The following is a 55,392-nucleotide window of genomic DNA, read 5'->3' as shown; positions in this document are numbered from 1 at the left end:
CGTGTCGGCCGCGCGGCAGAGGCGTGGCCGATCCGATCCGTAAAATATGTCAACGGCTTTCCGGCTGGTGGCGCCACCGACACGCTCTCGCGCCTGCTCTGCCAGAAGATGAGCGACCTGTCCGGCCAGTCCTTCGTGGTCGAGAACAAGGCCGGCGCCGGCGGCGTGTTGGGCGCGGACGCGGTCGCGAAAGCGCCGCCGGATGGCTACACGGTCGGGCTCGGCGGCATCGCCTCAAACGTGCTCGCGATCGGCAGCTACGCGAAACTGCCGTATCGCCCGCGCGAGGATTTCACCTTCATCTCGGGCATGTGGCAATTGCCGAACATCCTCAGCGCGAAGAAGGACCTGTTCTCCGCGGACCTGAAGGAATTGCTCGCGGCGTTCAAGAAGGAGCCGGGCAAATACACCTATGCCTCCGCGGGCTTCGGCACCACGCTGCATCTCTCCGGCGAGATGCTGAACAGCATGGCCGGCGTCCAGGTTCGCCACGTGCCTTACAGAGGCGCCGCGCCGGCGCTGAACGACCTGCTCGGCGGCAATGTCGATCTGCTGTTCGACAATTTGCCGGGCTCGCTGCCGAGCGTGCGCTCCGGCGCGATCCGGCCCGTCGCGGTCACCGCGAAGAAGCGGATCGCGGAGCTTCCCGACGTGCCCGCGATGGCCGAACTGTTGCCCGGCTACGAGATGACCTCATGGACCGCGCTGATCGGCCCCGCCAACATGCCGTCCGACCTCGTCGCCCAGATCAACGCGCTCACCGCACAAGCCCTGAACGATCCCTGGCTGAAACAGCGCTACGCCGACTTAGGCGCCGCCACCTGGCCGACCACGCCGCAGGAGATATCAGCCTATCGCGATAGCGAGGAAGCGCGGCTGTTGCCGATCATGAAAGCGGCGGGGATCAAGCCGGAGGGTGGGTGAGGGATGCTGGTGGTCTCCGAGGCTCGCCTGCCGAGATCGCCCTGAGAGTTTGCGCAGATGGAGCCATGCCAGGCAAGAGCGCCGCGTCTCGCGCCTGCGAGACACCTGCATACTTCGGCTAACGCGACACTCCTTAAGGGAACGCCTGTTTCGCTACGACGTTCCAACTCAGGAGGAGGAACGTGCCATGAAACTGAGAGGATTGTTTATCGCAGCAGTTGTGCTGCTGATGCCGGCCGCCGCACTGGCGGCGCCGGGCATCGTTACCACCACCGTCAGCCTGAAGGCAGGGCCCGGTGAAAGCTTCCCGACGGTCGACCGCATTCCCGGTGGCGCCCGTGTCAACATCCACGGGTGCTTCAGAGGCAAGGCCTGGTGCGATGTGAGCTGGTTGGATGATCGTGGCTGGGTGTCGTCGCGATATCTCCAATATCTCTACCGCAACCGCTACGTCTATCTGCCCGACTATGTTGACGAGATCGACGTTCCCATCGTGCCGTTCGTGCTGACCACGTATTGGTCAAGCCACTATGCAGGCCGTCCCTGGTATCATCGCCGCGCCCACTGGAGCGGATACTGGCGATCGCATGAGCATGTCGCGACGCGGTTGACGATCGACCGCTCGGCGGCCCGGATCGGCCGCGCGGCGGCCGCGCGCGATGCTGCGCTGCCCGAGGCAAGGACGCGTGTCGGTGTCGAGGAGAGGTCGCGTGCCCGTATCGAGGAACGGACGCGCGCCGGGGCGACGGAGCAGACCCGCGCCGGTGTGACGGAGCGGAGCCGCGCCGGTGTGACGGAACGCGTGACGCGGGAGAGGGACATCGCGACGCCTAGCGCACGCGAAGGGCGCGAACGCGCGGTGGTGCAGGACCGCATGACGCGCGAAAACGCGCGAATGACGCGTGAGGACGCAAGAGCCGTGCGCGAGCAGCCGATGGCTCGCACCCGCCCGCAGACGCCGCCGGTCATGGCGCGCGGCCATGACGAACCGCGTGCGGCTGCGCCGCGGATCGAGCGTGCAACGCCCCGCATGACGCAGCCCGATGCGGCGCGCGGCGGCGGTGGCCCGCCGAACGTACGCGCGCAGCAGATGCCGGCCCCGGCCGCCCCGCGCGCAGCAGCGCCCGCGATGCCGCAGCGTGGCAGCGCGCCGCAGATCAACGCCGTACCGCGCGGTGGCGCCGGCCCGGTCGGTGGCGGAGGCCCCGGTCAGGACAGGCGCCAATAAACGAAAAGCCCGGTTTTGAGCCGGGCTTTTTCTTGCTCAGTCCAACCGCGAAGGAGCATCCGATGAAATCGCTTTTGCTGCTCACGGCGAGCGGTCCGCTGCTCATTCTCACATCGCACGAGTCCTTACGCGATCAAAAGCTTCTTGACGTGCTCAAGCAGAAAGGCATCGGCAAGTTCGTCGCGTTTGAGGTTCCATTGTCGCTCGCCAGGGAGCGCTACGGCGGACATTTTCAAGCAGTCGAAAGCAATCTGCAGGAGACTGATGATTTGAGGATCCTCGATTTCAACGGCCAGCGGATCTTTCAGCTGTTCCGTTTCGATGAACTCGGTTCACCGATCCTGCAAGAACAGCGAGCGCAGGCCGGATGAGCCAATGGGTCGCGTGAATGCACGCCCCGTTGGCTCATCCGGGCTACTCGCTACTCGCTGCGAATTCTACGACTTCTCTGCATCATGGTTGGTGTCTTGCCTACCACTTGGTCCGCGCTCGCTCTGCTCTGAGAGGGCCGTAGGGCGCAATGCGGAATACGCCGCGCTATTCCACCTTACGAGCTAGTCGCTGCAATCCGTGAAAAATCAAAAACAATGCAAGAGCCAAAAGGGCAACGCTTGGCCAGAAGTAGAGGGCGTGCGCTTCATAATAACGGCCAGGCAGATATGGGAATTCGCCTTGCAGCAGAAAGGTGCCGATCAGGACCATTGGAAACGTGTAGATTGCAATCCAAACATTGGCGAGGCCATCAGGGTTCGATCTGGAAAAGGCCAGCCAGATACCAATTGCTCCCGCGATATAGAGGGCGGGCACGATAAATTTCATTACCCTGAACAGTCTAGACAGCGTGTTTCTCATGTTGTTGTCCGACTCAAACTCATTCGCCCACAATCAAAAGCCCGAACGGCCTTCCATTCTTCCATGGATGCGTTAGCGAGTAGGGTGGCTTAGCGCAGCTAACCCACCGACCTCCCGCGAGAGAGCGGCGGATTACGCTACGCTAATCCGCCCTACGCGCTGGCAGATCGACTTGACTGGGTGCGTCGGCAGGAACTTGGTTGAACGCCTCTCGTTTATACCATCCAGCCCGCGTCAGTTTGGAGCTGCGCCTGAAATGTGGACAGTACATCCCCCAGATACCATTAACATCGCGCTCAAGCTTGCAAGCTTCGGGCTGTTGCTGCTGGTTGGCACCGTCTACTGGCGTGCATATGGACCCACCAATTTTCTTTGGTTGTCTGACATCGGGCTGGTTCTCACGGTTGGCGCAATCGTCCTCGAAAGCCGCGTGCTTGCGAGCATGGCAGCGGTTGGCGTGCTTGCGCTCGAGTTCGCATGGACTGCGGACTTTGTGTCAGGAGGCCGGCTTCTCGGGATCGCGAGCTACATGTTCGATGAAGCGTTGCCGCTGCACTTGAGGGCTCTGTCGCTCTTTCATCTCGCCGTGCCGCCGGCCGTTGTTTGGCTGCTTTACCGATTTGGCTATGATCCTCGCGCCCTGGTTCTGCAGACAGTCGTCACCTGGGCCGCTCTGATCATGAGCTATGCCCTGACCGAGCCGGCGAAGAACATCAACTGGGTCTTCGGCCCCGGGCGTGAGCCACAGCAGACGATCGCGCCGCTCGCCTACTTCGCGATCGAGATGGTCGTGATCCCGGTTTTGGTCCTGTTTCCCACTCACCTCCTTCTGAGGTGGATGTTTCCCGTCAGCAATTAAAGCGTGGCGTATGCCGGATCGACGCTGCCCGCTGCGATCAGATCGTTTATCTGCTGCTTGAGCATCGCCAGCTTTTCGTTCTGGCTGTCGACGACGACTTTGACCGCATTGACAACATCAGTTTCGTCGGTGATGCGGGAGCGAGTTACAGTCGGTCGACAGAGCAGCCCCGGATGTCGCGGAGCCTGTCATCACGGCGCGAGCGCAATTGCGCTCGTCGCTGGGCGCGCATTCGCGCGACCCGTTGGCTCATCCGGGCTACGCTTGCTATCGGCAAGAATGCGTCTGGCCGTCGTAGCCCCGGTAAGTCCCGGACGACGGATTGTAGGTGCGGAATTGGGTGCAGAGCATGATCATGGTCCGCTCGCGCGACTTGTGGGCTGCCCTGGCCGGTTGCACCGGTTTGCTGTGCTCTGCTCCTTTGCTTTGGACAGCGCTTTTTGATTGCTTGGCGACAGATTTCTGCTTCAAGGCGGGCTTCCCGAGCGCAACCGCTGGCTTTTCCTCCGTAGCAGCCGGCTTCTGCTCTACGATGGCAGGCTTCGCGTCCGGGACGACCGGCTTCTGCGGCGCGGCCGCCGGCTTGTCCTGCGCGACAGCTGGTTTCTCCTCCATGGGCGCCGGCTTCTGCTCTACGATGGCAGGCTTGTCGTCCGTGGCAGCCGACTTCTCCTCGACGGCTGCGGGCTTGTCCTGCGCAACCGTTGGTTTTGCCTCGACGGGGGCCGGCTTCTGCTCGACGATGGCAGGCTTGTCGTCCGTGGCAGCCGACTTCTCCTCCACCGTCGCGGGCTTGTCCTGCGCGATTGCTGGTTTCTCCTCCGCGGGCGCTGGCTTCTGCTCGACGGTGGCGGGCTTGTCGTCCGCGGCAGGCGGTTTCTCTTCTGCAGTGGCCGCAGGCTTTTCCTGCGCGGGCACTGAGGGCTGCGCTGCGGTCGGGCTCGGATTGTCCGTGGCCGACGTCTGCGCGAGCGCTTGAGCGCTTATCACCATGAACAAGACACAACACAGCACGCCGGCGCGCTCGGCGACGGCGGTCGATAGAGCTGACAAACGCATGGATTGATACTCAGCTAATTGTCCCCATGAATGCTCCACACGCATTTGCGGCAAGTCTGTGAACAGTGCGGCTCTTTCGCGAGCGACAACGCGCTAAAGACCGTGAGTGTGTGCCGGCTGCCACACCTGCCATGTTGAGGGGCCAGGCGCCAAGACAGCGGAAAAGCGCCTTTGGTAACAGCGAGCGTAGCCTGGATGAGCACAGCGACATCCGGGGCGGTGCTGGGGTTGTCTCGGATGTCGCCGCGCTCGTTGGGGCTGCTTGCTGACGATATCGCCTCCCGGACGCGGTGCAGATACTCTTCCGCAGTACACCGCAGGGCCGAGACACAAAATCGCGAAAACAACCCCATGCAAAGTAGCGAGCGTAGCCCGGATGAGCCAACGGGTCGCGCGAATGCGCGCCCAGCGACGAGCGCAATTGCGCTCGCGCCGTGATGACAGGCTCCGCGAAATCCGGGGCGGTGCTCGGGTTGTCCCGGATGTCGCGGCGCGGATCCGGGCTACTCGCCCTCCGGATGACGCCTTCCGGTCCTGCGCTTGCGTGCAAAACCTGCGGCGTGTTCTCGCCCTATGCGTAATGTGCCAGGACAGATCCTTGTCGGCGAACTGGACTGAGCCACCATCTTGGGAGCGAGAGCCATGAACCAGCCCGTACCCGTCAACCCGCCCGAACTGCGCTCGCACATCGTCACGGCATCCAAGATGCCCTGGCAGCCGACGCAATTCGCGGGCATCGAGATGAAGATCCTCTATCAGGACGACGAGGGCCGCTCCACCATCCTGTTCAAGATGGCGCCCGGCGCGGTCGTGCCGCTGCACGAGCACACTGCGCTCGAACAGACGTTTATGCTCGAAGGCTCGCTGGAAGACGCCGAAGGCGCTTGCCGTGCCGGCGACTTCGTCTGGCGCCCGGGCGGCAACATCCACGTAGCGCACGCGCCTGATGGCGCGACGTTCCTGGCGATATTCAACCGGCCGAATAGGTTTTTTGATGGGACGAAGTTTTTTACGGCGGGATAGTACGCGACTAACGCCACATGCCGCGCATGCGCTCACGAATATCCATCTGCACGTTTTGATTTGGCATCGCGCGTGCCGCCGGGGCCGCCGCCGGCCATGTCTGCCGATCGAACAGCTTGACCAGATGGTCCGGTATGAACCGCGTCCGCGACGCATAGACATGGCGGTCGCCGCGGGCCTGCTGACCATGCACGAAGAAGCGCTGCGGCACGATCAGATGCAGATCGTCCTTGGCGCGCGTCATCGCGACGTAAAGAAGACGCCGCTCTTCTTCGAGTTCGGCCGTGGTGCCGGCGCCGAGATCGGACGGCATGCAGCCGTCGACGACGTTCAGGGCGTAGACCGACTTCCATTCCTGTCCCTTCGCCGAGTGGATCGTGGACAGGATCAGATAGTCTTCGTCGCGCAGGGGTGGCCCCGAGCGATCGCTGGTCGCGTCAGGCGGATCGAGCGTGAGCTCGGTCAGGAAGCGCTCGCGCGACGGATAACCCGAGGCGATCTGCTCGAGCTGTAAGAGGTCGGCGAGCCGCACTTCGGCATCCTCGTGGATGCGCGCCAGATGCGGGGTGTACCAGAGCCTGATGCGTTCGATGTCAACAGGCCATTCCGAATAGCGGAGATTGGTCAGCGTTTCGACGAAGGCGGTCCAGTCCTGGCCGGCGCGGGGCGGCGTCGGCAGCGCTGCGAGCGCGGCGATCGGATCTGACGTTATGGTCGTTTGATCGAGGATGCGCTGCGCCGAAGCCGGGCCGATGCCGGGCAATAGATGCAACACGCGGAATCCGGCGACGCGGTCGCGCGGGTTCTCGACGAACTTGAGCAGCGCCAGCACGTCCTTGACGTGAGCGGCATCCAGAAACTTCAGGCCGCCGAACTTGACGAAGGGAATATTGCGCCGCGTCAGCTCGACCTCCAGCGGGCCGCTGTGCGACGACGTCCGGAACAGGACGGCCTGCTCCTTGAGCCGCGATCCCTGTTCGCGGTTCGCCAGCACCTGCTCGACGATGTAGCGCGCCTGGTCGGCCTCGTCGCGAACCGTGACGAGACGCGGCAATTGCGCCGAAGTGCGCTCGGTCCAGAGGTTCTTGGTGAAGCGTTCCCTGGCCAATCCGATCACGCCATTGGCGGCGGCGAGAACCGGCTGGGTCGAGCGATAATTGCGGTCGAGCGTGACGATCTCGGCCCTCGGGCTGAAATGGTCAGGGAAATCCAGAATGTTCCGGACGGTGGCCGCACGAAACGAATAGATCGACTGGGCGTCATCCCCCACCACGGTGAGGCCGCGCCCATCCGGCTTGAGCGCCAGCAGGATCGCCGCCTGCAGCCTGTTGGTGTCCTGATACTCGTCGACCATGACATGATCGAACCGGCCGCCGATCTCCTGCGCGATTGCGGGCTCGGACACCATCTGCGCCCACCACAGCAAGAGGTCGTCGTAGTCGAGCACGTTCTGCTTCTGCTTGGCCTCGACGTAAGCAGCGAACAATCGCTTGAGTTCGTCAGCCCATCCCGAACACCAGGGATAATGCTGCCCGAGCACCGTCTCGATCGGCGCCTGCGCGTTCACACAACGGGAATAGATCGCAAGGCAGGTGCCCTTGGTGGGAAAGCGGGACTCGGTCTTTGAAAATCCGAGCTCGTGACGCACCAGGTTGAGCAGGTCTGCCGAATCCTCCCGATCATGGATGGTGAAGGCCGGATCGAAGCCGATGCTCTCGGCGTGTTCGCGCAGCAGCCTTGCCCCGATGCCATGAAAGGTGCCGGCCCAGGTCAGCGCCTCCGTCATGATACCGGCCTTGTCGCCGAGCACGCGGCGCGCGATACGCTCGACCCGCTGCGTCATCTCGGCGGCGGCACGGCGTGAAAACGTCATCAGCAGCATGCGGCGCGGGTCGGCACCTCTGATGATCAGGTGGGCCACACGATGAGCGAGCGTGTTGGTCTTCCCGGATCCCGCGCCGGCGATGACGAGCAGCGCCGAGCCGATAGTTCCATCCGCGCTGATGCCGTGCTCGACCGCCCGGCGCTGTTCCGGATTGAGGCTTTCCAGATATTGATCAGTAGTTTCAGCCAGCACGAATCACCCCATGTCATCGGAGACTCGGCCGATTCGCTGGTGGTCGCAACGACGAATGTCCGCTCTTTCCCGTTATCCGGCAAACGCGTTGTTAAGGATTGGCCCGCGCTGATTTGCGCTAATACGATTCGTTCCTTTCGAACAAAACAGAGTCGGATGGCGAACAAAGCTGTGGTGCTGCTTCAGGAGTGAGTAGGGCTGGCTAGCGTAAGCGTAACCCGCCGACTTGGTCACTCGGATCGGCGGATTACGCCTTCGGCTAGTCCGCCTTACGCTTGCTGCCGGTTATCGGTCAATCCGTGGCGGCGCATTGATAATGGCTTGTTGTAGCAACGATGACCGAACTTGCTGATTCATCGCAGCAGATGGCCCAGCCACCTTACCGTCCTTTATGTCAGGTCGCCCCATCGATATGATCAGCGTGTTCGTGTCTTTGCGGTTGCCCGTGACCCGCGCAGGCGCAAGCGGAGCAGTGACCCGCACAAGCTTCACCGCCGAAGCAAAGGTGCCCGAAGACGTGATGCAGAAATTTACTGTCTCGCTAATCTTGGTGACGGAATCGTACAAGGGGGCGGTTTTCTGACGACGGGCTTCTTTGCACACGCGTCCATCAGCTTGATCATTGCCTTGGCCCATAGCGGACCATTGTCAGATTTTTTTGGTGCTCATCCTCTTCATCGACATCGAGGGCGATTTGCTCGCGCGCAGTCGCGGAGATCGCGCGGAGCGAAAAATGTTGCACAATCGAAGCGTGTATGCCTAATTGAGTGCTTGGGGGCGAGGAAACAACAAGGCAATTGCCAGCCGTTTGTTGTTTGCCGTCGATTTGGGAACTGGGCACTTTCAATATCGAGACGGGGCATATGGGGTCGAAGATCGGGGCGCTGCCCCTTGTGTTTGTCGGATTTTTGCTGGCCAGTTGCGCGAGTCCACGTGGCGTCGATGAAGCGCCCTTGCAGATCCCGGCATTGAAGCCGGGTTTCGGCCGTGTCTACTTCACCCGGCCGTCCGAATTGACGGGGGCGGCTATTCAGCCCGAGATTCGGATGAACAACGAAGTCGTCGGCAGATCTGTGCCCGGCGGGTTCTCTTATGTCGACCGCCCCCCGGGGAAATACGCCGTAACAACGGCAACCGAGGTCGAAAATGCGGTTACGTTCCAATTGGCAGCGGGCGAGACGAAGTACATCAAGACAAGAGTGACGCCCGGCATACTCGTCGGCCATGTCACGCCGACACTCGAATTCCCCGAGCAGGGACAATCCGACGTAAGCCGCCTCAGGTACGTCGGCCCCTAATTCTGATCCCTCCCGCGGGACTAGAACTGGTGACGGTCCGGGCGGGTGCATCGATGGCAGCTGTTGGCCCTAAGCCGAACACCGCACAAGCCTTTGTCATGTCGGCTGGCAGGGGCAGACCGGACGCAGGTCCATGCTCGCCTCTACCGCCGCTTGTGATCCAAGCCAGTCATCATGAACGACGCGAGACGATCAGCCATCGACCTCAGCGTAGGTTCGGACTCACATCCTGCAGCCGTCACACATGGAGTGGCCGGACCTCTTGCGGCCAGCCACAAGCGATTGCGAGCTTGCCGGCCCAAAACTTCGCCGACTCTTGCTCGGAGACATCAACGACCGTGAAGCCACCGAGATACTCCGGGGCGTTGGAATACCGACCTTCGCTAAACTGCAGTTCGCCGCTGATGTTATTAGCACTAAAAGCCTTGCTCAGATCTTCATCTACTCCCGCGGCGAAGATGAGCACGCCCGCTTCCTTCATCTCGGCCACGACTGCCCTAGCCAACGGTCCGCGAGACTGAAACCACTCTTCGGAGTGATCACCGACCCATTGCTGGTTGAAGTAGATAATGTAGTGCGTCATGTGACCTTCCTATTATCTGCGGCCAAGGAGAACATACTAGCCCAGATCATTGGTGTTTGGCGTATTCCGCTTATGGCCCGTTTGAGACATGCCGACCGGCCCTGGCGATGTCCGTTCACCGGGGTACACCGGAAGTCTTCGTCGGACGGTGAAAACGACGCTTTTGACCCCGAAGCGGACATCGCACGTTTGATACTTGCCGAATTTGGAGTATTATCGCTTACCAACCACTTAAAGATGTGAGAGAATAAATGAGGTTGGGTAAGCTCACTATTGCATTGATCGCGATTGCTGGTTTCGCAGTCGACGCGGCGCGTTTGGCGATAGCCGCCGAACCGAATTCGCCGGTCGCCTCCTTTCTTGACCAAACTTCGGACGCTGCTGACGTACCAATCAAACTTCCCGCCGAGGCAAAGGATGTTGTCGTCGCAAAGGTGCGCTTTTTGGAACGGGCAAGCTGGCTAGGTGGTCGTCACTGCGAAGGCTGTACCAACGACATTCTTTTCACCCGCATCAAGGTCACAGAAGTCAAACGAGGCAGCGCTGAGGTTGGACAAGTGTTCGATGTCCGAATGGGGCTGCGAAGCGACAACCGAGAATTCGTCTATCCCCACACACCTGATCAACGTCGCCGAGAGTACACGGCAGTGATCTACTCGTCAGACGACGGCCTGTACCGACTTGCTTCGTTTCCAATTAGCTACTCCCAATACGTTCTGTGGGCTGCAGAAAGGTCGGCTTATGAGCTAGAGCGAATGAAAAACCCTGCACAAGTTGGCAATCCTGACTGAGGCGGCGGCAACAAGGTATCTGATGTCGCCTATTTAGCGGAAGTCCAGTTAGGCAGCCTGGACGTCCGCTCTTGGGTGAAGAGCGGTACGGTAAGGGGAAGAGCGAGCGAACATTTTCCGGTTTGCGCCGGCGATGACAAGAAGCGGAGCGCCGATAGTTCCATCCGCGCTGATGCCGTGCTCGACGGCCCGGCGCTGTTCCGGATTGAGGCTTTGCAGGTATTGATCGGTAGTTTCAGCCAGCACGAATCACCCCATGTCATCCGAGACTCGGCCGATTCGCAGGGGCTCGCAACGGCGAATGTCCGCTCTTTCCCGTTATCCGGCAAACGTGTTGTTAGGGATTGGCCCGCGCTGATTTGCGCTGATACGATTCGTTCCTTTCGAACAAAATAGAGTCGGATAGCGAACAAAGCTGTGGTGCCGCTTCAGGAGTGAGCAGGGCGGGCTAGCGAAGCGTACCCGCCGAGTTGGTCACTTGGAATGGCGGATTACGCCTTCGGCTAATCCGCCCTACGCTTGCTACCCTGATCCGCCCTATGAGCTCTCTTGAGGCGCACAGATGACCAGCAGCCGATTGACGAAGCGAGCGCGAAGGAGAAGGCGCGCCAAGCTGAGTTCGAAGCGAAGCCTAGACCGTTTTCATAAAGCTCTTGGTGAATTCCTGACCGAAATGGGTCGTGTTGAGTTTACAATGCTGCTGTACGTTGATCTAATCAACGATGCACCGATCGAGTATCTGTTTGACGAATATTCTCGGCTGACGTTCGGACCAAAAGTCGATTGGTTCAAAAAGTGGGTAGAGTTCGGGGCCGTCCCCTTCGAGAAACGACCGATAGTCGAGAGGGTGTACAAGAATCTCGCGACGTTGCACTCGAAGCGGAATTTCCTCGTCCATGGGGAAACTTGGCAAGGCGCCTTCAATGGGCAGCCCCGGCAGGCCTATAGAGTCGGCGTCGTCCGGCAAAACTTGGAACACCTAGATGAGTTCGACCGCGGCCAGCACGGTGAGAACGTTTTTAGTTTGCCAGAGGTCAAGGAGGTTACGAAGGTCTGCCACGATATTGTTGTCGACTTGAATTTCCTGCGCGGGCAAGACCTGCCAGACTGATTAGAAAGCTAAGTCCATCAATGGCGAGAGTCGCGCGGATGGTAGCGAGCGTAGCCTGGATGCGCGAAGCGATATCCGGTGATGTCAGGCTAGTCCTGGATATCGCTTCGCTCATCCAGGCTACTCACTAATCCGCCCAACGCTTCCTAAGCCCTGTTTGTCGCAGAAAATGCATCCAGCGCAATGAGAATTGCTCTCAGGTCGCACGTCGGTGGCAATACAAGGTGTCTCAGTATTTGAGTGGCCGTGATAGAGATGCCCAGATCGTATTGAAGATACGTGTTGAGTGACGACAAAAATTGCTTTCCGGGAACGACGGCGAGCTTGTCAGAAATAAACGTCCACCTGCTATCGAGGTAGGCGATGGCTTCGTTGAAGACTGTTGAGGCATCATTCCGCGTCCTGCCTTCAAAAAATCGCACTCGGTGCGCTGCGATCTGGCTTAGCAAAATCGATTTCGAATTGTCCGCTATCGTGTTCAAGATCGACTCGACCTCAGCTAGTGTTAAATCTGATCTTGATCGATTCGGTTGGCTTCCCAACCGATCATTTATGGCGCACGTTATGGCAGCCGGATCTAAGAGGTAATTCTCCAACTCCTTGCGATCAAGGATGAAGAAATTGGGGATAGATTGCGGTACAGAGCCCCTGATTTGGTCAATCTCTTCCGGGCAGCGATAGTCTCGGTCTAGAACCGCTGCAATCGCGATTTCAGCTCTTAGCACTTTTTCGAACGTCCAAGCGGCATCTGCGATTTTTTCACGATGAGAGAATCCGCCGAGAGGGACAACTGTTACATTTGTCTCATTTTCGAAGTTTCTCAAGCCTTGCCTCGCAGCAAATTTTTTCATTAGCCGAATATCGTCGCCTTCAAAGAAGAGTATTTTTCTTCCCCTCGACAGCCGTGCAAGATGAATATTTTGGCCAGACCCAATGGTGAAAAGTGCTTCTTGGAGGCCCTCTATATCTCCAATCCTCCGCGCAAATTTTTTGGTCCTACTAATCAGAAGGATGTCTTCATGCTCAGCTTCATTTACAATCTCCGATGAATGTGTCGCCATGATCAGCTGCTTTCCTGACGATCTAAGCAGCAGAAATAGCCGTCTTTGTAGGTCGGGGTGAAGATATATTTCTGGCTCGTCGACTACCATTGTCGTCGCATCACGAGCGCCGAGAAAGTGAGTTAGAAGTTGTAGCCAAACCTGAAATCCGAAGCCCGCCCATGATACCTCGCGGTCAACGCGAGCTTCGGTACAAAACATTGACAGGCGAGGAGGGGTAAATCCCTGCCTCTCCGGGGGTGAAATTGTCATCCCCGGCCAAGTGTCCTCGACTAATGTCTTGAACTCGGCAAATCTCTCGTTGCGTTGGTACCAGATATTACGAAATAGACGATTTGAACGTCGTGTCGTTTGCCAACGACGTAGGTAGTTAGGATCTACTAAGTCCTCTTCTTCCTCTAGCGGTCCAAGGGTAGGAAAAAGAGCGATCGATATTGGGTAGTTGCGCTTATAGCCTGATGTATTTTGAACCTGCTTGCCGGTAGTTTCAGCCGTGAGAATGCATCGAGAGTTGTTGAGAAATTGCAACTTCAGGCGATTGCCGTTCGCTAGCTCAAAAGTTGCCGACGTTTCCCGATCAGAATCGTAGTCGGAGTGAATGTTATCCAGTGATATAGGAATCAGACTTCTAGGTATTTCATATCCAAAAACCGTTTCACGCCCAACGTTGATTGGAGAAGGGTTCCTTCTGCTAGCGAACGTTTGCGCAGCACTCAGCGCGCGAAAGGCATCGAGAACGCTAGATTTTCCAGCGTTGTTGGGTCCAACCAATATGTTCACTCGCCGTAACGGAACGGTGAACTCTCTTAGCGATTTGAAGTTGCGAAATTTGGCGCTTGTGAACATCACCAACTCTGACGAGATGATTAGGCAATTCGAACCTCATCAATAAAACTGGGGCCATCCTTTAGATGGCCCCACCGCTCTTCTTTACTCTTAGCTCACGAACACCCCGTCGTGCTGCCACACGTATCGCACTTCATGCAGGTCCCATTCCGCACCAGCGTGAAGTTGCCGCACTCCGAGCACATCTCGCCTTCGTAGCCTTTGGCTTTGGCTTCCGCCCGGCGTTCGGCCTTGGATGGGGCGACGGCGACTGCCGCGCTGCCGGCCTTGCTCCATTTCATCGCTTCCAGCTTTTCCGTCGGGGACAGGTCGTGCTGAGATTCCTGCTTCAGCGCGACTGCGCCTTCGTGCGCGTCGGAGACGCGGGCGCTGGGGCCGTGGCCGCCGATCGCGGTGACGTTGTGGGAGCCGCGGGCATCCACATCGCCGCCGCGCATCACGACCAGATTATCCGTGCGCGAGCGGGTCAGTCCCTTGGACAGATACTTGGTGGCCTGCTGGCCCTGGTCGGACGGCTCCTTGCCTTCCTCGACTCCCTTGCCGAGCGCGTCGAAATTCGACTCGGTCGGATCGACATGGGCGAGGTCGAACCGCGACATGTAGCTGACCGCGAGCTCGCGGAACACATAGTCGAGGATCGAGGTCGCATACTTGATCGAGTCGTTGCCCTGCACGGGGCCGGCCGGCTCGAAGCGGGTGAAGGTGAAGGCGTCGACATATTCCTCCAGCGGCACGCCGTATTGCAGGCCGAGCGAGACGGCGATGGCAAAGTTGTTGATGAAGGAGCGGAGCGCCGCGCCTTCCTTGTGCATGTCGATGAAGATCTCGCCGAGACGGCCGTCGTCATACTCGCCGGTGCGCAGATACACCTTGTGGCCGCCGACCACCGCCTTCTGGGTATAGCCCTTGCGTCGGTCAGGCATCTTCTCGCGCTCGCGCATCACGACGATGCGCTCGACCAGCTTCTCGACGATCTTTTCCGAGACCTGCGCGGTGCGCGCCGCCATCGGCTTCTCGTAGAGCGCCTCCACCGCATCGTCCTCGCCGTCATCATCGCTGATGAGCTGCGAGTTCAAGGGCTGGCTCAGCTTCGAGCCGTCGCGGTAGAGCGCGTTGGCCTTCAGTGCGAGCTTCCAGGACAGCATGTAGGCTGCCTTGCAATCCTCCACCGTGGCGTCGTTCGGCATGTTGATCGTCTTCGAGATCGCGCCCGAGATGAACGGCTGCGAGGCCGCCATCATTCGGATGTGGCTCTCGACCGACAGGTAGCGCTTGCCGATCTTGCCGCAGGGGTTGGCGCAGTCGAACACCGGATAGTGTTCGGCCTTGAGGTGTGGAGCTCCCTCGACCGTCATCGCGCCGCAGATGTGGACGTTGGCGGCCTCGATCTCGCGCTTGGTGAAGCCGAGGGCGGCGAGCAGGTCGAAGCCGGGGGCTGCGATCGCTTCCGGCGCGAGGCCGAGCGTGTCGCGCAGGAAATCCTCGCCAAACGTCCACTTGTTGAAAGCGAACTTGATGTCGAACGCGGTCGGCAATGCAGCTTCCACTTTGGCCAGTGCTTCGTCGGTGAAGCCTTTGGCCTTCAGGGTGGAGACGTTGATGCCAGGGGCGTTGGAGAGCGAGCCGTGGCCGACGGCGTAGGCCTCGATCTCGGCAATATTGGCTTCGCTGTAGCCGAGCGCGCGCAGCGCCGCGGGAACGGCCTGGTTGATGATCTTCCAGTAGCCGCCACCAGCGAGCTTCTTGAACTTAACCAGCGCGAAATCAGGCTCGATGCCGGTGGTGTCGCAATCCATCACGAGGCCAATGGTGCCGGTCGGCGCCACGACGGTCGTCTGCGCGTTGCGGTAGCCGTTGAGTTCGCCGAGTTCGAGCGCCTTGTCCCAGGCGGCCTTGGCGTGGGCGATGACATCGGCTTGCGGGCAGGAGGCGTGATCGAGCGGCACGGGATTGACCGCCAGCGCCTCATAGCCACGGCTCTCGCCATGCGCCGCGCGGCGATGGTTGCGGATCACGCGCAGCATGTGCTGGGCGTTCTTCTTGTAGCCGGGGAAGGGGCCGAGCTCTTTCGCCATCTCGGCCGAGGTGGCATACGCCACGCCGGTCATAATGGCGGTCAGCCCGCCGCACAGCGCGCGGCCTTCCTTGGAGTCGTAGGGCAGCCCCATGGTCATCAGCAGGCCGCCGATATTGGCGAAGCCGAGGCCCAGCGTGCGGAACTCGTAGGAGAGTTCGGCGATCGCCTTCGACGGGAATTGCGCCATCATGACGGAGATTTCCAGCACGATGGTCCAGAGTCGGCACAGGTGCTCATAGGCCTCGACGTCGAAGCGGCCCCCACCCAACCCTCCCCCGCCTGCGGGGGAGGGAAGGGAGGGGGTGTAGAACGTCAGCAGGTTGGCGGAGGCGAGGTTGCACGCCGTGTCGTCCAGGAACATGTATTCCGAGCACGGGTTCGACGCGCGGATGTCGCCGGACGCCTTGCAGGTGTGCCAGTCGTTCATCGTCGTGTTGAAGTGCAGGCCAGGATCGGCCGAGGCCCAGGCGGCGTGGCCGATCTTCTCCCAGAGCTCGCGGGCCTTGAGAGTCTTGGTGATCTTCTTGTTGGTGCGGCCGATCAGATTCCAGTCGCCGTCGGTTTCCACAGCGCGCAGGAAATCGTCCTTCAGCGAGACCGAGTTGTTGGAGTTCTGGCCGGAGACGGTGAGATAGGCTTCCGAATCCCAATCGGTGTCGTAGATCGGGAATTCGATGTCCTTGTAGCCCTGCTTCGCAAACTGGATCACCCGCTTGATGTAGTTGTCGGGCACCAGCGCGCGGCGCGCCAGCTTGATCTCGCGGCGCAGCGCTGGGTTCTTTTCGGGGTCGAAGCAATCGTCGCCGGAGCCCTCGCAGTTCACGCAGGCCTTCAGCACCGCCTTGAGGTGCTTCTGGTTGATCTTGGAACCGGTGACGAGCGCTGCAACCTTCTGCTCCTCCTTCACCTTCCAGTCGATATAGGTCTCGATATCGGGGTGATCGACGTCGACCACGACCATCTTGGCCGCGCGGCGCGTGGTGCCGCCGCTCTTGATGGCGCCGGCGGCGCGGTCGCCGATCTTCAGGAAGCTCATCAGGCCGCTCGAACGGCCGCCGCCGGACAGGCGCTCACCTTCGCCGCGCAGGCGCGAGAAGTTGGAGCCGGTGCCGGAGCCGTATTTGAACAGGCGCGCCTCACGCACCCAGAGGTCCATGATGCCGCCCTCGTTGACGAGGTCGTCCTCGATGCCCTGGATGAAGCAGGCGTGCGGCTGCGGATGCTCGTAGGCCGACTTCGATTTCGTCAGCTTGCCGGTCTTCCAGTCGACGTAATAGTGGCCCTGGCCGGGGCCGTCGATGCCATAGGCCCAGTGCAGCCCGGTGTTAAACCACTGCGGGGAGTTCGGCGCGACCATCTGCTTGGCGAGCTGGTAACGCAGCTCGTCGAAAAACGCCTGCGCGTCTTCATCGCTGGAGAAATAGCCGCCCTTCCAGCCCCAATAGGTCCAGCAGCCGGCGAGGCGATCGAACACCTGTTTTGCGCTGGTCTCGCCGACATAGCGCTCGCTTTCGGGGAGCAGGGCGAGCGCCTCGGTGTCGGGCACCGAGCGCCACAGCCACGACGGCACGGTCTCTTCCTCGACCTTCTTCAGACGCGCGGCGACGCCGGCCTTCCGGAAATACTTCTGCGCCAGCACGTCGGAGGCGACCTGCGACCAGAACTGGGGCACTTCGACGTTCTCGAGCCGAAACACGACCGAACCGTCGGGGTTGCGGATCTCCGATGTCGTCAGCCTGAAATCAATCCCTGCGTAGGGTGACTGGCCGGAAGTGGTGTTGCGCCGCTCGATTCGCATAGTTGTCGTGCCCCGTCTTCTTGCCCGGTCCGCATTTCCTGCGGTTGCCGGATGTTTCATTGAGCGAACCATCGGCACCAAGGTTGAAGACAACCTTGGGCCTGAGATCCGCAAGCTCTACCGGTGGACCCGGCCCTGTTTCTGTCTTCGCCACCCCAAGGGCTCGTCCCGCTTTTCGGCGAGGCCAGCCCCATCCTTCGGTTTGAGCATCACCGGTACCCACGTTTTCCGGATCATGCTCCAACTCAACGCCGCAACTCGTCGCCTGAGCCATTCGGCTCGTTTTTAAGGCCCCGGATCACCCCCGAATTTTGGGCAGACAAGCCCTCGATCCGTGCCTCAACCGGCTGACGGAGTGCTCGTTCGGAACCCATTTGGGAGCGATCGGCGGGACCCAGAACTTAACTCGCGCCGTCCAGCAATAAGGCTAGGCCAAACCCGTTGCGCCCGTCAAGGAGTAGTACGAGTTCCTGAATCAAATACTAAATATGGTGGAAAGTGAGGGATAACAGGGGCAGTTCCCGCGCCTGTGATGGTGCCAAGTATCAGTGAGTCCTCAGGGATTCCCAACCAAAAAATTTGTTCCTGCGGTGTGGAAACAGGCTTCGTCCCGCTGTTCACAGGGCAGGTATTTTTTCAGCTATCGGGATTGCGTTCGAAAGACTCACGTACGGCTACGGAGCGGGAGGGCTGGCATGTCCCCGAGCCCGTGGCGGGAAGGCCCGATACGCGGCAAGGTGAGGGCCGATTCCACCCCCTTTGCCGGGCTCCATGACAGAATCAAAACCCACCGCGCCGGCGCGGATCGCGCCTGCTGGCCTGATGTTCCTCGCCATCACCTCGGTGGGCTGGGGCTTTAACTGGCCCGTCACGAAGTATCTCCTGAGCGAGCTGCCGCCGCTGACGCTGCGCGGCTCGACCGGCGTGATCGGGGCTGCGCTTTTGGCCGTGCTGGCGCTGGCGCGCTCGCAGAGCCTGAAGGTCGAGCGGCATCTGTGGCCGCGGCTGATGCTCGCCGCGCTGCTCAATGTCACGGGGTGGATGGTGCTGATGGGGCTGGCGCTGTTGTGGCTGCCGGCGAGCGAGGCGGCGCTGATCGCCTACACCATGCCGGTCTGGGCTTCGCTCCTGGCCTGGCCGGTGCTTGGCGAGCGGCCGACTATTTTGCGCACGGTGGCGCTCGTGATGGCATTCGCAGGCCTCGCCGCCATCATGGGCGGCAACGGCTTTAGCGCGACTGCCGCAAAACTGCCGGGCATGGTGATGGCGCTGGGCGGCGCGTTCGGCTTTGCGCTCGGCACGGTGCTGGCGAAAAAGCTGCCGGTGCCGCTGCCGCCGATCCCGGCCGCCGCCTGGCAGATCGGGCTCGGCTGTTTTCCGATCGTCATCATCGGCCTCGCCGTCGAGACCACGCAGATCGAGAAGGTGACACAGCTCGGCTGGTGGCTCCTGATCTATTCGACCGTGATCCAGTTCTGCATCGCCTATGTGAGCTGGTTCGCCGCGCTCGCCCGCCTGCCGGCCTCGGTCGCCGCGATCGGCACCATGGCGGTGCCGGTGATCGGCGTCGTGGCGTCGGCGGTTGCGCTCGGCGAGCCGCTCGGCCTGATCCAGATCGTGGCGCTGGTGTTTACGCTGGCGGGCGTGGTGCTGGCGACACGGTCTTAGCTTCGAAGCATTTTAAAGCCGGAGACCTTGAAGGCGCTGCGCGTCGCTACCGCGAAATCCTTGCTCAGTTTCCAGATGACGGCGTTGCGAAACTAATGCTCGCTACATGTTTGCCGGGCGCTGGGGCGGCAGAAGAGTTGCGACGATTACGGCGCCATGATCGGAGAAAGAAATCAGGCTTGGGCGTATGCCTAACCTGACTAATTCTTCATACAAGTCACGCTGTACCAAGCGTATCCGCATCGTTTACCGGCCTTCATGCCATCCTTCCGGAGCTGATGCGGGAGCACTTTTGTCTGGCCGCCTCCCAGCCGAACCGTGCAGAGCTCCTCAGCAATAGCATCAGCATCCGACCCACACGGGTACAGCGTGTGACCGCCGACCGGGCAACGTCTTTCTCCAATACAGAACCGGCTTAGTTGCTGCGCAAGAGACATTTCACATGAAATCGCGAGAGACAAAAGAACAAGGATGATCGTCCTCATTGCGCGCTCCATTTTTCACTAAGTCTATTTTTCTATCGGCGTCCAATCTACCGTACAACATCATTGGCAAAGCGGATGATCCAGATCGTTCGCTGCATTCGTGCAGTGCCAACTTCTTACCTTTCATTTGGGTATGGTCATGATCGCAGCACACGGACACCTTGGCGGATATTGACGTGGCACTTACTGAGCTGGGTTATTCTCTTGATGGCGTTTCCTCGGCGGTCCAGGCGTCATCGCCGCAGGGCACACGACCCACTCTGCCGATGGTTGCTTAAGCGGTGCCAGCCTTCAGTGCCCCAATTGGATTTTTGATCGGGCTTGGTTAGCACAGCACGTTGGGGCGAGGCGGCGAGGCAGCCCTGATGCAGATCGCTGTCGTGTATAGCCCGATGGATAAAGCAGCTTTTACGACAGGCCGAAGCCTGATCGCCTTCTCGGCCAACTGCCTCCCGACGGCGTAGCCGAAGGGTAAAATTGGGAGCCGCTATCTGATTGTAATATCTCCCAGTTTGCAGTAGGCCTCCTGCTGAGATAGTTCTGGCATAATGGGTGCCAGGTCTGGATAGGCCTGGTTTTATCCGTGAAAGAGAGAGTATGGCGCGCAACATTCTGATCCTTGGGGCCTCGTACGGCTCCTTGCTGGCGACGAAGCTTTTGATGGCCGGTCACAACGTGACCCTGGTGTGCCGGAAGAAGACGGCAGAGCTCATCAACCGCGACGGCACCGAAGTTCGCATCAAGCTGCGCGACGAGGCGGTGCACCGCGCGATTTTTTCGCGCGACCTGCCCGGCAAGCTGGATGCGACCCCGCCTCAAGACGTCGATCTTTCCCGTTACGATCTGGTCGGTCTTGCGATGCAGGAGCCGCAATACGCCAACCACACGATCCGGGTTCTGATGATCAAGATCGCCGAGGCAAAACTGCCTTGTCTGTCGATCATGAACATGCCGCCGTTACCCTATCTCAAGCGCATCCCGGCACTGGCGGACATGGACCTCGAGGAGGCCTATACCAATGCGCAGGTGTGGGAGCGGTTCGAGCCGGGGCTGGTGACGCTGTGCTCACCCGATCCGCAGGCCTTCCGCCCGCCGGAAGAGGCGGCGAACGTCCTTCTTGTCGGATTGCCGACCAACTTCAAGGCCGCCGCCTTTGCCGACGAGAAGCACAACAAGCTGCTTCGCGAGCTGGAAGCTGATATCGATGCGGTGACGCTGGACGGCCATGACGTTCCGGTGAAGCTGAAAGTGTTCGACTCGCTGTTCGTGCCGCTCGCCAAATGGTCGATGCTGCTGACCGGCAACTACCGCTGCATCACGCCGAACGATCCGCAGTCGATCCGCGACGCCGTGCACGGCGATCTGAAACTCTCGCAATCGATCTATGACCATGTCGACGGCATCGCCCGGCGCCTGGGCGCCGACCCGCAGGACCAGGTGCCGTTCGGGAAGTACGCCAAGGCGGCCGAAAGTCTGCTCAAGCCGTCATCGGCGGCCCGCGCGGTCGCCGCCGGCGCGCCGTTCATCGAGCGCGTCGACTTGCTCGTGAAGCTGATCTCGCATCAGCTCGGCGCGCCCAGCGCCGAGATCGACCGCACGGTCGAGATCGTCGATCAAAAGCTGAACGAGAAGATCGTGGCGGGCGGATCCGGCGCGCAGTGACGGGAGCGTAGTTGAGAATGGCGCGCCACGGCGGAGAAGACGCGAGCAAGCTGAAGGCCCTGCGATCAGCAGCACGGGCCGGTGTTGGTGCACTGGATCGAGGCGAATTCAAAGAATTCGGAGATGTCGAAGAGCTGCGAGCCTATTTGAATGATCTTTCGGAGAAAGTCATTTCCAAGACCGCCGGATAGGTCCGCCAATGGCCGAGCGGAAATGGCGCGTCCGCTTCGGCGCTGCTGCAGAAGTCGATTTTGCGAATATCGTCAAATGGACCACTGAGAATTTTGGCGCGCGGCAATGCGCAGGTTGCCCGATCAGCGCCAACGCGGCCCTTCTTGTGCGGATCACGCCCCTACGGCAAGTTGCTTCACCAATTCGGGAATAAGCTGTTTGAGCTTCCCGTGGCTGATGAGCGGCGAAGCGGCGATCTCGGCGAGGCGCCGTTCGACGTGGGGCCATTGATTGGTCTCGCGCGGGTCGGTGTCGCCCTTGGCGAGATTGCAGGGATAGCAGGACAGCACGCGGTTGCTCCTGCCATTCTGGCCTCCCCTTGAGAGCGGGATGAAATGGTCGATGCTGGCCTTGACCTTGCCGCCCGTCTTTATCCGGGGCAGTCCAACGTCGCAGTAGGCGCATCGTCCGCCCCAATCGAAATAGCAGCGCTTGTAGATCACGTCGGCCACTAGCCTTGGCCCTTCCCTCGAATCCCGTCCAACGTCTCATTCGTTCATACATCAAGTCGGCATTGAAGACACGCTGCGAGAGGAGGGGCTTGCGCCGTGCTTACCCCGACAGCGCGCGCCGTACCATGTTCGCCAACTGCGACTTCCGATACGGCTTGGTCAGCAGCAGCACACCGGAATCGAGCCGGCCCTGGTGCACGATCGCATTGTCGGTATAGCCGGACGTATATAACACCTTGATGCCGGGCCGGAGCTTCAGCACCTTGTCCGCGAGTTCGCGTCCGGTCATGCCGCCGGGCATGATGACATCGGTGAACAGCAGATCGAACGCCTGACCGCCTTCGATCAGGTTCATCGCCGCCGGTCCGTTGGCGGCGGCCACCGTGCGGTAACCGAGGCTCTGCAATTGCGTGGTGACGAAGTTGCGCACCAGCGCGTCGTCTTCCACCACCATGATGGTCTCGCTGCCATGCGGCAGTGGCGCTGCCGCCGGCGGCGCGACCTCGACCTGGCCGCGGGCAGGAGGCAGATAGAGCTTGATCGTGGTGCCGTGGCCGACCTCGCTGTAGATCCGGATGTGCCCGCCGGACTGTTTGACGAAGCCGTACACCATGCTCAAGCCGAGGCCTGAGCCCTTGCCGACCTCCTTGGTGGTGAAGAACGGCTCGAACACCTTATCCAGCACCTCCTGCGGCATGCCGGCGCCGGTGTCGCTGACCGCGAGCATCACATAGGGACCGGGCTTTGCGTCCGGGTTGGCCTGCGCATAGGCCTCGTCGAGCACGACGTTGCGCGTCTCCAAAAGCAGCTTGCCGCCGTTCGGCATCGCATCGCGCGCGTTGATCGCCATGTTGAGCAGGGAGTTGGCGAGCTGCGACGCGTCGATATGCGCAATCGCCACTTCCTGTTCGAGAATGGAGTTGACCTCGATCTGCTCGCCGAGCGTCGGGCGAAGCAGTTTTGCGATATCGAGCACGGTCGCGTTGATGTCGACGTTGCGCGGTTGCAACGGCTGGCGGCGGGCGAAGGCGAGCAGATGCTGAATCAGCTCGCTGCAGCGCTCCGCCGCCTGGTCGATCAGTTCGGCGGTCTTCTGCAACGCCGGCTCATGCGCAAGGTTAGCCACCAGCGTTTCGGTGGTGCCGGTGATTACGGTCAGCATGTTGTTGAAGTCGTGCGCGACGCCGCCGGTGAGCTTACCGATGGCATCGAGCTTTTGCGCCTGCTGCAGCTTGTGCTCGGTTTCGCGCGACGCCGTAATGTCGTGATAGACCAGCGCCGCGCCGCTGATGGCGCCCGAGGCATCGCGCAGCGGCCGACCGCTGATCACGAGATGGACGGGCGGATTGCCGCTGAGCGGGCGCAGCACGATTTCGGTGGCGTCGAACGCTTCGCCGCGCAGCGCGCGCGAGGCGGGCATATCATGGACAGGTAGCGGCGTGACACCGTCGGCATGGAAAACCGCGCTGAGCGAGCGCAAGTGCTCGACCGTCATGCCCGGCCGGTAGCGCAGCATCTTCTCGGCGGCCGGGTTCGAGAGCAGAACCTCGCCCCTGGTGTCGATGACGAGCACCGCCTCCGCCATGCTGTGAAAGGTGCTGCGCAGGACGGCGGCCGAAAGCCTGAGTTCGTCATGCGCGGCAACCAGATGCTCGGTGCGCTCGGCGACCGCGGCCTCCAGCGCCTCGTTGGTGGCCCTGGTGGCGCTCAGCGAATCCTGCAGTTCCCGGCGCGAGCGGCGGGTTGAGACCGTCAGAAGGGTGGCGAGAACCAGAATCAGCAGGACGCCGGCGAGGTCGATCGCCAGCAGCAGCGTCCCGTTGGTTTCGGATTCGGCGCGTCTGGCAAAAAGCAGCCGGCGCTCTTCCGCAACCGCCTTTGCAAGGTTTCCGGCGATCGCCGCCGTCGCCGCGCGGTCTTCCTGGCTGACGAGAGCCGCGATGGCGGCGCTATCTCCCGCATTCCGGAGCCTGATCAACTCGCCATTGACGGCAATCTGGCGCTCGACCAGCGCCTTGGTCTCTTCGATCAACTGCCGTTCGGTGGGATTGTCCTTGACCGCCTCGATCAGTGCCGCCAGCGCTGGCAGGATGGCGTCGTTGGCCTCGCGGTAGTCCCTGGCGAATTCCTGATCGCCCGACAGCGCAAAAGCGCGCGCCGCGCTCTCCGCCCGGCGCAGCAGCGGGCGCATGTCCGAGATCTTGCTGAGGATTCCAAGCGCGCGGTCGACCGAGGCGTTATCGGACCGCGACTTGAGGTCGAGACCGATCGAGGCAGCGCCGATAATGAGGAGGATAGCGAGGCCAATTCCGAGAATGAGACGCTGCGAGGGCATTGCCAGTTGTTTACTTCACGATTTCGATTGCTGCGCGGAAGCTTTCGGTTTGGTGATGCATTGATTGACCGAGGTCAACAAGGCGTCCGGCGTGAAGGGCTTGCGCAGGCAGCATGCCGCGCCGAGCTCGATGGTCATCCGCAGGAAATCCGGTGCGCGTTCGGTGTTGGCGAAGGCGTAGCCCGACATCGCGACGATCGGTAAGTCCGGCTTGCGCTCGTGGAACATCCGGATCGATTCGAAGCCGCGCATATGCGGCATGAACACATCAATCAGCATGACGTCGAAATCGGACGTTTCGAGCGCGCGCATTCCCGCTTCACCACCGTCGGCAACGGTGACCTCGAAACCCTTGCGCGTCAGACAAACCTCGATGGCAACGCACACCATCGGGTCGTCATCGACCACGAGAACGCGCGGCACGATGATTCCTTCTTCCTCGGGCGGCGACCAGGTGAATCGCGCGACCCATGTGACGATTAAGTCGAAACTCCGACAGGTCGTCTGTATGGTAGAGTGCACATATTAGTTGCCGAGAGCAATTCCGTTTCGCTGTATCAGAACGAGAACAACGCCGGTTCCGGATCCAATTCCACGATGTCGCCGATCAACCATGCGAGGCGCGCCGCTGCCGCCCGGCTGTCGCCACTCGGGCTCATCCTGCTCGCCATCACGTCAGTGGGGTGGGGCCTCAACTTTCCAATCATGAAACATTTATTGACCGAATGGCCGCCGTTGTCCTCGCGCGGTCTGTGCGGCATCGTCGGCGCCGCGGCATTGGCGCTGTTTGCGCTCGCGCGCCGGCAGAAATTGAACGTGCCCCGTCTCATGTGGCTGCGGTTGCTGCTGGTCTCGATGCTCACGATCGGCGGCTGGGTCGCGTTCATGGGGCTGGCGCTATTGTGGCTCAACGCCAGCGAGGCCGCCGTGCTCGGGATATCGATCCCGGTCTGGGTGGCGTTTCTGGCACGGCCGATCCTCGGCGAGCGGCTGTCGCCGCTCCGCGCCGTCGCTCTCACGGTCGCGCTTGCCGGCATCGCCGTGCTGATTGGCGGCAACGGCATCGAGGCTAGCGTCGAGAAATTGCCGGGCATCGCCTGCGCGCTGGCAGGCGCGGTGTGCGTTGGGCTTGGAACGGTATTGACCAAGCATTTTCCGTTGGCGATGCCGCCGCTGTCGCTGGCCGCCTGGCAGATCGGGCTGGGCTGCCTGCCGATCGCCACCGTGGGTCTCCTGGTCGAGCAGCCGCAACTGGCTGATCTGTCATCCGTCGGCTGGGCGTCGCTGCTCTATATGACGCTGATCCAGTTCTGCCTGTGCTACGTGTGCTGGTTTGCTGCGCTCGAGCGGCTCCCGGCGGCGACAGCCTCAATCGGAACCTTGCTGGTGCCTGTCATCGGGGTGCTTGCAGCGGCGTCGATGCTGGGCGAGCCGCTCGGCCTGCGCGAGGTCGCGGCACTGGTGTTTACGCTTGGCGGCGTCGCGGTGGCGTTGCGCTCGTAAGCATTTCAAACGAAAAGAGCGGCGCATCGAAATGCGCCGCCCTTCGAACTCACTATGTCTTGCTATTGCGCCGGGCAGGGATGACGTTGCCCGTCATAGCCAAGATACGTTCCTGACGCCGGGTCGTAGGACTTGTACCTCCGCATGCAATACGCCACGGCATCATCACCGACCGGGGGCGCCGCGGCGACTACGGTCTCGTCGTAATAATAGGGATCATCGTAATAATAGGGGCTGCCGTAGTAGCCATAAGCAGACCCGATGCCAGCGCCGATCGCGAAGCCCGGCCAGAAGCCTCCGTGACGGTGGCGATGATGGCGATGATGGAAGTGACGGCCGCCATGCCAAGTGCCACCCGCGACGGTGCCACCACCGACGCCGGGCGCGGGCCGGACAAAGCCAGTTCCGCGGCCTTCCGTGCTGGCAACGGCGCCAGCCCTGAAGCCGGGACTGCCGGGTGCAACGGCCACGCCGCCACCTCTGATGCCGCCTCCACCGGGTGCGACGGCCATGCCGCCACCTCTAAAGCCGCCACCGCCGGGCGCGACGGCGCCGCCGCCACCGCCTCTAAAGCCACCGCCACCGCCGATAGCCGCGCCACCGCCGCCACCGCTAAAGCCGCCAGCGCCTCGTGGGCCAGCACCGCCGCCGCCGGCCGTGACGCCGGCCGGCTGACCCTGGGCTGAGCTTTGGCTCGGCGTTACGACTGGCAGGAGCAGCGCTATCGCCGCGGCGGTACTCAAAACTTTCAGACTGATCATTGTCGGCTCCATTTGCGGGAATATAGGTGCCTAACCCCTTCACGGGGCGGACGTTCCCGAGCTCGCCTATTGACTGCCCGCAACCTCAGCCTGTCAGGTCGGAACTGTACCCGGAATGAACGGATTGCGCCGATTTCGCGACTGGGCGAGGGCGCATTCGCGGTTACCGGCAACCGAGCCGCGGTATCAGCCTTTGTCTGGACAATCCGTGCCGCCGGTGGCATCAGAGCGGCACGACATCTCGAACCGGCCGAGCTCTCATGAAGCTGTTTCTGCTGAAATTTTTCACTTGGTGGAACGGCCAGACGTTCGGCACGCAATTATGGACGTGGCGGTTCGGCGAATTGGTCGGCCAGGACGAGCAGGGCAACCGCTACTACCGCACCAAGGGCGGCAAGATCGATCCGACGCTGGGCTTCGAGCGCCGCTGGGTGATCTATAACGGGTATGCCGAGGCGAGCCGGGTGCCGCCGTCATGGCATGGCTGGCTACATCACGTTGTCGATACCCCGCCGACCGAAGAGAGCTACACGCCGCGCGAGTGGGAAAAGTCGCATGTGCCGAACCTGACCGGCACGCCTGCGGCCTACCGCCCCTCCGGCTCGACGCTCGCCAGCGGCCGCCGCCCCAAGGCGACCGGCGACTATCAGCCCTGGACGCCGGGAAGCTGACTTCACGGTTAGTTTAGCGACAGGCCCTCTAAGGGCTCTTGCGGATCAAAATAGGTGTATACACCCTCCTTATGAAGCAGCCGAATGTCCCCGACACCGCTGACTATATGGCCGCCGCCGGCTGTTTCTGTCTGGCATCGCGGCAGGCCGCGCGAAAGATCACGCGGCTGTACGATTCCTACATGCAGGAATCCGGAATTCGGATCACCCAGTTCACGATCCTGTCGCAGTTGATGCTGCGAGGGGAGGTGCCGATCGGCAGGCTGGCCGGCATTCTCGGCATGGAGCGCACCACGCTGACCCGCAACCTAACGCGGCTCGAGCAGGAAAGTTGGATCTCGATCAAAACGGGCGACGATCCGCGCGCGCGCATGGTCGGCATTACCACGCAGGGCAGGAACGTGGTGCGCCGCAGCTTTCCTTTTTGGTCGAGGGCGCAGGCGCAGATCGGCAAGCTGCTCGGCACGGATGGTGAGGCCGCGCTGAAGCTCTTGAGTTCTCGAAATCTGGGATGAAACGCTAAAGGCCCTCGGCCGAAATTTCCTTCATCTCGATAGGTGTAGATACACGCAAAGGAGAGATAACATGCTCGACTTCATCGGAACCATCGTGCTCGTCGCCGCCATCATCGTCAGCGTCAATGCGCTTACCGGCGCGATGCCGATCAGCACATCGCAGCGTATCACCGTGTCCGTCGGCGCCGGTCTGTGGACGGGGCTGGCCGCCGCGCTCGCGGCCGCAAACCAATTCCGCGGCGCCAGTCCGCTCGGCCCCCTGATGATCGGCACCGTGATCGCATTTCCGCTGGTCGCGACTGCCGTTGCGACGTCGATTTCCGCGCCCGTGCGAGCTTCACTGCTCGGGATGCCGATGCCGTTTCTGATCGGTCTCAACGTCTGGCGCGTCGCGGGAGGATTCTTCATCCTGCTCGCGGCCGAAGGCCGGCTTGGCGGCCCATTTCCATATTCGGCAGGCTGGGGCGACATCATCACCGGCGTGCTCGCGTTGCCAGTGGCCTGGCTCGCGCTACGCGGGCAAGGCAAAGCGCTGGTTTGGGCCTGGAACGCATTCGGTATGCTCGATCTCGTGGTCGCGATCGCACTTGGCGTCATCTCGGCGAACGGCTCGCCGCTGCAGTTGATCCACGCCGGGGCAGGCTCGGAAGCGGTGCAGATGCTGCCGTGGTCGCTGATTCCGACCGTGCTGGTGCCGATGTTCCTGATTGTGCACGCCGTCGTTTTCGCGCAACTAGCGCGGCCTGATAAGGGCAGCGAGGCCGCGCAACGATGATCGTGCCCCGGACGATCGGCAATCCGCACGCGCCGCGAGGTCTCGTTGGATCTTGATCCAGGTCTGTGAATAACGGGATCAGCGGGGACATCCGCCGCAGCCGTCTTGCGTCATCCGCGGTATCGCGGCTCAATGTAGCCATCTTACGGAGATGGGAAACCATCGCGTCGGTGTCGGGCTCCAGTCGCGACTGTCCCGATTTGCAGCGGTCACCGAGTAGGACACGGCCGGGAGATAGGCCCCCGGTGCAGAGGTTCTGAAATCGCCCGCTAATGTGTGGCTGCCGTAGGACAGGAAAGGCCGTCTGGGAAACCAGGCGGCCTTTTTCTGCTGTGACGGCGGTCACGTGTCCCGGACGCGGTGCAGCGTGTAACGATGCACCGCAGAGCGGGACCCATGTGAGCGTAGGTCCCGGCTCTGCGTCGCGTCACTTTCGTGCCGCGCCGCGTCCGGGACACGAATGCAAACGACGCTACCCCAGCCGTGCGGCGGCGCGATCGATCATCTCGCCGCGGCGGATTTGCGCTTGCGCAATCCGGTCCTTCATGAAGGCCAGTACTTCCGGCGGCGCGGTGTCGGGTGAGCCGGAATTGAACGGCGGCGCCGGGTTGTATTCGAGCCGGAGCTGGATCGCCTCCGCGGTCTTCTGGTCGTGCAGCAGCGAGACCAGCGTCAGAGCGAAATCGATGCCCGCGGTAACGCCGCCGCCGGTGACGCGGTTGCGGTCGACGCAGACGCGCGCCTTGGTCGGGATCGCACCGAACGCGCTTAGGAAATCCATCGCCGTCCAGTGCGTCGCCGCGCGATAGCCCTTGAGCAGGCCGGCGGCGCCGAGCACCAGCGATCCTGTGCAAACCGAGGTGATGTACTTTGCACCCGGCGCCTGCTTGCGCAGGAAGGCCAGCATCTCCTCGTCGTTGATCATGTCGTCGGTGCCGAACCCGCCGGGCACGCAGATGACGTCGAGCTGCGGGCAGTCGGCAAAGGTCGTGGTCGGCGTCAGCACCAGCACGGAATCGCTCGTGACCGGCTCGATCCGCTTCCAGATCAAATGCACGTTGGCGCCGGGCAGGCTGGAGAACACCTGCAAGGGACCGGTGAAGTCGAGCTGCGTGACGCGCGGGAACAGCACGAGACCGATTTGCAGCGGCGTGGGTGTTGGAGACGGCGCGGACATCGTGACCTCCGGAAAATTTGGCTTGACGAAGCGCATCCTGCCATGGTCGCTTTGTGTCCGAAATGGCATTTTTCCCTCATTTCAGGACATCGACCCAATACAGGCAAGCATCATGATCGGCGTTCTCGTGTTTCCGGATTTCCAGTTGCTCGACGCGGCCGGGCCGATTTCGGCGTTCGAAATCGCGGCGCGCTTTGCCGAGGGCGCGCCCGCCATCCGGGTTCTGGCGGTGACGCCAGGGCCGGTGCGCTCGTCGTCGGGCGTCGAGATCGTCGCGCGAGGACTGAAATCGGCATCCGCGATCACGACGCTGATCGTCGCCGGCGGCGAGGGCGTGCGGCAGGCTGCCATATGCGAGAAGACGATCGGCTTCGTGCGCACGATTGCCAGACGCGGCATCCGCATCGCCAGCGTCTGCTCCGGCGCCTACGTCCTCGCAGAAGCCGGCTTGCTCGATGGCCGCCGCGCCACCACGCATTGGCAGCGCACGCGGCATTTTCTGAAAACCTATCCGCAGGTGAAGCTGGAGCCCGATCGCATCTTCGTGCGCGACGGCGACGTCTGGACGTCGGCGGGGATATCGGCCGGCATCGATCTGTCGCTGGCGATGATCGCGGAGGACTATGGCGACGAGATCGCGCAGAAGACCGCCAAGCAGCTCGTGCTGTATCACCGCCGCAGCGGCGGCCAGTCGCAATTCTCCTCGCTTCTGGAATTGAAGGCGCCGAACGGCCGCTTCGGGTCGCTGCTGGCCTGGGCGCACGAGAACCTCGATGCGCCGCTCACCGTCGAAGACCTCGCCGAGCAGGCCGGCATGAGCTCGCGGCATTTTACCCGCGCCTTCATGGCCGAGACCGGCACCACGCCGTCAAAGGCGGTGGAGCGGCTGCGCATCGAGGTGGCGCGGCAACGCGTGCAGTCCTCCAGCGAGGCGATTGAGCGGGTCGCGCAAACCACGGGCTTCCGCGACCCGGAGCGGATGCGCCGCGCGTTCATCCGCGCCTTCGGCCAGCCCCCGCAATCGTTGCGCCGCGCGGCGCGGGCAGGGTAGGTGAACGGAAGCCGCTACCTCCGGAAATCCACCCGGCCTTGCGCAAAGTAACCGTCTATTCGCTGATCGCTCACCACCAGGCCGACCCAGGGCACCGTGATCTCCGGGTTGTTCAGATTGATATACTTGCCGACCAGCCGCCGCGGACCTTCGCGCCGTGCGTCGATCAGTCCCCGGCGCGCGCCGGAATTCCAGTCGAACAACAGGTACACGCGGTCTCCCACGGTTCTCGCTTCGCCCCGGCCCTGTTTCCATTTATCCGGGGCATCGCCCGGGATGGTTGGGTCTGCAGCACCCTTCCAGCGGCTCGACCACTCACCATCGATCGTGCCGCGCTGGTAGCTCGCATCTCCAGGGCTCCATGGCTTTGCATTCTCGTCGGTGGGGGATTCTTCCGGCATCGTGATGCGGGCGAACTGCATCACGTCGTCATCACCGGGATTTGGAACGTCCATGACGCCGAACGGATTTCGGGTCGTCAGATCGCTTTCGGTTTTCATTGGCCTTCTCCAACTGCAATCGCCTTGCCTTGGTTCAACGGCACGGCTTGTTTCGTGAGCGTTCGGGATCGCAGGATGGAGGCGTCGCCGCCACCCGATTCCCGAAGGAACCGTGGTGGCGATATTGCCAGAGCTGATTTCGAACGGTGCCCGGCGGCAAGGGCCAGGATAAACCTCCTCACGCGGAGGGAGCGGCGCTGATTTCCAGATCGGCCACGACGCCAAAATGGTCGCTGGGCCAGATGCCGTCGACCGGCAGGTCGAATGCGAGCGAGGCGGCCTGAACCTCGCAGCTCGTGTTCGGGTGGGCATCCCATGAGCCCACGAACACGTAATCGACCCTGCGCCGATGACGCGGCTGACGGACGATCCCGCCGATCTCCGACTGTGCATTTTGATTGTCGACGCTCCAGGTATAACCCTGACCTTCGCCTGCGACTTCCCAGGCGTCGTGATACTTGACGCTTCGTCCGCCGAGCGACTGCAGTCCGGTGAGGTAGCGAATGCTGGCCGCGTCAGGCGTTGCGTTGAAGTCGCCGGCAATGACGGTGGGAAGCGGCTGCCGGTGACGCGCGTCGAGATCCGTCAGCGCAACGACCTGCCGTTCCCGGGCCGATTCCGCGGCGAGCCGCCATGAGGTCGCAGCGGCGATGAACAAAAGATCGCCTTCGCCGGGTAGCGGCACCGTTACTGCCAGCGAACACCAGGGATATCGTTCGCATCCGACGTCCGTAGATCGAGGACTTCCTCGACGCGATGCGGCCAGCGCGTCGCGATGGCGCTTCCACCAAAACGATCGGCATGCGGCGGGACGGTGCGCAGCACGTCAGCCTGATGCGTTCCATGAAGACCGGTGTCGTGGATCAACTCGTCGAGTTGCGAATGGTCCGGCGATTTGACCACTTCCTGGAATGACACGAGATCGGGAGCCAGCCGGCACAGTTCCCGATTGATCAAGCCGGTTCGTTTCGGATCCCCTTGCCGATTCCAGACGTTGAGCGTGACGACACGTAGCCGCATCCTCGAAAGCCGGCTTCATGAATAAACCCGGACAACGTCCGCTGGAGCGGTTAGTTCAGCGCTTGCCGGTGGCGATCTGCGCTGGCTCAGGCGACGTCGGCTTGCGCGCTCTGTGTTTCCTCTGTGAGCAAGGCGTCCAGATCGACGAGCTGCGGATCGTCGTCCTGTGGTTCGCCGTTCCCTGCGCTGCCGTGAAGATGCATCAGGGTCTGCACGCGGCGGGCATTGAGATGATCGACGTGCTGATGCTGCAGCGCTACCGGCAGCAGCGCCTTGGGCAGCCCGACCAACGCAAAGGCGGGAACTTTGCGCACGTTGCCGTCCTCGCGCCAACGCAGGGGGTGGAGGGTGTACATCAATTGCCGCTCGGTCTCTGCCGATGGCGGCTGCTCCGACAGGGATGGCGCCGGGTTGGCGAGGTTGGCGTTGCCCGCGCGCGTGCGCACCGCGGCGGAACGCAGCTCCCAGCATATCAGATCCGCCGCGGCGCGGACCTCGCTACGCACCGCTTCCACACTGGTCGAGAAGCGGGTCGCTTCAGGTATCGACAGCGCACTTTTTGTAACGGCCTCGACCAGCGCTGTGGTGCCGGCTTCGAATCCGGGTGCAGCCCGTTCGATCGCCGCCGCCATCGCCTCGATCTGGTCAGCCAGCGCGTCGCGGTCGCGCTGGGCCTTGGCGTCAGCGAGCGCGCGCTCGGCCGAGGCCACCTGATCGTCAAATTCCACCAATTCGGCGCGCAACGTCTTGGCGCGGTCTTCGACGGCGCGCATGCTGGCTTCGGCCCGATCGAGCCGGGAATTGTCGGCACCGGCTACCGCCAGCCGTTCGGCGGCAGTGCGCTTTTCCGCAAGTTCCGATTCGGCGACGCTCAACCGCTCGGCCAACTTCTGCCGCGCCGTCAGCTTGTCCTTCAGCGCAACCTCGAAGCGCTCGATCGGGCCGAGCTCGCGCCTGAAAAATGCCATTGCAATCACCTCGCGGATTGCTGCCGAATCACCGGCAGAGTTGTTGCGTGCGAGAGCTAGTCGGAAACTTGGATAACATTGCGGCCTGAGTCGGTACAGCCTAACCGGTCAATGGATGATGGCCGGTGCGAGGCCGGCCACCACCTTTCGGGCGTTCGCTCTGAAGCGGGCGAGTCCCGCCGCCTGTAGCCACGCCTTCACGCAGCAAGTGAACGACTCAGCCGCGGAAAAAAACCAACGTGACCAAGGCGAACACTGGCAGCAATACGCACCCGGACCAGAGCATGTAACCGAAGAAGCTGGGCATCTCTACGCCCTGCTGGCGGGCAATGGCATAGACCATAAAGTTCGGCGCGTTTCCGATGTAAGTGTTCGCTCCCATGAACACCGCGCCGGCCGAGATTGCCGCGAGCGTCGATGCGCCCTCCCGCATCAGCCACTCGGCCCGCCCTCCTGCCAACTCAAAGAAAACGAGATACGTCGGGGCGTTGTCCAGGAAAGAAGAGAGTGCGCCGGTCAGCCAAAAGTAAGCAGCGATGTTGGCGCTTCCGTCCGCATTCGTCACCATGGCAACGAGTGGGGCGAAGACGCCTGCACTCCCGGCGCGCAGCATCGCCAACACGGGAATAATCGTGACAAAGATGCCCGCAAACAGGGCTGCGACCTCTACAATGGGAACCCACGAGAACCCGTTCGCCGCATGGCTCTGCTTCGGCGTGACCAGAAGGGACACAAGAGTCACCACGATCATAGAGGCATCACGCAAGAGGTTCTGGATTGCAACCTCGACTCCCCAAATCGAAACCGTACCGAGCTGCAATTTGGCGCTGAGCAGGATAGCGCTGATGATGACGCCCCCCAGCAGCAAGTTGAGTCCGCCGTTCACGCGAATGGGTTGATCCGGCGTGGGGTCGACCGGCACGTGCCCTTCGCGCTTGTAGATGATGGTGTCCAGGGCGAAGAATACCGCCAGAACGATTCCTGCCGTGAAAAGCGTTTCAGGAAACAAGTGCTGTGTCGTCCAAAAAAAATCCACACCTCGGAGAAAGCCGAGAAACAAAGGCGGATCACCGAGCGGTGTGAGAGAGCCGCCAATATTCGAGACCAGAAAGATGAAAAACACCACGACATGCACGTTGTGCTTTCGATCGTCATTGGCCCGAAGGACCGGACGGATCATCACCATGGACGCGCCGGTGGTACCGATCAGGCTGGCGAGAATGGTTCCGATGCCGAGTAGCACCGTATTTGTCATCGGGGCGCCGTGAAGATTGCCGGAAACCACGATTCCGCTTGCGACCGTGAACAATGCCAGCAGAAGCAGGATGAAAGGGATGTATTCCAGCAGAGCGGTATGAGCCAGCGCATGCACGGTGTCAGTTAGCCCGACAAACAGCGCCATCGGAATTGCGACGAGCGCTGGCCAGAACAACGCAATCTTGCCGTGGTGGTGTTCCCAAAAATGCGGCGCAAGGAGGGGGAAGAGCGCAATTGAAAGCAGGATGCCGACGAACGGCAAGCCCCATGCAAGACCAAGCTGGGCTCCGTCCAATTCGGCCGCCAGTGCTTCCGACGGGAGCGTCACCGCGAGCGCGATTCCGGCCAGGATGCCAAGTGGACTAAGCCCATCGATCTTGGGATGGCGTCCCGAGGCGAGGAACATGCGAGGTAAGGTTTCGATCAAGGTGTCCTCAACGAGCGAACGAGTTGGAAGAAGATAACCACGCGCTTGCTCTTAATGCAGTGCTTTCAGCCAGACTGCAATTTCGCTGACGGCGACGTTGGCCTGCTGCAGCAGCTTGCCCATGGTGAAGAAGCCGTGGAACTGGCCGGGGAAATGCCGGTAGGTCATGGGCACGCCAGCTTCCTTGAGCCGTGCGGCATATTCGGCGCCCTCGTCGCGCAGCGGATCGGCGCCCGCGGTCAGGACATAGGCCGGCGGCAGGCCGGCGAGCGTTTTCGTGCGCGCGGGCGAGGCTTTCCAATCGACGATGTCGGCCGCGCCGTTCAGATAATGGTTGCAGAACCATTTGATCACGGAGTGCGTCAGCAGGATGCTTGTCTCGGGCTCGCTATGCGAGGGATGCGTCATCGCAAAGTCGGTGGCGGGATAGATCAGCACCTGGCCGGCGAGTTTCGGGCCGTCGCCGTCGCGCGCAGCGAGCGCCACGACGGCGGCGAGATTGCCACCGGCGCTGTCGCCGCCGACCAGCAAGTGGGCGGCGTCGATGCCGAGCTGGCTGGCATTGGCCGCAACCCACTTCGTCGCCGTGATGGCGTCGTCGGCGGCAGCGGGAAATTTGTGCTCCGGCGCCAGCCGGTAGTCGACCGAGATCACGATCAACTCGCCCTCATGGGCAAGCTTCTGGCAGACCACTTCATGGGTATCGAGATCGCCGATCACCCAGCCGCCGCCGTGAAAGAATACCAGGCACGGCGCAAGGCCGTCGCTCTTGCGCAGCGTCTTCGGCGTGTAGATGCGCGCCGGAATCGTGCCGTGCGGCGCGGGGATCGCGAGCGGCTTGTTCGACTCGAGCGCCGGCGGTTCGGGATTACTGACGACGCGGGCGGCCCGATAATATTCGCGCGCTTCCGGCGCGGTCAGCGTCTCATAGGCGGGACGGCCCGCCTCCTGGAAAGCTTTGTAGACGGCGGCGGCATCGGGATCGAGCGTGACGGGCATGAGACCTCTCGTTTTGAGTTGTCATTCCGGGGCGCGCAGCGAACCCGGAATCTCGAGGTTCCGGGTTCAATGCTGCGCATCGCCCCGGAACGACGTCAGGCGGCGGTGCGACCGCCATCGACAGTATAGGCGGAGCCGGAAACGTAGCTGGCCTCGTCGGAGGCCAGGAACGCCACGATGGAGGCGACTTCGGAGGCTTGTCCGAGCCGCCGCGCCGGAATCCGGTCGACGATCTTTTCGGTCTGCGGCGGCTCATTGCCGGGATTGCGGCCCTGCAGGATCGTGCTCAGCATCCGGCTGTCGATCAGGCCGGGACAGACGCAGTTCACCCGCACGCCGGTGCCGGTGCACTCCCAGGCGGCGCTCTTGGTAAGCCCGATCACGGCGTGCTTGCTGGCGCTGTAGACGGCGATCATCGGCGAGCCGATCAGGCCGGCGATGGAGGCGGTGTTGATGATGCTGCCCTTGTTCTGCTTCAACAACATGGAGCGTGAAACCTCTCTACTCGTGGGAAGCACAATGAAAACGGTGGGTTAGGGGCCGGGCGCTTCCCGCTTAAAACGCCGTGGGAAGCGTCTGGGATGGCCTTCCGGTGAGCCGGTGTCTTGGCCCATCCCAAGGCAAATAAATGCACGGGCGGCCGGTCCGCGCCAGCCCGTGGGGGCGCTGAAAGCTTTCCCCGCTGTTTCGTCTATTCACAGGTTTTGGGGAAAACGGGGTCAGGAACCGATCTCGCTTTCGGATGAGTCCTACTTGGCTGTATTCCCAGTAGTGGCGATGATGATTCGCTGATGAAAAAACCGGGCATCCCCCTACAGAACACCCGGTTTCGTTCATGGTCTTCAACCGGGGCTTTGCGCCCCAAGCTGAAAGAAAACCAAAGCATGAATACTCCGATCACTCAAGACAACACGCCTCGAAAAACGAAGTTCACTTTCGAGGAAGCGGTGGACGTCTGGCTGCGCCGATGGGACGGCCAGATCATTCAAGAAATTGCGTTCGCCTACCGCATTAACTGGGGCCGCGTCAGCCAAGTGTTGAACGAAGAAACCCACATCGGCAGTAAGCAAGTCGCCGCGTCGAGACGTTCGGCCTAGTCGCCTCCCTCAAAACTTAGCAAGGGCGAGCGGCATTCGTGCCGCTCGTTTTGCAAGCCCGTGCGGCATTGACAATCAGGGCGAGGCGTTCCACCTTGCGCGCGGATCGAGCGTTGAGGCGTCCCGCGCCAGCGTCCAGAGACCAAGCGGTCAGAGCCGTCCCTACGGCCAGCACCCAGAGCGTCCAGCGACCAAGACGGGCCTCGATCCATTTTCACCATCACCATTAGTCGGTGACCGCGCTTCCATCGTGCGCGTCATCGTCACTGCCATCCGGCCTCTGAGGGAGGGGCTTTGCATGTCGAAGAAGATCGTTCGCAAACCGAAAGCGATTGCGCTGAAGCCTTTCAAGCAGGTCGTGATGCTGCCGCCGATCGCGGTCGTGCCGGTCTACAAGAAAACGCCGGAGCCGGAGCCAGTGTTGGTCCGGCCGGTGTACAAGAAAACGCCAAAGTCGGAGCCCGTGTCGATCCATTGGGTCTATGACAAGGTGCCAAAGTCGGAGCCCGTGTCGGTCCATTGGGTCTATCGCAAGATGCCGGAGCCGGAGCCCGTGTTGATCCGGCCAGTGCATCCCAAACAAAAACCGAAAAAATGTCGGTGAACCTTTGGGCCCGTGGGCCCAGACCTTCGAGGCCGGGGGTTTAGGTCGGTCTCCCAGTCAACTTCGGGCGCGGCGGCCAGTCGTCATCAGGATTGTGTTTGGCATCCGTGAGTTTGAAGCTCAGCGCAAAGGCAAATGTGCCCATCTGACGGATTTGCTTTTCGTAGTGAGCATATTCACTGAGGATGTCACGGCCTTCAATTTTCGCGGCGTTCCGATTCCCATACATGGAGAGCGGTAGCATCTTGTGAGTGCCGTCCGTTTCAGTGAATGACATCAAGGGAGCGTGTACCCCGACGTTTCTTTGCTCAGAAAGTATTCGGTCTGTTTGATTCAGAAGCCAAATCAATTCTTCGAGCCCCTTCTTATTCCACTGAAGTTGGGTTTCAGCCATTGCCCTGAGCAATCTACGTTGAGTTCGATCGCTATCGAGACAGTGCCAAATCGCGAGCGCAGTAGCATGATGATGTTTGACGAATAGCCGGGCGAATAGCTCACCCAAGGTTTCGTGAAATTCGTTCCACGCCAGCGCGATCTTTCCTACCGCAAGAGCGTGCGCGTCCCTCTCGTCCTGACCATGAAACTTACGTGTCTCTGTCATTCGGCTGGCCTCGCGGCGATTCGGTCGCCCGGCATCATACACCAGTCCCGCGCTTATCTGATCGGGGGGCCGCCAGCGCCGAGCGCGAGCGGGTTGCGTAGGTCGAGGGTGGTGCGCGTGCCCGTGTTGTTGTCTTGGGTAAAGGTCACTGATTTGGCGGTCAGCGGCGTGCCGTTCATCATCAACATGGGGCTGTTGACGATCACGGTTTGGTTTCGCTGCCAGAGGCCGCCACTCGGCCGCAACCAGCCGTGCACCGTGGCGATGACCGTGATCTGGTCACCGTCGAGCCAGTTGCCCTCTGTCGTGGCGCGGCTCTTGAGAAGCTGAGTGTCGGCTGTCGGTAGCTCGCTGGCGATCACGCCGGGCAGCTGCCCGCCGAATTCGGTACCGGTGGGGATCGTCGCATACGGAACGTGTGAAACATCCGCCCCCCATTTTTTGTCACTGCCAGCATCTTGCGCGATCGCTGGCGCTGCAGAGGCCATCGCCTCGTTGTAAATAATCTCGCGGCCAATGATGATGTCCTTGCCTTCGGTGACGCTATCGCTTCCGCCGCTTGGCCCCATCACCACAACGAAGTCGCCGCTGACGTTCGACGTGAACGCCATGTGGCCGTAGGACCCAAGCGAGCGCGCCATCATTTCGAGGAAGTCATCGATCGGCTCGCCGGGCGTTGCCGAGATGCGTGGGAATTTGTAGCTGGGTGCCGATCCGCCTTCGAAAACGAGATTGAGGCCAGCTTTTGAAAGCACGTCTTTTGCGATCTGCTCGAAGGTTTTGTTTTTCCATTCGTTGGTCGGGCTGATCACGCTGGCAGTTGAAAGTTCGGAGTAAGTGCCGCAGTGAATTTCAATGTGATGACGATTGGCGTCATAGTAAACTTGGCGCGTCATCACCTTGCCACTGAAGGCCGGAAAGCCAGCCAGCGTCACGGTGCAACGATCGCCGGGCTTGATCTGCAGCTTGGCGAAGTTGTTGGCGATCGGCAGACCTTCGGAGCATGTAAATCGACAGAGATACGGCGGCCTTCCGCCGAGTTCATGCCGGACCATGACCGATTCCCAGTCCCGATAGTCCCTCCCGTTCACCGTTAAAACAACGGTCTCTGTCTGCTTCGGCCAAGCTGGCATCGTCATTTCCCCTCGTTTGCGAAGACTCTCATTTTTGGATTCTTCGTCAGTCTGGTTTTGCGAAAGAGCTATTCTTGCGATCTTTCGCCAACTCGTTTCGCTCTCGATGATGCAAAGTCGGCTAGGCTGATGTTGCTGTTTGTCGGCGTTGCTTTTTCCATGTGAAGATCATGGCTCCAACGCTCTTGCCGTCCTTGACGTAGTGAACGAAGTCAGGGCGGCGCTTGTGCGGTGGCAGTTTGATGGTGTGATCATCCTGTCGGCAATCAAGGATGGTGCCGTCATTCAAGGTACCGCGCCAACCTGTCTCGGTGAGTTCGCAATCCTTCACGGTATCGATCACCGGATAGCGCGACCACGTATCGCCCTTTTGCCCGTTCGGCCCCACAAAATAGTTCTCGACAAACTTCGTGCCGTCCGACTCGGTTACGATCTTCACGTACTTCGTTTCCTTTTCGATCATGTCATCCATGGGTCGTTTCTCCTGTCAGGTTAGAAATTACCAGACGCCTGCAAAGGGCTGGCCGGTGGTGCCGCCTGCGACTTCGTTCTGGCGTGACTTGCTGACTTGCAGCTCGTGGAAGGGCGAGCCGGACGTATCGACGTTGGTTGAGACGTTGGGCGGCACGTTGAGGAATTTGACTTCCGCCGAGACCTTGCCATCCCACACGGATTGTTTCCTGCCGTCCATCGCGCGACGGGCGGCTTCGAACTGAGCGCTCTCATTCTGGCCGCGCATGAGCGCTTCACGGAAGGCGCGGGAGCCAGCATAGATTCCGCCCGCGCGATCCAAATGAATCTTGTTCGGGTCGCTCATGTAGCCTTCACCGCCACCGGTCACGCCAGCCTGTGCCGCGTAGCGATAGAACTCGATGGCTCGCGGATCGTTGGGCGACACGATGTTGCCGTTGGCGTCACGCAAGTTGAAATCAGCGGCGCGGCCAAAGTCGTGACGGTGCGAGCCGACCGCACCGGGTGCGCCGTGCATGCGCTGGCCGCCTGACGTCACGTCAACGGTGAGACCGGAATTGGCGCTGGCGTAGTCGAGGGCCGTGCGCAATTGCGGATCGAGCGGGCCTTTACGGACGCCAGCGACACGGCCTTGCCGTTCCAGCACGGTGCCGCCGAATGTCGAGGCCGATATCTTGCCGTCGCCGGGCGCGGGCGTTACTCCGCCAATGCCAGCACGCGGGCCAATGCCGGTGTTCTTTGCGCCGTGGAAGGCACCCCAGCCGTGTTTAGCAGCATGGTCGAGCGCGAAATCGATCGTGGCTTTCTCGTTGGCTGGGTCGAGCGGATCGAGGCCGGTCTTTTTCTGGAACTCGTTGCCAAGGCCGCCGCCTGTGTAGAGCTGGAAGGCACCGCCTGACTTGCCATTGTCACCAAGGAAGGTGCGCAAGCCTTCCGACTTGGCCACAGCCACAGCCGTATCAGGATCGATGCCGCGCGCTCTGGCGGCCTCGCGGATGTAGCCTTCCATGCCGCGCGGATCACCGCCCTTGCCGACGCTGGTAGGACCGACACCCGGTGTGCCGCCGCCTGAGTACATGCCAAGGCGTTCGCCCAGCATGCCGCGGCCACCACCGGGCAGGCTGATGCCACCACCACCGGAGCCGCCGCGGCCTTCCTCGATGCGCTTCAGAATGTCCCTGATGTCGGTCAGGGTCGAGGTTTGTTGTTCCTCGATGCTTTCGGTGCGGCGCATGCCGGAGAAATCGGTGATGCCGGAATGCGTGCCAAGGTCGGAGCGCTTGTCCTTGAAGCCGCCAAGCGGTTGCGATCCGCGCCCACGATAACGATCGGGCGTGAACGGCTTTGGCTGTTCGCCGAAACGCTCGCCCGTGAATGCCTCGTATGGTGTCAGGTTGAGGAAATCGGCCCATGAGCCAAATGGCTGCTTGCCTTCGCCGGGCAGCGGTATCATGCCAAAAAGTTTTTGCGCGCCTTCCTTGCCCTTGGCCGGATCGTCGCCGCTGATCGCGTCGATTGAATCCTTGATGGTTTTGATTTCGTCGATCGTCGCCTTGATCTTCGCCAGAACGCTATCGGTCTCGGCGTTGACTGAATCGGCGATCGACTTGGCCGATAAGCCTTGGCTTCGCAGGTGCTCGGTGATGGTGTTGACGCCCTCGATGCCGTGGCCAGCGATCTTTTTCCAGAGGCCGCCGAATTTGACTTCGAAGTCAACCCACATGTTGTGGTATCGCTCGGCCTCTTCGCGATTCAATTTCAGCGCATCGATGTTTTTCTTGATCGCGTCGGGGCCTTTCTCCATCGCCGCGACACTGACGCCCCAGTATTGCGCCCAAGCGATCTTGCCCGCTTCGGTTTGGCGCTGAAACACTTCGAAAATTTTGTTGATCGCGCCCATCTGGTCGCCGGTCTCGACCATGGCCTTCAGCTGGCTGGCAATGGCAGCGCCACCTTCGGCTTTGCTCAAGGTCTGAAATATTTCGCTGGCTTCCTTGAAAGCCTGCAAATTGTTGAGCTTGCTGGTCAGCGTGGTGATTGTGTTGTCGGCTTCGCCTGTAGACATGCCGAGACGGCGAAACGCTTGTTGCAATCGGCTGACGTCTTCCGTTGCAAGGTTGGCGTTGCGGCTCATCATCTGAAGGCCAACGGACGATGCCGCGACGTTCTCCAGCGCCTTGCCGACTTGATAGAGGCCAGCGACAAGGCCCGTGGTGCCGATCATGCCGCGCGTGAGACGGCCGAGTATGCCATCGAATTGGCCAAGGCCGCCGCCGCTGTCGGTGACTTCCTTGGCCTTTCGATTGAGGTTTTCAAGATCGCGCTGAATTGACGCAAACGACGCGTTGACCCTCGCCCTTATGATTTCAGCATCGTCGGCCATGGTTCGTTCACTCCAATCATGCTCTCTGCAGAATTCGTTTCCAAGCTCGCGATGGTTTGAAGGTCACGATCTCAGGCGGCGTGCCATCGATCGCGACCATCACGACTTCATCGAGGCCGTACGGCCGCCAGACGATCGTCAGCACGTTGCCGCGAAGCTTGATCGTCAGTAGCGGGTCGATTGCCAGCGTGTCGCCGTGCTCGCTGATCAGCGCTCTCGCTAGCTGATAAGTTTGGACGGCTTCCCGCTCGGTGTATCGCATGCGCCCTCTTTGTCGTGGTCAGCTCTGAGATGACGCTTCGCTTCGAAGCCCGCTTGCAAACGGTGAACGTGAACGCGGCGCTGTTTCGGCTTGTCGCCTTCCTGTTGATCGTTCATGCGGCGCGGCGCTTGTCGGCGGCTCGATCGCGTTGACGCGCGGCCTTCAGCTCGTTGGCGAGTTCGATGATTCGATCGGCGTCAGGTTCGATACGCTTCAGCTGCAGCTTGAGAAGCGTGTGAATTTCCATCGTCGATAATTCCATCTTGTTATCCTCTCTCTGTTTGCGGGTCATCCTGTACCGCGGTACAGCATGATCGCCGTTTTTGAATTACGCGGCGCGGCGCGGGAAGCGAAGGCCAAGCGCGGGACATACGATCGCGCCCGCGCCGTCGCGCTCGATGTACTTTTGCAGCTCCGGAGATGTCGCGCCCCACAGCGACCACGGATCGGGAGCGACGGCGGGCAGCGCATCGGGATCGTTGCCAGTCGGCGCTTCAATGCCCACGGTGTGAAGCAAGGCCAGATAGGCGGCCATTTCACCGGTCACCGGGATGTCGCGCGGCGCGTCGTCGTGATCGTAAATATCTGCGAGCAACTGTTTCTGTTCTTTGTTGAGCTTAACGAGATCGCCTTTGCGTGCGCCAGCGGGCACCCTGCAAAATTTTTCGATCCATTGCGCGTTCTTCTCGGATCGGGTGCGCTTGATCTTGTTAGTCATCGTTTTCGCTCCGATCCTCGTTTTCCCATGGTACCGGAAGGAATGGCCCGACGTTTTGTCGCGCGATCGTCTTGGGATCGCTGCGTGTTGACGGGGCCAAGCGCAACGATGTGGCCAAGGATTTCTGAAGGCGACACGCTTTCTCGTACGTTGTGAATTCCTTCCGCTTGTTTCGCGTGGTCTGCGTCAGCAATGTCACCGCGATATAGTTGGCCAGCAACGGCACATCGCTTTCCCTGAAATGATCAGGTGCGCATGCGGCAACGATTTCGTTGAAAAGTTTTCGCTCGCGCGGCGTCAGCGTTGCCGGTGCGGTCACACGCGGTTGCTCGCCGGTTACGTTCGGTATCAAGCGGGATGCGAGGGATTTTCTTCCGCGTTTTAACATGTTGTTCGTACACCTATGAAAATTCCGGACGATTAAAGTTGCGACGGCAGGGGCCGCACGGTCGCTGATCGCTCTACATAAAGTTGCATGCCCCCCTCCCGCTACTTATTAGCGAGCGCCGGATGCCTCGCATCAGTTGGCCAACCATCAGCGCCGATGTCTGTCGTGTATCCACGATGCTCAAGCTGTTGCTTGCTCTTGTTGTGGCAAGGGACGCACAGCGATTGCAGTTCACCATACCAGAACAGCTGATAATCACCCTTGTGCGGCATGATGTGATCGGCGACTTCAGCAGGTGCGATCAATCCTTTGGCTTCACACATCGCGCATGTCGGGTGCAATCTCTTCTGCAGCGCTGCGCGTCTTCGCCATCGTCGATTGTCATACCATCGCAGCCAAGGTCGCTGTGCCGTATCATCGCCTTGCATTTCATTCCTCACGAAGTGTTGGGGCGCGACGCGAGCGTGATGGCGTCCTTGCCCAGCTCGCGTCGCCGTGTTGAACTGAGGGTGCACGCCAAACGCCTTCAGTTCGAATCGAGTAATGGGCGTTCCAGTTTGTCGGCGACATCGCGGAAAGTCTCCGCCACGTTGATGCGCTGATGTGCCGACAACGTGATGCCCATCGTTGCAATGAGATCGGCGAGTGATCGAATGGTCGCCATCGGTGCTGGTTCGCCTCGTTGAATGGTCGCGTTCACGATCACCACCATGAATTCAGCACTTGGAAGTGCGGCGAGTTCGTGTGTCATGTCATGTCTCGTCGTCATCGGTTAACCCTTTCGGATGTAGGCTTAGAACCGATGCAAGTGCTGACGTACTCGTCCGTCATGGGTTCGAAGTGTCGCTAGTGTGTTCGTGTTAGTTACTCTCGTTGCGCAAAATATTCCGCGTGTAGTGACCTTCAATCGTCGGGGTTCAAGAGGCGATCCAAGTAAGCCCTCATCACCTGTTGGGGGTCGGCGCCTTGGCGTACGTACGCCGCAAACTGATCCGCACGCCTGCTAGCCCGCCGTTCGGTCACGAGCAGATTGTGCTTGTCCAAACGGCGCTGCGCGTCTTCGTCCTGCCGGATAACGACCGCGAGGACGTCTTCGGGCCTTGCGTTCAGGATTTCCATATCAAGCGCGCGCTGCCGGGCGTTTCTGGCGCGCTCACGCTCTGCCATCTCGGCTCGCACTTTCTCGTTGACGCGCTTGATTATGGCTTCCGCGTTTGCTCGCCCTTTCGCTCGCGCTCGTACTCCCGACAGCATAGAGCGAGCATGATCGGCGCGCTGGCTGAATGATGCATTTTTCGGAGGGTGATCGATCAGTTGTTTGATCACCGTTTCACTGACGCCCAAGGCGCGCGCTTCCATGCGCAGTGCATTAGGGTTGGCTGGCGTGGGAGTCAGGGAACATTCGATCAATCGTTGACGACGATACCGCGTGCCGCCATTCGAAAGCGGCGCGGTTTCCTCCGCGATGAAACCAACGCTTACTGTCCGCATGATACCCGCAAGAACCAACCGTCGCGCTTCATCGATTCGCGGAGATGTGCCGAGCGGAGCCATATCCAGATGGCCCGTCAGCGCATTGCTTTCGATTTTGACATCTACCCATCTGCCGATCGGAAAGTCCGAATTGTGATTGAACAGCGCAATTGGGTTTTTCTTGAACTCGCTGAGATTCCAGCCGCTGGGTTCGATCACATCGCCCATGCGATCGGGCGTTGCATCGGACATGACGAACTTCAGCACGTCATCACCCACCTGCGAGAAACTGGTCTTTCGATAAATGTCGGGCATCACATGTCCTCTTCAGGCTTCTTCGCGCAAGGCGCGTTCGAACAGTCGCTGGTCACCGCGGTCCAATACAGTCGTTGCCGCCAACATCGATGCCGTGGCGTGAACCAGTTCGCGAACGCGTCGCTGATCCGGCTCGCTCAGTCCGTGAGCCAGCCGCGCAACGCGAGCCAGCAATGATGCAGCTTCGGCAACTGGATCGCGCATCGGTTCGGCCAAGGGATGATCAGAGCGGCGACGACCATTCGTCAGCGCATCGTCTCGGCGACGGTCAGGTGCCGTGAGTGCGCGTTGCGGTTCGCGCGGCGGACTGATCCTTGCGCCTTGCGGATTATGTAATTCGCCGTCAATAACCACTCCGATCACGCGCATCGCTCTCTGCTCTCTCGCTTCGAATCCGATCTATCATGGTGGAAGCGCGGAATGTGCACCGCGGTGCAATTATTTTTAGCGGCGCGTTCTTGGCGGCGTGATCGTCCAATCTTCCAAAATAGTTTGTAAGACCACCTTGGCGAAATTATCGCGCCATCGCTTGTCGTCCAACGATAGGGCGCGCGCTTCGAGCGGCATGGCTTGCTCGAACGCGGCGAGATGCCGATTGAAGTGAGATCGTCTGAGCGGCACGTTGTAAAAATCGATAGGGTCGCGGCGGTTCGCTTTTCGTCTATCACGAAGCTTTTGCGATTTGAGTGTGTTGGGATTGACGTTGACGGTGACGGCATAGCTCATCAAATCGCCGTAGAGTTGGCGCATCTCATGCCCAAATAGCTGGAACGCGTTTAGTGTTGTTGATCGCTGCAGCATATGATCAGGTCCGGCGTGGCGGCATGTTTGGGACTTCACTCGCGCGGAACGCCTGCATGTTTGGAAACAATGTGCGAAGGGCGTTGAGCACGCGTTCACGCAATGTTGTCGGGTCCTTGGTGCAGGCCGCGCAGATGCCTACTACATGAAACGCGGGATCATCATCGGCATCGCAACGGAATTCGGGCGCAACGGCAACGATCGCAAGTGCGGCGGGACGCGTTGAGTTGCGCTCGATGTCGGCAAGCCAGCGAACGCTTCGGCAAAGCATGCAGCGTGGTCTGTGATCGCCCTTGATCTCATCGATGAATCGATCAGCGGCGCGGGCGAACAGCGCCACGTTGTCGGGGTCTTCCTCCGGTGACGGTCGCACCGTTGGATCGATCACCTCGATAACAAGCGGTCCCAGTTCAGCAAGCTTAGTGATGGCTTCACGCAATCCCAGTTGGCGGCTCATGAGGTTGGTTCTCCATTTTCGAGGCTGATGATGAGGGCGCGAGTACAGAGGCGGGCAAGAGCGCCAATTTTGGCGTCGCCCTGTCTCTCGACACGATGTCTATTGAGCAGTGGTGTTCTGGTATTGGTTCGGGTGAACACTGGGACAAAATCCTTATAGAGAATCCCCTTAAGGATTTTGTCCCAGTGTTCGGGGTCTCGGCGGGGCGAACACTGGGACAAATCCCTTAAAGGGGTCGTGGCGGTCCCGGTCATGGTGTTGCCCTCATGGTGACGGGCCGCCCTAAGCGATCGTTGAGCCATGCGGCCGGATCAGTAATCAGGGAGCGATCGAACCATGCGATGCGCCATTTCTGGTTTCGCCCCTTCGGCTGGTATTGATGCCGCTCGAAGCCCGGTAGCTGCGGCAAACTTTTTGCGAGCGATCGTGTCGCGGCCTTCCTGTTTGGCCACAGCTCCGGCCAAAGCTTCATCATATGATCAGGCGCTTCCAGCATCACGCCGTCGATCGCGGTCGAGATGCAAAGCGAAGGGCGTTGCCAAAGATCGACTTCGTCAACGGTGATCGGCAACACGACATCGAACATCAGATCGACATCGAGCGGCGATGTAGCATCACGGTTGATGGCACGGGCGCGGCCAAGTGCCTGCACGAGTTCAGCCTCACAAATCTGCTGCCGAATCGCCTCGCAAAAAGGGTCGGGGTGCTCGTCGCCGATCACGGCAACGCCACTGCCGTCCCGCATACGGATGCCACGGCGCTTGCGCGAAAACCAATCGAAACCATTTTCAGATTCCGGAACACCTTCCGGCATCGCACCTGACAGTGTTGCCGCCATCGTCTCGATCGCAACAGGACCCGGCTGCGGTCGCCCGACCAAGATCAGCAAGCGAACATCACCATGTGTATCAAGACCGGCAATGTTGTTGTAATGCGCCGTGGCGATCTGCGGCGGCAACTTATCCTTCAGCCATTCCTCGTAGTCGAGTTGCGAGATGACAAGTGCCTTCTGCCGTCCCGTCTCGATCCATCGTTGCAGGATATAGCGCAACACTTCGTGCTGATGCTTCTCGGCGGCGTCGCCGTCAATCAGCTTCGTCTTCGACGTCGGCGCATCGAGCACTTGCCTTATCTTCACGGCATCAGGAAGTGCCGCTTGAATTTCGCATCTCACTTTCACGCGCGGATGCGATACACGCAAGATATCGATCGATGGCAGTGTCGCATCGAGCATCAGCGTTCGCACCCGAAACTGATCCTTGACGTCAGCAACGCCGCGCCACTGGATCATGCGAACACTATCGTCGGTGGACAGTTGCAGGCGGCCGGAAACCGGAATTCCGTCGAGGATCATATCGCGCAGCTCTTCCAGTAGCACGCGAGCGCTGTACAGATACGCGATACGCTTCAGCCGCACACCGTTCTTTTTCATATGCGATTTGATCGCCGCCGCGTTCATACCCGGTCGCATGGCAAGCGTGCGTTGGATTTCCTCGATCTGATGCCATTTCTGATGGATCAGTTGGGTCAACGTGTGGAAATTGCCTGCACCACGCGCGTAGCTCAATTGCAGCCCGCCATCATCCGGCTGCAGTTTCAACGCCTCACCGACTGCGCGCATCTCGGGATCATCACCCAGGAACGTTAGTGACAGCGGCATGCGCTCGTCGTCATCGATACCGCGCAATTGCTTTTGCCAAAAACTTTCATCAATGATCAGCAAATCGGGCGTGCCGAGCACGTCCTGTCGCAGAAACAAATAGTTGTTTGCGAATACCCAAACCTGCACATCATCCGTATCGCGTCCCTGACGTTGGAAACCGCACTCATTGAACATCGGGCAGACGTCGCCACCGCGCTTGCAGCATGACTTCGAAACATCAAGTTTGGCTTCGATCGCGATATCGACGACATCGAGTTGCAAGCACATCTTGTCGCCGGGACGTTCCAGATCATCAGCCTCACGGCCAAAGAACGGACGGGCATTGATACCGCGAGCCTTAAGCTTCTCGACGATTTCAAGCGCGAGCTTTCGCGTCGGCACGACATAGTGAATCAACCTTACCGGTTGCTCGTCTTCGGCAGGCGGGCGCGAAAGACTTGCCGCTATCGCATCGAGCGCGGCGGTTGTCTTGCCAAGTCCGGTATCAATGCGAAGCGCTTCAACCGCACCAGTGCCGGACCAAAGGTCGCCATACTTGTGCCAGATATTCGGATTGAAGAAGTTGTTGACGTGCCGTGCGATCGTTTTTCGCGCATTCTCGATCTCGGTAAAGTTAGCAGCCGCATGCGTCGGCTCTGTCTTGTTACCGCGAGCCAGCTTGAACAGCTTGCCAGCACCGGTCATCGAAGGCGGCGAGGATTTGATCTCACGCCACGTCAACACCGTTGTGAGTCTATTGTACTTCTTCGACTTCTCCGAAAACGCAATGAGCAGCGCAAGACCTTCATCGCTGCCATCGGTCGCCGCATACAGCGCCAGAGCGATATTCTTCCAGTCGTCATACTCCAAATCATTGTTCGGGATGACATCCATCGCTTCGGCCAGCTCGTCGAGGCTAAAGGTAGAATTGAATCGGCTCGTCATCGCGCCGAATTCTTGGAAGGCATTGCGCGGCTTCGTCGGATCGTGACGAATAGCCGATAGCTTTGGTGCCGGAGCTTCACCGATCAAATTATAAAGCCATCCCGGTGCCTCACGCGGCGCGGCATCGATCGTCACGACATAGTCGTTACCTTTGCGTTTGCTCGGTGGAACGACGATGTAACCGCCTTCGGCTTTGACATCGATGCCACCGGGAACGCTGCCGCGACGGCACGTGATCGGACGTGACGGCGACCAAATAAAAATTTCATGCAAGCCGCCTGATGCCGTCCGATGTTGCCGGGTCTTGATCGCACCGTGCTTGTCTTGCAGCGACTGCCAAACCGCTAAGCCGTCATTGGCATGCCCGCCGCTTTTGGTATCGATGTCCGCGCACCAAACGCCGCTGGCCATCCCCATGGGAACGCCGATTAGATGCTCGTTGCGCTTTTTGAATCTGCTGCGCGGCCACCATTGGAGGATTTGAACCGGATCAGTCGTCGCCCGCTTGAATCCTCCGCTGCCATCAATCGGATTGCCGTGCTCATCCTTCAACTTCGCGGCTACCGGGTTCTTGCTTCGCGCGTTGACCGGGAAAACCGGGACACCGAAACGCGCATAGGCGAGCGCAGCATCGGTCATCTGCCCCGAGGCTTTATAGGCCTTGATCGCCGCGGCAACGGCACGCCGAAAATCCGGAATGATGACAGCCTCGGCCGTTGCCATCGCGTGTGGCGGGATGTTAAGCATGCGGGGTCCGGTAGCAGGGACAACAAATGTTTTTGGGGCGAGTACGTTTGCAGCGTGCTTGCCCCAAATGCGCTTAGTGGAAAGTGCCCTGTGCGAGAGCCTTCAGAGCGTGCCGATAGTGGCGGGACAACATCTCAGCGGCGGCGCGGTCCACGTAGTAGTCGGCGATCCATTGCGCGACCATTGCGCGACGCTCTTCGATGAACTCGTCGAACAGCCGATTGGCGGCAATCGCTTCCAGCTTTTCCCGCCGCAGCCCTTCAATCTGCGAAATCATCGGTGCCTCCTTCAGTTCATCATCGAGCGCTTGATTTCATCGACCATGTTGATCGGTGGAATCTTGTGGCTCGTGATTTGCGTAGTTTCGATCTCGATGACGAAACAGCCGTTCACGACCAAGGTGATCTGAAAGCCGTCATCATCCGAGTGCGGAGGCGCTATGAACACCTCGCAGCTCGTCGAACGTGGATTATCGTCGTTGTCGATTTCGAAGCCGGCGCATCGCAAGCTGTCGCAAAGATTGCTTACTTCATCGTCAGTCATGATCATTCCCTCTTCATGCTGGTTTGAGGTTGGTCAGTCTTTGGAAAGTTTTCCGGAGGCGATAGCCAGCGCGTGACGCAGCTTCATGCCGCTGCGGCGAGGCGACAGCTTCACAATGTATTTCGCGTAATACCTGTGGAGACTGTCAATCGAGAGCGACGTGATCGCCTCGATATCCGGACGCAAGGGCTTCAAGCTTTCCAATTCGATGAACGTTGGCTCGCGATCTTGAACGTCGGTGCTCATAAAAAAACCTCCTGCAGTTAGGCGCTGAGCCGCGCCGTTATGTGCAGGAGCATGCTGGAAAGCGCAGAGACGCTGCAATTACGCAAATACGCAAACGAATACGCAAATACGCAAAACAAAAACGGCGCTGTTGCCAGCGCCGTTCGATAGTGAGGTTCTGTGCGAGAACCTTATTTAAACTTCAACACGATCGCTTTCGCACGGGCGGTCGTGTCGCGCTTCCATGTTTTGAGGTGGTGTTTTTTGCATTCCTTGGCCAGTGCGTCATCGAGCACTGCCACCGAGATATCGGCAACGCCGTTCGGAAATAGCTTGCGATCGACCATCATAAGTTCTGCGCGCTTTTGCCGTCCTAACTTCTGGTCCGTCGCCCAGCGCGGCGGCTTGGCTGTCGGCTTAGGCGGTGCAGTGCGTTCGGGCGGCGGATCATCTGCAGGGGCTTCCGTTTCGTGCCACGCGTTGGCCCATGCCTTCATACCGTCGAATAGTCCGGCCTCATCGGCGCGCTGCAATTGGCGTTGCGCGGCTTTCATTGCTGCGATTGTGCTGTTAGATTTGTTGCCATCCTTGGCCATCGAATTCATCCCTCATGGTCATGGTAGGCCGTTGAAGCGTTTCCCGCGCTTCAGCGGCCGTTTAATTTGCGGCGTGCTTGATATCGATCACGTTGCTTGTGCGGCCTTCAATGATTGCTTCGACATGATCGGCCCAGCGCAGCAGGGCTGATTTGATGTCGCCGCTATAATCGTGACGGTCATAGGTGCGCTGAAGCTTCGGCGGCAGATGGCCGATGACGCGTTCGGCGATGTGCGGCGGAATGCCGATGCGGCCAAGGCCGGTGCGGACGCTGCGCCGGATGTCGTGAAGTGTCCACGGCTCCAACGTGTTGCCGCTTGCGGTGATGCGCGCGTTAAGGGCCAGCGTGCAATAGGACCACGCATTGAAACCCTTCTGGCCGCGCTTGCCGAAAACAAAGTCGCCGCGAAACTGGTTGCGCGGGATCGCCTTCAGGATGGCCTGCGCCGATGGTGGCAGCGTCAATACCAGTCCGTCGCCGTTCTTGGTGCGCTCGGGCGGCAGCGTCATCACGCCGGTTTGCAAATCGATTTCGCTCCATTGCAAATCGCCGATCTCGCCGCGCCGACATCCTGTCAAGGTCAACAGCTTCACGACTTGGCCAAACGTGTCATCCTGAAGATTGGCCCAGATGATTTTCAATTCGTCATCACTCAGCGTGCGCTCGCGTGGCTCGTTGCCCTTGTCGGGAATGAGCGTGCCAGCAACCGGATTGTTTTCAGCCAAGCCCATCGCAATCGACCAAGCGAAGAGGGCGCTTAAAACCGATCGGGCGCGGGCGGCGGCAACGATGCCATGCTCTGCTTTCAAATCTTCCAGCCGCGACGCGATGTCGGCGCGCTTGATGCTGTCGATCGGCATCGAATGCAGCGGCTCGAAGTGCTTGCGAAGATAGCGCACGCTGGCGGCATAGCTCGATGGCCGCAAGTCGCGTTCGACGGCGGCGAGATACTGTTCAACCGTCTTGCCGAGTGTCCGGGTCAGCTTCAACGCTTCGGCCTTGGCGGCGGCCTTGTCGGCGGTCGGGTCTTGGCCAAGCTCGACCTTGGCGAAACGATTCCGCGCGATCGTGCGCGCGTCTTCCGCCTTCACCTTCCTGACGTCGCCTAAGCTCTCGCGGCGCTGTTGCTTGCCAACGCGGAATTGGATGTACCAGCGCCGGGCGATCTCATCGCCGGTCTTGCGAAGCCGCACGCCGAAACCGGGCGTGGTCTCGCACCATTCGAAGTGTTCGAGCTTGCCAGCTGGCAGCGTCAGCGCCGCTGCAGTCTTGTCCGTGAGTTTCATTGTGCTTCCCGTGCTCCGTTGCTGTCGGCGTGGGAAGCGTATGGGGCACAACTCGTGCCCCGATCGTCCGCTTCCTGCCCCGATCAACACGTGCTGTACGCTGCTTCGGGGCCGAAAAACAGGGCTCGTGCGACTTATGCGGCTTCCTGCCCGGATAAACGCCGAGGTTTCAACATCACGGGCAGCACGTGCTTCATGCCGAGAAAGACGCCGACCACGTTGACGTCGAGCACGCGCCGAAAACTCTCCAGCGAATATTCCGGGATCGGCTTGATGTCGCCCTCGATGCCGGCGTTGTTGTAGAGCGCATCAATGGTGCCGAACCTGTCGACGCTGGCGCGGACATATTCCGCGACTTCTTCCTCCCGGGTGACGTCCGCCGCGATCGCGAGCGCTTCGGCCGAGGCCGGCAGGTCCTTGATGGCGGCCGCAAGATCCTGCTCCTTGCGGTCGATCGCGACGATACGGGCGCCGCGCTCGGCCAACAGGCGGATGGTCGCGGTTCCAATGACGCCGGCCGCGCCGGTCACGACGGCAACCCGGCCATCGAGGCGAATTCGATCGGGCATGTCTGAGGTTTCCTCTGGCTCGTCCGGTTATCCCGGATTTTGGTGGTTTTCGCGCGGGGCCGCGCGATCGGGGCCACTATTCCATCTGCAGGCGGGGCTGACTAGATCATGGAGCGATGTTCCGAAAACCGGCTTCCGCCTTTCCGGGCCATGATCGAGTGCGGCGGGAACGGGGCTACCGCCCTTTCCCCGCCGTAATCAGCGTGTTAACCGGGAGGGACGCGAGCGGCGGATAAGTCTGTACTATGTCGCGAGCCCGATTCGCCCTGTTAAAGCCGCGCGAGATGCTTCGAACCATTGCCCTGACCGGTCTTGCGGCCCTGATTGCCGCCACCATGACCTCGCTTGCGCCGCCCTCGCAGGCGCAGATCGGCAATATCTTTTCCGATCCGCCGCTGCGGCCGCCGGGTGCCATTCCCCGCGGCAATCAACAGCAGCAACAATTCCCCGACGACGACGAGGAAGTGCCGGAACTGCCGCGCGGCCGCCTGTTGCCGACGCCAAACCGTCCGCCGCCGGGGCAGGGCGCTCCGCCGCCGGGAAGTTTCCAGTCGCAGCCGCTGGCGCCGCCGCCGGGCACCACCGCCCCTCCGCAGGGGACGCAGCCGGGCGTCGCGGTTCAGCCGCCGCAGCCCGGAGGTCCGGGCGTCGCCAACGCGCCGCCGGGTCAGCGGCAGCCCCCAGCCAAGGGCGTGCCCAATTCGCCGGCGACCCTGCAGCCGGGCGACGAGGTCGTGTCCGAGCCGCCGGCCACCAAGATCACTAACAAGAAGGCGAGCTTCTCCGGCCTCGACAAGATCACCGGCCGCATCATCAATTTCGACGAGGACATCGGCGAGACCGTGCAGTTCGGCGCGCTGCGCGTGAAGACCAGTGCCTGCTACACGCGCCCATCGACGGAAGCTGCCAACACCGACGCGTTCGTTGAGGTCGACGAGATCACGCTGCAAGGCGAGGTGAAGCGGATCTTCTCGGGCTGGATGTTCGCCGCCAGTCCCGGCCTGCACGGCGTCGAGCACCCGGTCTACGACATCTGGCTCACCGACTGCAAAGGCCCTGACCAGACTATCGTCAGCGCGCAGCCCGATCCGGCGAAGTCGGCCGCGCCGCCGCCGGCTGCGAAGCGTCCGCCACCGCCGAAGCAGGCGGCGCCGCGCCCGCCAGGACCGCCACCGCAACCTCAATTCCAGCAGCAGCCGCAGCAGGCCCCCCCGCCGCCTCCGCCGCAGCAGCGGCCGGGCGGGCTGTTTGGTGGGTTGTTCGGGAATTAGGTGTTAAGTGTAGCCCGGATGGAGCGCAGCGAAATCCGGGGCCCTCTCTCCGCGGTGACACCGATCCCGGATTGCGCTTCGCTCCATCCGGGCTACACGCGCATCAGATACCCTTCGCGATAATCGCGAGCGCTTCCGCGCCGCTGATGCTGGGCGGCAATCGCATAAAATCCGCTGGCTCGCCCGCGATCGCCTTGTCGAGCAAGGCGCGATAGCGGCGCCTTGGAATTTCGACCGCTCCAAAACTGCGCAGATGTTCGGTGACATATTGCGTGTCGAGCAGCTCGAACCCGTCTGCGATCAGCCGCGCCACCAGATGCACCAGCGCCACTTTGGAAGCGTCGCGCGCGCGGTGAAACATGCTTTCGCCGAAGAACGCTCGTCCCAGGCTGACACCGTAGAGGCCACCGACGAGATCGCCGTTCTGCCAGACCTCGACGCTGTGGCAATGTCCGAGCTCGTGGAGCCCGAGATAGAGATCGCGGATGCGCTTGTTGATCCAGGTGTCATCGCGGCCCGGCTGCGGCGCCGCGCAGCCCGCGATGACCGCCTTGAAAGCGGTATCGACCGTAACGCTGAAAGTGTCCGAACGCACCGTGCGGGCGAGCCGCGAGGCGATGCGGAAGCCGTCGAGCGGAATGACGCCGCGCATTTCCGGCTCGACCCAGAACAGCGTCGGATCGCCGGCGCTCTCGGCCATCGGGAAGATGCCGCAGGCATAGGCCCGCAGCAGCACTTCGGGCGTGATTTCGGAAACAGCAGACTCGCGCGAGGTCATGTGTCGATGATAGCAGGAGGCAGCGCGCCAGCGCTACGTGC

59 protein-coding genes (1 of these 59 cut by a window edge) are annotated in these 55,392 nt (G+C 60.8%); 20 read left to right on the top strand and 39 right to left on the bottom strand.

Annotated features, from left to right (window positions below; translation table 11 throughout):
* The 3 genes from IVA95_RS16580 to IVA95_RS16570 all read left to right on the top strand — a co-directional run.
* A protein-coding gene (locus tag IVA95_RS16580; RefSeq protein ID WP_247511439.1) for a tripartite tricarboxylate transporter substrate-binding protein crosses the window boundary here: on the top strand, positions 1 to 924 show its 3' portion. It extends 75 nt beyond the left edge of the window; the window shows 924 of its 999 coding nt (coding positions 76-999); its start codon lies beyond the left edge, outside the window; its stop codon occupies positions 922 to 924.
* 187 nt (positions 925 to 1,111) lie between these two features.
* The gene (locus IVA95_RS16575; protein ID WP_247511438.1) at positions 1,112 to 2,152 is read left to right on the top strand and encodes an SH3 domain-containing protein; all 1,041 of its coding nucleotides are present in this window, start codon (positions 1,112 to 1,114) and stop codon (positions 2,150 to 2,152) included.
* Positions 2,153 to 2,226: 74 nt separating this feature from the next.
* Positions 2,227 to 2,523 carry a cytosolic protein gene (locus tag IVA95_RS16570; protein WP_247511437.1) on the top strand — a complete coding sequence of 99 codons (297 nt, stop codon included), beginning with the start codon at positions 2,227 to 2,229 and terminating at the stop codon, positions 2,521 to 2,523.
* 166 nt (positions 2,524 to 2,689) lie between these two features.
* Here IVA95_RS16570 and IVA95_RS16565 read toward each other — a convergent pair whose 3' ends face one another.
* Complete coding sequence (locus IVA95_RS16565; RefSeq protein ID WP_247511436.1) at positions 2,690 to 3,004, bottom strand: hypothetical protein; 315 nt, start codon at positions 3,002 to 3,004, stop codon at positions 2,690 to 2,692.
* Between the two features lie 196 nt (positions 3,005 to 3,200).
* Here IVA95_RS16565 and IVA95_RS16560 point away from each other — a divergent pair, with 196 nt between their 5' ends.
* Positions 3,201 to 3,863, top strand: a complete 663-nt coding sequence (locus IVA95_RS16560) for a hypothetical protein (protein WP_247511435.1) — start codon at positions 3,201 to 3,203, stop codon at positions 3,861 to 3,863.
* Between the two features lie 267 nt (positions 3,864 to 4,130).
* Here the strand turns inward: IVA95_RS16560 and IVA95_RS16555 are convergent, their stop codons facing one another.
* Positions 4,131 to 4,922 carry a BA14K family protein gene (locus IVA95_RS16555; RefSeq protein ID WP_247511434.1) on the bottom strand — a complete coding sequence of 264 codons (792 nt, stop codon included), beginning with the start codon at positions 4,920 to 4,922 and terminating at the stop codon, positions 4,131 to 4,133.
* 642 nt (positions 4,923 to 5,564) lie between these two features.
* On the opposite strand from IVA95_RS16555, the gene IVA95_RS16550 reads away from it, so the two are divergent.
* The gene (locus IVA95_RS16550; RefSeq protein WP_247511433.1) at positions 5,565 to 5,945 is read left to right on the top strand and encodes a cupin domain-containing protein; all 381 of its coding nucleotides are present in this window, start codon (positions 5,565 to 5,567) and stop codon (positions 5,943 to 5,945) included.
* Positions 5,946 to 5,952: 7 nt separating this feature from the next.
* Here the strand turns inward: IVA95_RS16550 and IVA95_RS16545 are convergent, their stop codons facing one another.
* A complete protein-coding gene (locus IVA95_RS16545; RefSeq protein ID WP_247511432.1) occupies positions 5,953 to 8,022 on the bottom strand; it encodes an ATP-dependent helicase in 2,070 nt (689 codons plus the stop codon).
* An 863-nt stretch (positions 8,023 to 8,885) separates the two neighbouring features.
* Here IVA95_RS16545 and IVA95_RS16540 point away from each other — a divergent pair.
* Positions 8,886 to 9,320: a DUF2846 domain-containing protein gene (locus IVA95_RS16540; protein WP_247511431.1), complete on the top strand. Its 435-nt coding sequence runs from the start codon at positions 8,886 to 8,888 to the stop codon at positions 9,318 to 9,320.
* Positions 9,321 to 9,558: 238 nt separating this feature from the next.
* Here the strand turns inward: IVA95_RS16540 and IVA95_RS16535 are convergent, their stop codons facing one another.
* The gene (locus tag IVA95_RS16535; RefSeq protein WP_213252827.1) at positions 9,559 to 9,903 is read right to left on the bottom strand and encodes a hypothetical protein; all 345 of its coding nucleotides are present in this window, start codon (positions 9,901 to 9,903) and stop codon (positions 9,559 to 9,561) included.
* Positions 9,904 to 10,154: 251 nt separating this feature from the next.
* On the opposite strand from IVA95_RS16535, the gene IVA95_RS16530 reads away from it, so the two are divergent.
* The 3 genes from IVA95_RS16530 (at position 10,155) to IVA95_RS16520 (ending at position 11,805) form a co-directional block, all read left to right on the top strand.
* Positions 10,155 to 10,694: a hypothetical protein gene (locus tag IVA95_RS16530; RefSeq protein WP_247511430.1), complete on the top strand. Its 540-nt coding sequence runs from the start codon at positions 10,155 to 10,157 to the stop codon at positions 10,692 to 10,694.
* A 75-nt stretch (positions 10,695 to 10,769) separates the two neighbouring features.
* Complete coding sequence (locus tag IVA95_RS16525; RefSeq protein ID WP_247511429.1) at positions 10,770 to 11,090, top strand: hypothetical protein; 321 nt, start codon at positions 10,770 to 10,772, stop codon at positions 11,088 to 11,090.
* A 298-nt stretch (positions 11,091 to 11,388) separates the two neighbouring features.
* Positions 11,389 to 11,805 carry a hypothetical protein gene (locus tag IVA95_RS16520; RefSeq protein WP_247511428.1) on the top strand — a complete coding sequence of 139 codons (417 nt, stop codon included), beginning with the start codon at positions 11,389 to 11,391 and terminating at the stop codon, positions 11,803 to 11,805.
* A 146-nt stretch (positions 11,806 to 11,951) separates the two neighbouring features.
* Here IVA95_RS16520 and IVA95_RS16515 read toward each other — a convergent pair whose 3' ends face one another.
* Complete coding sequence (locus IVA95_RS16515; RefSeq protein WP_247511427.1) at positions 11,952 to 13,712, bottom strand: ATP-binding protein; 1,761 nt, start codon at positions 13,710 to 13,712, stop codon at positions 11,952 to 11,954.
* A 95-nt stretch (positions 13,713 to 13,807) separates the two neighbouring features.
* Positions 13,808 to 17,587 carry a vitamin B12-dependent ribonucleotide reductase gene (locus tag IVA95_RS16510; RefSeq protein WP_247511426.1) on the bottom strand — a complete coding sequence of 1,260 codons (3,780 nt, stop codon included), beginning with the start codon at positions 17,585 to 17,587 and terminating at the stop codon, positions 13,808 to 13,810.
* A gap of 771 nt (positions 17,588 to 18,358) precedes the next feature.
* On the opposite strand from IVA95_RS16510, the gene IVA95_RS16505 reads away from it, so the two are divergent.
* The 3 genes from IVA95_RS16505 to IVA95_RS16495 all read left to right on the top strand — a co-directional run bounded on the left by IVA95_RS16505 (position 18,359) and on the right by IVA95_RS16495 (position 21,593).
* Positions 18,359 to 19,255: a DMT family transporter gene (locus tag IVA95_RS16505; RefSeq protein WP_247511425.1), complete on the top strand. Its 897-nt coding sequence runs from the start codon at positions 18,359 to 18,361 to the stop codon at positions 19,253 to 19,255.
* Positions 19,256 to 20,337: 1,082 nt separating this feature from the next.
* Entirely contained in the window at positions 20,338 to 21,402 is a 1,065-nt protein-coding gene (locus IVA95_RS16500; protein WP_247511424.1) for a 2-dehydropantoate 2-reductase, read from the top strand.
* A 17-nt stretch (positions 21,403 to 21,419) separates the two neighbouring features.
* Complete coding sequence (locus IVA95_RS16495) at positions 21,420 to 21,593, top strand: hypothetical protein (protein ID WP_247511423.1); 174 nt, start codon at positions 21,420 to 21,422, stop codon at positions 21,591 to 21,593.
* A gap of 153 nt (positions 21,594 to 21,746) precedes the next feature.
* On the opposite strand, the gene IVA95_RS16490 is transcribed toward IVA95_RS16495, so the two are convergent.
* The 3 genes from IVA95_RS16490 to IVA95_RS16480 form a co-directional block, all read right to left on the bottom strand.
* Positions 21,747 to 22,085 carry an HNH endonuclease signature motif containing protein gene (locus IVA95_RS16490; protein WP_247511422.1) on the bottom strand — a complete coding sequence of 113 codons (339 nt, stop codon included), beginning with the start codon at positions 22,083 to 22,085 and terminating at the stop codon, positions 21,747 to 21,749.
* A gap of 100 nt (positions 22,086 to 22,185) precedes the next feature.
* Positions 22,186 to 24,420: a CHASE3 domain-containing protein gene (locus IVA95_RS16485; RefSeq protein WP_247511421.1), complete on the bottom strand. Its 2,235-nt coding sequence runs from the start codon at positions 24,418 to 24,420 to the stop codon at positions 22,186 to 22,188.
* Positions 24,421 to 24,435: 15 nt separating this feature from the next.
* A complete protein-coding gene (locus IVA95_RS16480) occupies positions 24,436 to 24,843 on the bottom strand; it encodes a response regulator (protein WP_247511420.1) in 408 nt (135 codons plus the stop codon).
* Between the two features lie 174 nt (positions 24,844 to 25,017).
* Between IVA95_RS16480 and IVA95_RS16475 the strand changes: the two genes are divergently transcribed.
* Entirely contained in the window at positions 25,018 to 25,923 is a 906-nt protein-coding gene (locus IVA95_RS16475; protein ID WP_247511419.1) for a DMT family transporter, read from the top strand.
* 62 nt (positions 25,924 to 25,985) lie between these two features.
* Here IVA95_RS16475 and IVA95_RS16470 read toward each other — a convergent pair whose 3' ends face one another.
* Positions 25,986 to 26,684, bottom strand: coding sequence for a BA14K family protein (locus tag IVA95_RS16470; RefSeq protein ID WP_247511418.1), 699 nt, complete (start codon positions 26,682 to 26,684; stop codon positions 25,986 to 25,988).
* Between the two features lie 260 nt (positions 26,685 to 26,944).
* On the opposite strand from IVA95_RS16470, the gene IVA95_RS16465 reads away from it, so the two are divergent.
* The 3 genes from IVA95_RS16465 (at position 26,945) to IVA95_RS16455 (ending at position 28,645) form a co-directional block, all read left to right on the top strand.
* Positions 26,945 to 27,355 (top strand): NADH:ubiquinone oxidoreductase subunit NDUFA12, encoded by a 411-nt coding sequence (locus IVA95_RS16465; RefSeq protein WP_247511417.1) that lies wholly within the window; start codon positions 26,945 to 26,947, stop codon positions 27,353 to 27,355.
* A 71-nt stretch (positions 27,356 to 27,426) separates the two neighbouring features.
* Positions 27,427 to 27,870, top strand: a complete 444-nt coding sequence (locus IVA95_RS16460; RefSeq protein ID WP_247511416.1) for a MarR family winged helix-turn-helix transcriptional regulator — start codon at positions 27,427 to 27,429, stop codon at positions 27,868 to 27,870.
* A gap of 70 nt (positions 27,871 to 27,940) precedes the next feature.
* Entirely contained in the window at positions 27,941 to 28,645 is a 705-nt protein-coding gene (locus tag IVA95_RS16455) for a hypothetical protein (protein WP_247511415.1), read from the top strand.
* Between the two features lie 472 nt (positions 28,646 to 29,117).
* Here IVA95_RS16455 and IVA95_RS16450 read toward each other — a convergent pair whose 3' ends face one another.
* Positions 29,118 to 29,822 carry a DJ-1/PfpI family protein gene (locus IVA95_RS16450; protein WP_247511414.1) on the bottom strand — a complete coding sequence of 235 codons (705 nt, stop codon included), beginning with the start codon at positions 29,820 to 29,822 and terminating at the stop codon, positions 29,118 to 29,120.
* Positions 29,823 to 29,934: 112 nt separating this feature from the next.
* Here IVA95_RS16450 and IVA95_RS16445 point away from each other — a divergent pair, with 112 nt between their 5' ends.
* A complete protein-coding gene (locus tag IVA95_RS16445) occupies positions 29,935 to 30,873 on the top strand; it encodes a GlxA family transcriptional regulator (RefSeq protein WP_247511413.1) in 939 nt (312 codons plus the stop codon).
* A gap of 14 nt (positions 30,874 to 30,887) precedes the next feature.
* Here IVA95_RS16445 and IVA95_RS16440 read toward each other — a convergent pair whose 3' ends face one another.
* From IVA95_RS16440 to IVA95_RS16410, 7 genes are all read right to left on the bottom strand, one after another.
* Positions 30,888 to 31,373, bottom strand: coding sequence for a hypothetical protein (locus tag IVA95_RS16440; protein ID WP_247511412.1), 486 nt, complete (start codon positions 31,371 to 31,373; stop codon positions 30,888 to 30,890).
* Positions 31,374 to 31,551: 178 nt separating this feature from the next.
* Complete coding sequence (locus IVA95_RS16435; protein WP_247511411.1) at positions 31,552 to 32,058, bottom strand: endonuclease/exonuclease/phosphatase family protein; 507 nt, start codon at positions 32,056 to 32,058, stop codon at positions 31,552 to 31,554.
* A 2-nt stretch (positions 32,059 to 32,060) separates the two neighbouring features.
* Entirely contained in the window at positions 32,061 to 32,330 is a 270-nt protein-coding gene (locus IVA95_RS16430) for a hypothetical protein (protein WP_247511410.1), read from the bottom strand.
* 149 nt (positions 32,331 to 32,479) lie between these two features.
* The gene (locus IVA95_RS16425; protein WP_247511409.1) at positions 32,480 to 33,361 is read right to left on the bottom strand and encodes a hypothetical protein; all 882 of its coding nucleotides are present in this window, start codon (positions 33,359 to 33,361) and stop codon (positions 32,480 to 32,482) included.
* A gap of 217 nt (positions 33,362 to 33,578) precedes the next feature.
* A complete protein-coding gene (locus IVA95_RS16420; RefSeq protein WP_247511726.1) occupies positions 33,579 to 34,967 on the bottom strand; it encodes a sodium:proton antiporter in 1,389 nt (462 codons plus the stop codon).
* A 129-nt stretch (positions 34,968 to 35,096) separates the two neighbouring features.
* Positions 35,097 to 36,044: an alpha/beta hydrolase gene (locus tag IVA95_RS16415; protein WP_247511408.1), complete on the bottom strand. Its 948-nt coding sequence runs from the start codon at positions 36,042 to 36,044 to the stop codon at positions 35,097 to 35,099.
* 95 nt (positions 36,045 to 36,139) lie between these two features.
* Positions 36,140 to 36,562, bottom strand: a complete 423-nt coding sequence (locus tag IVA95_RS16410) for an SDR family oxidoreductase (RefSeq protein ID WP_346658016.1) — start codon at positions 36,560 to 36,562, stop codon at positions 36,140 to 36,142.
* A 273-nt stretch (positions 36,563 to 36,835) separates the two neighbouring features.
* Between IVA95_RS16410 and IVA95_RS16405 the strand changes: the two genes are divergently transcribed.
* Positions 36,836 to 37,141 carry a hypothetical protein gene (locus IVA95_RS16405; protein WP_247511406.1) on the top strand — a complete coding sequence of 102 codons (306 nt, stop codon included), beginning with the start codon at positions 36,836 to 36,838 and terminating at the stop codon, positions 37,139 to 37,141.
* 298 nt (positions 37,142 to 37,439) lie between these two features.
* Positions 37,440 to 37,745 (top strand): hypothetical protein, encoded by a 306-nt coding sequence (locus tag IVA95_RS16400; RefSeq protein ID WP_247511405.1) that lies wholly within the window; start codon positions 37,440 to 37,442, stop codon positions 37,743 to 37,745.
* Positions 37,746 to 37,785: 40 nt separating this feature from the next.
* Here IVA95_RS16400 and IVA95_RS16395 read toward each other — a convergent pair whose 3' ends face one another.
* From IVA95_RS16395 to IVA95_RS16300, 20 genes are all read right to left on the bottom strand, one after another.
* Entirely contained in the window at positions 37,786 to 38,346 is a 561-nt protein-coding gene (locus tag IVA95_RS16395; protein ID WP_247511404.1) for a hypothetical protein, read from the bottom strand.
* Positions 38,347 to 38,399: 53 nt separating this feature from the next.
* Complete coding sequence (locus IVA95_RS16390; RefSeq protein WP_247511403.1) at positions 38,400 to 39,485, bottom strand: phage baseplate assembly protein; 1,086 nt, start codon at positions 39,483 to 39,485, stop codon at positions 38,400 to 38,402.
* 115 nt (positions 39,486 to 39,600) lie between these two features.
* Positions 39,601 to 39,951 carry a hypothetical protein gene (locus IVA95_RS16385; protein WP_247511402.1) on the bottom strand — a complete coding sequence of 117 codons (351 nt, stop codon included), beginning with the start codon at positions 39,949 to 39,951 and terminating at the stop codon, positions 39,601 to 39,603.
* A 27-nt stretch (positions 39,952 to 39,978) separates the two neighbouring features.
* Entirely contained in the window at positions 39,979 to 42,333 is a 2,355-nt protein-coding gene (locus IVA95_RS16380; RefSeq protein ID WP_247511401.1) for a hypothetical protein, read from the bottom strand.
* Between the two features lie 16 nt (positions 42,334 to 42,349).
* Positions 42,350 to 42,595 carry a hypothetical protein gene (locus IVA95_RS16375; protein ID WP_247511400.1) on the bottom strand — a complete coding sequence of 82 codons (246 nt, stop codon included), beginning with the start codon at positions 42,593 to 42,595 and terminating at the stop codon, positions 42,350 to 42,352.
* 112 nt (positions 42,596 to 42,707) lie between these two features.
* On the bottom strand, positions 42,708 to 42,857 hold the full coding sequence (locus tag IVA95_RS16370; protein ID WP_247511399.1) for a hypothetical protein: 150 nt from the start codon (positions 42,855 to 42,857) through the stop codon (positions 42,708 to 42,710).
* Between the two features lie 66 nt (positions 42,858 to 42,923).
* On the bottom strand, positions 42,924 to 43,313 hold the full coding sequence (locus tag IVA95_RS16365) for a hypothetical protein (protein WP_247511398.1): 390 nt from the start codon (positions 43,311 to 43,313) through the stop codon (positions 42,924 to 42,926).
* Between the two features lie 489 nt (positions 43,314 to 43,802).
* Positions 43,803 to 44,024 carry an HNH endonuclease gene (locus IVA95_RS16360; RefSeq protein ID WP_247511397.1) on the bottom strand — a complete coding sequence of 74 codons (222 nt, stop codon included), beginning with the start codon at positions 44,022 to 44,024 and terminating at the stop codon, positions 43,803 to 43,805.
* 203 nt (positions 44,025 to 44,227) lie between these two features.
* Entirely contained in the window at positions 44,228 to 44,452 is a 225-nt protein-coding gene (locus IVA95_RS16355) for a hypothetical protein (RefSeq protein WP_247511396.1), read from the bottom strand.
* A gap of 152 nt (positions 44,453 to 44,604) precedes the next feature.
* Complete coding sequence (locus IVA95_RS16350; protein WP_247511395.1) at positions 44,605 to 45,489, bottom strand: HK97 family phage prohead protease; 885 nt, start codon at positions 45,487 to 45,489, stop codon at positions 44,605 to 44,607.
* Positions 45,490 to 45,501: 12 nt separating this feature from the next.
* Complete coding sequence (locus IVA95_RS16345) at positions 45,502 to 45,858, bottom strand: hypothetical protein (RefSeq protein WP_247511394.1); 357 nt, start codon at positions 45,856 to 45,858, stop codon at positions 45,502 to 45,504.
* 75 nt (positions 45,859 to 45,933) lie between these two features.
* Positions 45,934 to 46,290, bottom strand: a complete 357-nt coding sequence (locus IVA95_RS16340) for a hypothetical protein (RefSeq protein WP_247511393.1) — start codon at positions 46,288 to 46,290, stop codon at positions 45,934 to 45,936.
* 4 nt (positions 46,291 to 46,294) lie between these two features.
* Positions 46,295 to 46,747 carry a hypothetical protein gene (locus tag IVA95_RS16335; protein WP_247511392.1) on the bottom strand — a complete coding sequence of 151 codons (453 nt, stop codon included), beginning with the start codon at positions 46,745 to 46,747 and terminating at the stop codon, positions 46,295 to 46,297.
* Between the two features lie 250 nt (positions 46,748 to 46,997).
* On the bottom strand, positions 46,998 to 50,081 hold the full coding sequence (locus tag IVA95_RS16330; RefSeq protein WP_247511391.1) for a bifunctional DNA primase/polymerase: 3,084 nt from the start codon (positions 50,079 to 50,081) through the stop codon (positions 46,998 to 47,000).
* 73 nt (positions 50,082 to 50,154) lie between these two features.
* Positions 50,155 to 50,358 (bottom strand): hypothetical protein, encoded by a 204-nt coding sequence (locus IVA95_RS16325; protein ID WP_247511390.1) that lies wholly within the window; start codon positions 50,356 to 50,358, stop codon positions 50,155 to 50,157.
* 11 nt (positions 50,359 to 50,369) lie between these two features.
* On the bottom strand, positions 50,370 to 50,624 hold the full coding sequence (locus IVA95_RS16320) for a hypothetical protein (protein ID WP_247511389.1): 255 nt from the start codon (positions 50,622 to 50,624) through the stop codon (positions 50,370 to 50,372).
* A 33-nt stretch (positions 50,625 to 50,657) separates the two neighbouring features.
* Positions 50,658 to 50,870, bottom strand: coding sequence for a hypothetical protein (locus tag IVA95_RS16315; protein WP_247511388.1), 213 nt, complete (start codon positions 50,868 to 50,870; stop codon positions 50,658 to 50,660).
* Between the two features lie 170 nt (positions 50,871 to 51,040).
* Entirely contained in the window at positions 51,041 to 51,445 is a 405-nt protein-coding gene (locus IVA95_RS16310; protein WP_247511387.1) for a hypothetical protein, read from the bottom strand.
* Between the two features lie 61 nt (positions 51,446 to 51,506).
* Positions 51,507 to 52,733: a tyrosine-type recombinase/integrase gene (locus tag IVA95_RS16305; RefSeq protein WP_247511386.1), complete on the bottom strand. Its 1,227-nt coding sequence runs from the start codon at positions 52,731 to 52,733 to the stop codon at positions 51,507 to 51,509.
* Between the two features lie 134 nt (positions 52,734 to 52,867).
* On the bottom strand, positions 52,868 to 53,302 hold the full coding sequence (locus tag IVA95_RS16300) for an SDR family NAD(P)-dependent oxidoreductase (RefSeq protein ID WP_247511385.1): 435 nt from the start codon (positions 53,300 to 53,302) through the stop codon (positions 52,868 to 52,870).
* A 245-nt stretch (positions 53,303 to 53,547) separates the two neighbouring features.
* Here IVA95_RS16300 and IVA95_RS16295 point away from each other — a divergent pair, with 245 nt between their 5' ends.
* Entirely contained in the window at positions 53,548 to 54,573 is a 1,026-nt protein-coding gene (locus IVA95_RS16295; RefSeq protein WP_247511384.1) for a DUF2155 domain-containing protein, read from the top strand.
* Between the two features lie 103 nt (positions 54,574 to 54,676).
* On the opposite strand, the gene aat is transcribed toward IVA95_RS16295, so the two are convergent.
* Complete coding sequence (gene aat, locus IVA95_RS16290) at positions 54,677 to 55,351, bottom strand: leucyl/phenylalanyl-tRNA--protein transferase (protein ID WP_247511383.1); 675 nt, start codon at positions 55,349 to 55,351, stop codon at positions 54,677 to 54,679.
* Positions 55,352 to 55,392 lie beyond the last annotated feature (41 nt).

It is taken from the genome of Bradyrhizobium sp. 157 (assembly GCF_023073815.1).
GTDB lineage: Bacteria > Pseudomonadota > Alphaproteobacteria > Rhizobiales > Xanthobacteraceae > Bradyrhizobium.
This window is presented reverse-complemented; position numbering and strand designations above follow the sequence as displayed.

Coding starts and splice junctions, on each gene's coding strand:
- IVA95_RS16575 (WP_247511438.1), top strand. CDS start 1,112: ATGAAACTGAGAGGATTGTTTATCGCAGCAGTTGTGCTGCTGATGCCG.
- IVA95_RS16565 (WP_247511436.1), bottom strand. CDS start 3,004: ATGAGAAACACGCTGTCTAGACTGTTCAGGGTAATGAAATTTATCGTG.
- IVA95_RS16555 (WP_247511434.1), bottom strand. CDS start 4,922: ATGCGTTTGTCAGCTCTATCGACCGCCGTCGCCGAGCGCGCCGGCGTG.
- IVA95_RS16550 (WP_247511433.1), top strand. CDS start 5,565: ATGAACCAGCCCGTACCCGTCAACCCGCCCGAACTGCGCTCGCACATC.
- IVA95_RS16540 (WP_247511431.1), top strand. CDS start 8,886: ATGGGGTCGAAGATCGGGGCGCTGCCCCTTGTGTTTGTCGGATTTTTG.
- IVA95_RS16535 (WP_213252827.1), bottom strand. CDS start 9,903: ATGACGCACTACATTATCTACTTCAACCAGCAATGGGTCGGTGATCAC.
- IVA95_RS16530 (WP_247511430.1), top strand. CDS start 10,155: ATGAGGTTGGGTAAGCTCACTATTGCATTGATCGCGATTGCTGGTTTC.
- IVA95_RS16520 (WP_247511428.1), top strand. CDS start 11,389: ATGCTGCTGTACGTTGATCTAATCAACGATGCACCGATCGAGTATCTG.
- IVA95_RS16515 (WP_247511427.1), bottom strand. CDS start 13,712: ATGTTCACAAGCGCCAAATTTCGCAACTTCAAATCGCTAAGAGAGTTC.
- IVA95_RS16510 (WP_247511426.1), bottom strand. CDS start 17,587: ATGCGAATCGAGCGGCGCAACACCACTTCCGGCCAGTCACCCTACGCA.
- IVA95_RS16505 (WP_247511425.1), top strand. CDS start 18,359: ATGACAGAATCAAAACCCACCGCGCCGGCGCGGATCGCGCCTGCTGGC.
- IVA95_RS16500 (WP_247511424.1), top strand. CDS start 20,338: ATGGCGCGCAACATTCTGATCCTTGGGGCCTCGTACGGCTCCTTGCTG.
- IVA95_RS16495 (WP_247511423.1), top strand. CDS start 21,420: ATGGCGCGCCACGGCGGAGAAGACGCGAGCAAGCTGAAGGCCCTGCGA.
- IVA95_RS16485 (WP_247511421.1), bottom strand. CDS start 24,420: ATGCCCTCGCAGCGTCTCATTCTCGGAATTGGCCTCGCTATCCTCCTC.
- IVA95_RS16475 (WP_247511419.1), top strand. CDS start 25,018: ATGTCGCCGATCAACCATGCGAGGCGCGCCGCTGCCGCCCGGCTGTCG.
- IVA95_RS16470 (WP_247511418.1), bottom strand. CDS start 26,684: ATGATCAGTCTGAAAGTTTTGAGTACCGCCGCGGCGATAGCGCTGCTC.
- IVA95_RS16465 (WP_247511417.1), top strand. CDS start 26,945: ATGAAGCTGTTTCTGCTGAAATTTTTCACTTGGTGGAACGGCCAGACG.
- IVA95_RS16460 (WP_247511416.1), top strand. CDS start 27,427: ATGAAGCAGCCGAATGTCCCCGACACCGCTGACTATATGGCCGCCGCC.
- IVA95_RS16455 (WP_247511415.1), top strand. CDS start 27,941: ATGCTCGACTTCATCGGAACCATCGTGCTCGTCGCCGCCATCATCGTC.
- IVA95_RS16450 (WP_247511414.1), bottom strand. CDS start 29,822: ATGTCCGCGCCGTCTCCAACACCCACGCCGCTGCAAATCGGTCTCGTG.
- IVA95_RS16445 (WP_247511413.1), top strand. CDS start 29,935: ATGATCGGCGTTCTCGTGTTTCCGGATTTCCAGTTGCTCGACGCGGCC.
- IVA95_RS16440 (WP_247511412.1), bottom strand. CDS start 31,373: ATGAAAACCGAAAGCGATCTGACGACCCGAAATCCGTTCGGCGTCATG.
- IVA95_RS16425 (WP_247511409.1), bottom strand. CDS start 33,361: ATGGCATTTTTCAGGCGCGAGCTCGGCCCGATCGAGCGCTTCGAGGTT.
- IVA95_RS16415 (WP_247511408.1), bottom strand. CDS start 36,044: ATGCCCGTCACGCTCGATCCCGATGCCGCCGCCGTCTACAAAGCTTTC.
- IVA95_RS16405 (WP_247511406.1), top strand. CDS start 36,836: ATGAAAAAACCGGGCATCCCCCTACAGAACACCCGGTTTCGTTCATGG.
- IVA95_RS16400 (WP_247511405.1), top strand. CDS start 37,440: ATGTCGAAGAAGATCGTTCGCAAACCGAAAGCGATTGCGCTGAAGCCT.
- IVA95_RS16395 (WP_247511404.1), bottom strand. CDS start 38,346: ATGACAGAGACACGTAAGTTTCATGGTCAGGACGAGAGGGACGCGCAC.
- IVA95_RS16390 (WP_247511403.1), bottom strand. CDS start 39,485: ATGACGATGCCAGCTTGGCCGAAGCAGACAGAGACCGTTGTTTTAACG.
- IVA95_RS16385 (WP_247511402.1), bottom strand. CDS start 39,951: ATGGATGACATGATCGAAAAGGAAACGAAGTACGTGAAGATCGTAACC.
- IVA95_RS16380 (WP_247511401.1), bottom strand. CDS start 42,333: ATGGCCGACGATGCTGAAATCATAAGGGCGAGGGTCAACGCGTCGTTT.
- IVA95_RS16375 (WP_247511400.1), bottom strand. CDS start 42,595: ATGCGATACACCGAGCGGGAAGCCGTCCAAACTTATCAGCTAGCGAGA.
- IVA95_RS16370 (WP_247511399.1), bottom strand. CDS start 42,857: ATGGAATTATCGACGATGGAAATTCACACGCTTCTCAAGCTGCAGCTG.
- IVA95_RS16365 (WP_247511398.1), bottom strand. CDS start 43,313: ATGACTAACAAGATCAAGCGCACCCGATCCGAGAAGAACGCGCAATGG.
- IVA95_RS16360 (WP_247511397.1), bottom strand. CDS start 44,024: ATGTGTGAAGCCAAAGGATTGATCGCACCTGCTGAAGTCGCCGATCAC.
- IVA95_RS16355 (WP_247511396.1), bottom strand. CDS start 44,452: ATGACACACGAACTCGCCGCACTTCCAAGTGCTGAATTCATGGTGGTG.
- IVA95_RS16350 (WP_247511395.1), bottom strand. CDS start 45,489: ATGCCCGACATTTATCGAAAGACCAGTTTCTCGCAGGTGGGTGATGAC.
- IVA95_RS16345 (WP_247511394.1), bottom strand. CDS start 45,858: ATGCGCGTGATCGGAGTGGTTATTGACGGCGAATTACATAATCCGCAA.
- IVA95_RS16340 (WP_247511393.1), bottom strand. CDS start 46,290: ATGCTGCAGCGATCAACAACACTAAACGCGTTCCAGCTATTTGGGCAT.
- IVA95_RS16335 (WP_247511392.1), bottom strand. CDS start 46,747: ATGAGCCGCCAACTGGGATTGCGTGAAGCCATCACTAAGCTTGCTGAA.
- IVA95_RS16330 (WP_247511391.1), bottom strand. CDS start 50,081: ATGCTTAACATCCCGCCACACGCGATGGCAACGGCCGAGGCTGTCATC.
- IVA95_RS16325 (WP_247511390.1), bottom strand. CDS start 50,358: ATGATTTCGCAGATTGAAGGGCTGCGGCGGGAAAAGCTGGAAGCGATT.
- IVA95_RS16320 (WP_247511389.1), bottom strand. CDS start 50,624: ATGACTGACGATGAAGTAAGCAATCTTTGCGACAGCTTGCGATGCGCC.
- IVA95_RS16315 (WP_247511388.1), bottom strand. CDS start 50,870: ATGAGCACCGACGTTCAAGATCGCGAGCCAACGTTCATCGAATTGGAA.
- IVA95_RS16310 (WP_247511387.1), bottom strand. CDS start 51,445: ATGGCCAAGGATGGCAACAAATCTAACAGCACAATCGCAGCAATGAAA.
- IVA95_RS16305 (WP_247511386.1), bottom strand. CDS start 52,733: ATGAAACTCACGGACAAGACTGCAGCGGCGCTGACGCTGCCAGCTGGC.
- IVA95_RS16300 (WP_247511385.1), bottom strand. CDS start 53,302: ATGCCCGATCGAATTCGCCTCGATGGCCGGGTTGCCGTCGTGACCGGC.
- IVA95_RS16295 (WP_247511384.1), top strand. CDS start 53,548: ATGTCGCGAGCCCGATTCGCCCTGTTAAAGCCGCGCGAGATGCTTCGA.
- aat (WP_247511383.1), bottom strand. CDS start 55,351: ATGACCTCGCGCGAGTCTGCTGTTTCCGAAATCACGCCCGAAGTGCTG.